This is a genomic window from Acidobacteriota bacterium (assembly GCA_034211275.1).
Classification (GTDB): Bacteria; Acidobacteriota; Thermoanaerobaculia; order Multivoradales; family JAHZIX01; genus JAGQSE01.
The window spans coordinates 57,672-115,342 of record JAXHTF010000001.1 but is presented as its reverse complement, the minus strand read 5'-3'; the positions used below and the strand labels follow the sequence as shown (position 1 = coordinate 115,342).

Annotated in this window: 30 protein-coding genes (2 of these 30 cut by a window edge); 4 read left to right on the top strand and 26 right to left on the bottom strand. The window is 70.5% G+C overall.

Annotated elements, in window-relative coordinates:
- Positions 1–2,542, bottom strand: partial view of an amino acid adenylation domain-containing protein gene (locus SX243_00375; protein MDY7091403.1) — the start only. It extends 4,358 nt beyond the left edge of the window; the window shows 2,542 of its 6,900 coding nt (coding positions 1–2,542); it begins with the start codon at positions 2,540–2,542; its stop codon lies beyond the left edge, outside the window.
- Between the two features lie 53 nt (positions 2,543–2,595).
- Between SX243_00375 and SX243_00370 the strand changes: the two genes are divergently transcribed.
- Entirely contained in the window at positions 2,596–3,540 is a 945-nt protein-coding gene (locus tag SX243_00370) for a glycosyltransferase (protein ID MDY7091402.1), read from the top strand.
- Between the two features lie 20 nt (positions 3,541–3,560).
- Here SX243_00370 and SX243_00365 read toward each other — a convergent pair whose 3' ends face one another.
- The 20 genes from SX243_00365 to SX243_00270 form a co-directional block, all read right to left on the bottom strand.
- Entirely contained in the window at positions 3,561–14,042 is a 10,482-nt protein-coding gene (locus tag SX243_00365) for an amino acid adenylation domain-containing protein (protein ID MDY7091401.1), read from the bottom strand.
- Complete coding sequence (locus SX243_00360) at positions 14,039–28,015, bottom strand: amino acid adenylation domain-containing protein (protein ID MDY7091400.1); 13,977 nt, start codon at positions 28,013–28,015, stop codon at positions 14,039–14,041. The genes SX243_00365 and SX243_00360 overlap by 4 nt, the downstream gene beginning before the upstream one ends.
- Positions 28,016–28,045: 30 nt before the next feature.
- Positions 28,046–29,188 carry an Ldh family oxidoreductase gene (locus SX243_00355; protein ID MDY7091399.1) on the bottom strand — a complete coding sequence of 381 codons (1,143 nt, stop codon included), beginning with the start codon at positions 29,186–29,188 and terminating at the stop codon, positions 28,046–28,048.
- On the bottom strand, positions 29,185–30,354 hold the full coding sequence (locus SX243_00350) for a glycerate kinase (protein MDY7091398.1): 1,170 nt from the start codon (positions 30,352–30,354) through the stop codon (positions 29,185–29,187). The genes SX243_00355 and SX243_00350 overlap by 4 nt, the downstream gene beginning before the upstream one ends.
- A gap of 14 nt (positions 30,355–30,368) precedes the next feature.
- The gene (locus tag SX243_00345; GenBank protein MDY7091397.1) at positions 30,369–31,619 is read right to left on the bottom strand and encodes a pyridoxal phosphate-dependent aminotransferase; all 1,251 of its coding nucleotides are present in this window, start codon (positions 31,617–31,619) and stop codon (positions 30,369–30,371) included.
- A 48-nt stretch (positions 31,620–31,667) separates the two neighbouring features.
- Positions 31,668–32,789: an alanine--glyoxylate aminotransferase family protein gene (locus SX243_00340; protein ID MDY7091396.1), complete on the bottom strand. Its 1,122-nt coding sequence runs from the start codon at positions 32,787–32,789 to the stop codon at positions 31,668–31,670.
- Positions 32,786–33,763: a prenyltransferase/squalene oxidase repeat-containing protein gene (locus tag SX243_00335; protein MDY7091395.1), complete on the bottom strand. Its 978-nt coding sequence runs from the start codon at positions 33,761–33,763 to the stop codon at positions 32,786–32,788. Before SX243_00335 ends, SX243_00340 begins: the two co-directional genes overlap by 4 nt.
- A gap of 95 nt (positions 33,764–33,858) precedes the next feature.
- Positions 33,859–34,779, bottom strand: coding sequence for an isocitrate lyase/PEP mutase family protein (locus SX243_00330; protein MDY7091394.1), 921 nt, complete (start codon positions 34,777–34,779; stop codon positions 33,859–33,861).
- Positions 34,780–34,876: 97 nt separating this feature from the next.
- Positions 34,877–35,989 carry an iron-containing alcohol dehydrogenase gene (locus tag SX243_00325; GenBank protein ID MDY7091393.1) on the bottom strand — a complete coding sequence of 371 codons (1,113 nt, stop codon included), beginning with the start codon at positions 35,987–35,989 and terminating at the stop codon, positions 34,877–34,879.
- Positions 35,983–36,591 (bottom strand): thiamine pyrophosphate-dependent enzyme, encoded by a 609-nt coding sequence (locus SX243_00320; protein MDY7091392.1) that lies wholly within the window; start codon positions 36,589–36,591, stop codon positions 35,983–35,985. The genes SX243_00325 and SX243_00320 overlap by 7 nt, the downstream gene beginning before the upstream one ends.
- Positions 36,588–37,118 carry a thiamine pyrophosphate-binding protein gene (locus SX243_00315; GenBank protein MDY7091391.1) on the bottom strand — a complete coding sequence of 177 codons (531 nt, stop codon included), beginning with the start codon at positions 37,116–37,118 and terminating at the stop codon, positions 36,588–36,590. The genes SX243_00320 and SX243_00315 overlap by 4 nt, the downstream gene beginning before the upstream one ends.
- 49 nt (positions 37,119–37,167) lie before the next feature.
- Positions 37,168–39,594 carry an ABC transporter permease gene (locus tag SX243_00310; protein ID MDY7091390.1) on the bottom strand — a complete coding sequence of 809 codons (2,427 nt, stop codon included), beginning with the start codon at positions 39,592–39,594 and terminating at the stop codon, positions 37,168–37,170.
- The gene (locus SX243_00305; protein ID MDY7091389.1) at positions 39,594–42,266 is read right to left on the bottom strand and encodes a lantibiotic dehydratase; all 2,673 of its coding nucleotides are present in this window, start codon (positions 42,264–42,266) and stop codon (positions 39,594–39,596) included. The genes SX243_00310 and SX243_00305 overlap by 1 nt, the downstream gene beginning before the upstream one ends.
- A 79-nt stretch (positions 42,267–42,345) precedes the next feature.
- Positions 42,346–43,254 (bottom strand): hypothetical protein, encoded by a 909-nt coding sequence (locus SX243_00300; protein MDY7091388.1) that lies wholly within the window; start codon positions 43,252–43,254, stop codon positions 42,346–42,348.
- A complete protein-coding gene (locus SX243_00295; protein MDY7091387.1) occupies positions 43,251–44,576 on the bottom strand; it encodes a B12-binding domain-containing radical SAM protein in 1,326 nt (441 codons plus the stop codon). Before SX243_00295 ends, SX243_00300 begins: the two co-directional genes overlap by 4 nt.
- 23 nt (positions 44,577–44,599) lie before the next feature.
- The gene (locus SX243_00290; GenBank protein ID MDY7091386.1) at positions 44,600–46,060 is read right to left on the bottom strand and encodes a Coenzyme F420 hydrogenase/dehydrogenase, beta subunit C-terminal domain; all 1,461 of its coding nucleotides are present in this window, start codon (positions 46,058–46,060) and stop codon (positions 44,600–44,602) included.
- Positions 46,057–46,587, bottom strand: coding sequence for a hypothetical protein (locus tag SX243_00285; protein ID MDY7091385.1), 531 nt, complete (start codon positions 46,585–46,587; stop codon positions 46,057–46,059). Before SX243_00285 ends, SX243_00290 begins: the two co-directional genes overlap by 4 nt.
- Positions 46,572–47,510, bottom strand: coding sequence for an SPASM domain-containing protein (locus SX243_00280; GenBank protein ID MDY7091384.1), 939 nt, complete (start codon positions 47,508–47,510; stop codon positions 46,572–46,574). Before SX243_00280 ends, SX243_00285 begins: the two co-directional genes overlap by 16 nt.
- Before the next feature lie 23 nt (positions 47,511–47,533).
- Positions 47,534–48,772 (bottom strand): glycosyltransferase, encoded by a 1,239-nt coding sequence (locus SX243_00275; GenBank protein ID MDY7091383.1) that lies wholly within the window; start codon positions 48,770–48,772, stop codon positions 47,534–47,536.
- Positions 48,773–49,198: 426 nt separating this feature from the next.
- Positions 49,199–51,472, bottom strand: coding sequence for an NADP-dependent malic enzyme (locus tag SX243_00270; GenBank protein ID MDY7091382.1), 2,274 nt, complete (start codon positions 51,470–51,472; stop codon positions 49,199–49,201).
- Between the two features lie 221 nt (positions 51,473–51,693).
- Here SX243_00270 and SX243_00265 point away from each other — a divergent pair, with 221 nt between their 5' ends.
- The gene (locus tag SX243_00265) at positions 51,694–52,479 is read left to right on the top strand and encodes a tryptophan 2,3-dioxygenase family protein (GenBank protein MDY7091381.1); all 786 of its coding nucleotides are present in this window, start codon (positions 51,694–51,696) and stop codon (positions 52,477–52,479) included.
- Between the two features lie 10 nt (positions 52,480–52,489).
- Positions 52,490–53,740, top strand: coding sequence for a kynureninase (locus SX243_00260; GenBank protein MDY7091380.1), 1,251 nt, complete (start codon positions 52,490–52,492; stop codon positions 53,738–53,740).
- 192 nt (positions 53,741–53,932) lie between these two features.
- On the opposite strand, the gene SX243_00255 is transcribed toward SX243_00260, so the two are convergent.
- From SX243_00255 to SX243_00235, 5 genes are all read right to left on the bottom strand, one after another.
- Positions 53,933–54,253, bottom strand: coding sequence for a hypothetical protein (locus SX243_00255; GenBank protein MDY7091379.1), 321 nt, complete (start codon positions 54,251–54,253; stop codon positions 53,933–53,935).
- 118 nt (positions 54,254–54,371) lie between these two features.
- Positions 54,372–54,623 carry an MbtH family protein gene (locus SX243_00250; protein MDY7091378.1) on the bottom strand — a complete coding sequence of 84 codons (252 nt, stop codon included), beginning with the start codon at positions 54,621–54,623 and terminating at the stop codon, positions 54,372–54,374.
- 181 nt (positions 54,624–54,804) lie between these two features.
- Positions 54,805–55,503: a dipeptidase PepE gene (gene pepE / locus SX243_00245; GenBank protein ID MDY7091377.1), complete on the bottom strand. Its 699-nt coding sequence runs from the start codon at positions 55,501–55,503 to the stop codon at positions 54,805–54,807.
- A gap of 4 nt (positions 55,504–55,507) precedes the next feature.
- Positions 55,508–56,305, bottom strand: coding sequence for an SDR family NAD(P)-dependent oxidoreductase (locus SX243_00240; protein MDY7091376.1), 798 nt, complete (start codon positions 56,303–56,305; stop codon positions 55,508–55,510).
- Between the two features lie 23 nt (positions 56,306–56,328).
- Positions 56,329–56,691, bottom strand: a complete 363-nt coding sequence (locus SX243_00235) for a hypothetical protein (protein MDY7091375.1) — start codon at positions 56,689–56,691, stop codon at positions 56,329–56,331.
- Between the two features lie 237 nt (positions 56,692–56,928).
- Here SX243_00235 and SX243_00230 point away from each other — a divergent pair, with 237 nt between their 5' ends.
- On the top strand, positions 56,929–57,671 hold the 5' portion of the coding sequence (locus tag SX243_00230) for a hypothetical protein (GenBank protein MDY7091374.1). 412 nt of this gene lie beyond the right edge of the window; only the first 743 of its 1,155 coding nucleotides appear in the window; the start codon lies at positions 56,929–56,931; its stop codon lies off the right edge, out of view.

The following is a 57,671-nucleotide window of genomic DNA, read 5'->3' as shown; positions in this document are numbered from 1 at the left end:
GGAGCCCCACCGGCGCTACCCCCAGCAGATCCTCCCAGATCGCCGCCAGCGCCTTCTCCAGCTCTTCGGTGGGGGCGGCGAAGGGGGTGGAAATATGCCCCCGAGAGCCGGCGGCACTCTCCCTAGTCGCGGAATCCGGTGGCCTGCTGACCGCTGCTGCGGCAGTGGTGGAGCGAGGTGCCGGCCGGGGAGGCTCGCCCAGGGACCAGCGGAAGCGACCGTAGAGAGCACCCCGCCGCAGGGGGGCTGCGGCGCAGAGCTCGTCGGCGACGCGCTCCGCCCAGGCGGTGTCGAGGAGCTCGGTCGACGGTGGCAGGTCCAGTCGGTGAACGCCGTCGGCCTCCAGCACCTCCTTCAGAGCCTCGCAAGAGCTCTCCTCCTCGGCACTGCCGGGGTCTGGATTCTCTGGAGCTCCGAACACCGCCTCCCGGCTGCGGGTGAGCCACCAGCTCGGGCCGTCACGGTCTGCCATTGCCGCCGCCAGCTCCGGCGACGCGGCCGCCGGCGAGTCCCAGCCCGAGCCCAGGAGGACGAGACCAACCCCAGCCTCGGAAGCCGACGGATCCGCATCTGTTGCCGCCGCCAGGACCTCGTGACCCCGGGCTTCCAACGCCGCCGCCAGGCGCGCTGCGCTTTCGCCGCCGCCGCATAGCCACCAACGGCGACGGGGGCCTAGAACTGGGCCTGCGTCGAGACGTTGCCACCGGGGCTCCGCGTCGGACTCGCCGAGACTCGGGGTGGGCACCGCATCGTCGCCCCTCCCCATCTCGACGGATCCCCGAACCCAGAATCGATGATCGTCGAAGGCGGTCGGCGGCAGGGGAATCCGGCGGGCGCCGGGGCTGCTCCACCGCCATTCGAGGGTGGCGCCCTGGAGCCAGGCCTCCAGCGCCGATTGCCGGTCCTGACCCGCCGCTTCGCCGATGCGGGCCGAGGCTTCCCGTGCCACTACCGCTTCCCGCATCCGGTCGGGGTCTCGGCCCTCCAGGGCGGCTAGCGCCTGCTCCCGGGTCGAGGCGAAGACCACCCGCCGGTGCCGGTGGCTGCGCCGCCCCACCGCCAGCGTATGCTCCACAGCGGCCAGAGAGAGCTCTTCATGCTCCCGCAGGTAGGCTGCCAGCCCCTCCGCCGTGCGCTCCAGCGCCGTCGCCGTCTTCGCCGACAGCACCAGCGCGTGCTCTCGTGGTTCCTCCGAAGTCTCTTCGGCAGCGGGCCGCTCCGGCGCTTGCTCCAGCACCACGTGGACGTTGGTGCCCCCGAGGCCGAAGGAGCTCACCCCCGCCCGCCGCGGACCCTCCGGCTTCGGCCACGGGCTCACGCCCCGGGGAACGAAAAACGGGCCCCGGTCCCACGGAATCTGCGGGCTCGGCTCTTCGAAGTGCACCGTCGGGGGGATCACCCCGTGGCGCACCGCCAGCACCGCCTTGACCAAGCCCGCGATCCCCGCCGCCGTGTCCAGGTGGCCCAGATTGCTCTTCACCGATCCCAGGGCGCAGCTGCCGGGCGGGAGCTGCGAGCCGAAGGAGCCGTAGGCGCGGTTCAAGGCGGTGATCTCGATGGGATCGCCGAGGGCGGTGCCGGTGCCGTGGCCTTCGACATAGCCGACGGTGGCGGGGTCGATGTCCGCCTCTTCCAGGGCGGCGCGGATGGCCAAGGCCTGGCCCTCGACGCTGGGGGCGGTGTAGCCGACCTTGCGGTGGCCGTCGTTGTTGAGGGCGGAGCCGCGGATCACCGCCAGGACGGTGTCGCCGTCTTCCAGAGCCTCGTCGAGCCGGCGCAGGACGACGGCGGCGACGCCGTTGCCGCCGATGGTGCCCTGGGCGCCGGCGTCGTAGGGCCGGCAGCGGCCGTCGGGGGAGTTGATGCCGCCCTGCTGGTAGGGGTGGGGCATGGCCTGGGGCACGCGCACCGAGCTGGCGCCGGCGAGGGCCAGGTCGCATTCGCCAGCCAGGAGCGCCCGGCGAGCCATGTGGACGGCGGTGAGGCCGGTGGAGCAGGCGGTCTGGACGAGCATGGAGGGTCCGGTGAGGCCCAGCAGGTAGGAGACGCGGGTGGCGAGGTGATCCTTGTCGTTGCCCAGGATCATCGGCCAGGGGGTGTCGAAGCCGCGCTGGCGCAGGTGGGGGAAGACGTTGTGGAGTAGATAGCCGGCGAGGCTGGTGCCGGCGAAGACGCCGATGGGGCCGGCGGCCTCGTCGGGGTGGCCGGCGCGGTCGAGGGCCTGGGCGGCGACCTCGAGGAAGAGCCGGTGCTGGGGGTCCATGAGCTCGGCTTCCCGGGGGTTGATGCCGAAGAAGGGCGCGTCGAAGCGGTCGATGTCGTCGAGCCATCCGCGGCGCTTGACCAGGTGGGGGTCGTCGAAGGTGTCGGGGTCGAGGCCGGCTTCTTCGGCGAGGTTCTGGAGCTCCTGCGGGGAGATATCGCGGACGGCCTCCTGGCCGGCGAGGAGGTTCTTCCACAGCTGATCGGCGTCGGCGGCGCCGGGGAAGCGCCCCGCCAGGCCGATCACCGCCACGGCGGTGTGTCCCTTCTGCCCGCTCATCGTCGGCAGCTCCCGCCCGGGTCGGCACCCTGGCTCTGGTTTAGACTTTGCTCATGAGCCCTGCCGAACCACCGCGCTTCACCGTCGTCGTGCCCACCTTTCGCCGGCCGCAGCTGCTGGCACGAGCCCTGGACAGCGTGGCGGCCCAGACCTGGGAGGATTGGGAGGCGGTGGTGGTGGACGACGCCGACGACGCGGCGACCCGGCGGCTGGTGGCGGAGCGCTCGCAGCGAGATCCACGCCTTCGCTACATCGCGCGGGCGACTGCCGGCGGTCCGGCGGTGGCTCGCAACGCCGGGATCGAGCTCGCTCGGGGTGAGTACATCGCCTTCCTCGACGACGACGACGAGCTGCTGCCGGGGATGCTCTCGGCGGTGCATCGGCGCATCGAGGCTTGGGATCCGCCGCTGGGGTTTCTCTGGTGCGCTCTGCGCATGGTGCGGGATCTGCCGGAGGGGGAAGCGCTGGTCGAAGAGCGGACCTGGGGCCCCCACTTCGACCGGCCGGCGGACGCGCCGCCGCGCACTGCCGACGAGCAGCGCCGGGCGGAGTACGACGCCAGCCGCATCGGCACCGGCTTCGGTCTGGTGGTGCGGCGGGATTTGCTGCGCGAGGTGGGTGGCCTCGACGACTCCCTGAGCTTCGCCGAGGACACCGATCTGCTGCTGCGGCTGGTGGCTACCGGAGAGCCCTTCGACGCTCTGCGGGAGGTGCAGGTCATCGTCCACCGCGTCGGCGCGGAGAGCCTGAGCAAGTCCACCCCATCGGCCCAGCGCATCGCCAGCCTGGAGCGGGTGCGCCAGCGCAGCGAGGCGTTGCTGCGCCGCAGTCCGCACCTGGAGGCCAAGCTTTGGGAGACCATCGGCCGCGAGCATTACCGCGCCGGGGAGGTGGGACCGGCGTGGCGCTGGGCCGCCCGCCTGCTGCGCCATCACCCGTGGACGGCCCACGCCTGGCGCATGCTGGCGCGGGCGGCGCTCACCCGGAACCGGCGCTGACCGGTTGTAGACTCGCCGGCTCATAGCTTCTCCAGGATGGCGTCGCCCTCGGACCGGCTCCAGCCGAAATCGTCCAGATCCTCGTCGGAATCCTCCATCGTCTCTGACTGCGAAGCTTCTGGTGCTTCCTCGAGAGGCCTGAGAGCCGCCGCCAGCTCGCGCAGGCTCTGATGCTGGAAGATCTGAGCGGTGGTCATTTCCAGCCCCGCCTCCCGGGTCTGGAAGGCCACCTGGACGGCGAGGATGGAGTCGCCGCCGAGGGCGAAGAAGTTGTCCAGGGCCCCCACCTGCTCGATGCCCAGCAGCCGCGACCAGATGCGCGCCAGATGCTCCTCGGCGTCGCCCTCCGGGGCAACGTAGGGGTGCTCCAGGTCGGGACGCTCGCCTTCCGGGGCCGGGAGGGCGCCGCGGTCGATCTTGCCGTTGGGGGTGCGGGGCAGCTCCTCCAGGGGCAGGAAGAGGGCCGGCACCATATGCCCCGGCAGGCGCTCGCCGAGCCAGCTGCGCAGAAGCTCTACCCGCAGGGGCTCGTGCTCCACGGCGGGCACCACGTAGGCCGCCAGCCGATGGCTTCCTCCTCCAGGATGGTCCCCGCCGGCAGAGCCTCCGCCGGCCGGGAGGGCGTGGACCACCACCTCCCGCAGATCGGGATGCTGGCCCAGCACCGCCTCGATTTCCCCCAGCTCGATGCGGAAGCCTCGCACCTTGACCTGGTGATCGGTGCGCCCCAGGTAAAGGAGCTCGCCGTCGGAGCGCCAGCGCACCAGGTCGCCCACCCGGTAGAGCCGGGCTCCCGGGCGGCCGGAGAAGGGGTCCGGTACGAAGCGCTGAGCGGTGAGGGCGGGGCGGTGGAGATAGCCCCGGGCCACGCCGGCGCCGCCGATCCAGGCCTCCCCCGGGGTGCCCACCCCCACCGGCCGCCGGTGCGGGTCGAGGACGTAGATCTCGGTGTTGGCGATGGGCCGGCCGAGGGTGACGGCGGCTCCGTCCACCGCCGCCGCCGCGGACCACACGGTAGTTTCGGTGGGGCCGTAGAGGTTCCACACCGGCCCGCCGCCGGAGCGTAGCGCCGCCGCCAGATCCCGGGGTAGCGCCTCGCCGCCGGTGAGCACCTTGAGATCCGGCCGCGGCCGCCAGCCCACGTCCACCAGCATGCGCCAGGTGCTGGGAGTGGCCTGGGCGACGGTGATGCGGCCTCCATCCAGATGCCGGCCCAGGGCGATGGCGTCGCTCGCCAGGGCGGCGTCGGCGATCTCCACCGACGCCCCCACCCACAGCGGCAAGAAGAGCTCGAGCACCGAGATGTCGAAGGAGGGGCTGGTGAGGGCCAGAAGCCGGTCCTCTGCCTCCAGCCCTGGCTCCGCCGCCATGGAATTGAGGAAGTTGACCATGGCGCCGTGGTGCACCTCCACGCCCTTGGGCCGGCCGGTGGAGCCGGAGGTGTAGATGACATAGGCGCGGTCCGCCGCGTCGGGCCCCGGGAGGGCGCTCTGCACGCTCTCGGCCGATTCCGGCGCTTGATCAGAATCCAGCCCATCCCCCGCCAGGTCGATGCGCCGGATCTCCGGCAGCTCTGTCAGCAGCTCGTCCGCCAAGGCGCGGTGGCGGGGGGCGGTGAGCAGTCTGTCGGCGCCGCAGTCCTCCACCATCAGCCGCAGCCGCGCCGCGGGATAGGCGGGATCGAGGGGCACGTAGGAGGCCCCGCACCGCAGCACCGCCAGCAGCGCCAGCAGGAGCTCCGGCGAGCGCTCCAGGAGCACCGCCACCGGCGGCCCTTCCGGGCGGGCTCCTGCTGCGGCCAGCCGCCGGGCCTGGAGCTCGACGGCGTGGTGCAGCCGGCGGTAGCTCCAGCGCCGGTTCTCGGAAACCCGTTCTCCGAAAACCCGTTCTCCGAAGACCAAGGCGGTGGTCTCGCCGCGCTCCGCGGCCCGGCGCGCCAGCCGCTCGGTGAGGGCCTCCTCCGGTATCGGCATCGCCGTGTCGTTCCATGCCGAGAGCACCTGGAAGCGCTCCGCCGGAGCCAGCAGGTCGAGCTCCGCCAGGGGCGCTGAGGGCCGTGCCAGGGCACCCTCCAGCAGGCGCTGGAATCGCTCCACCAGCCGGGCGGCGGTGGTGGCGTCGAAGAGGGCGGTGGCGTACTCCAAGGAGCCTTCCAGGAAGTCGTCTCCCCAGCGCAGATCGAGGGTCAGGTCGAGCTTGGCGCCGTGGCCGGTGAGGGGGTAGGGACCGAGCTCCAGCTCCTCCAAGGAGATGCGCGGCAGCGGCGTATTGTGGAGGGTGAAAAGGACCTGGAAGACCGGGCTGTGGCTGGGGTCCCGGGGCACCTCGAGCTCGTCCACCAGTCGCTCGAAGGGCAGATCCTGATGCTCGAAGGCGGCCAGCGCGGTGGCGTGGGCGGCGGCGGTGGCGGTGGCCAGAGAATCCTCCGCCGGGTCGTGGGCCCGTAGGCTGACGGTGTTCAGGAACAGGCCGATGAGCGGCTCGAGCTCCGGCAGCGGACGGTTGGCCACCGGCGTGCCGACCACCAGGTCGCGCTGTCCGCTGATGCGCTGGAGCAACGCCTGGAAGATCGCCAGCAGCGGCGCGAAGGCGGTGGCGCCGGCGTTCCGGGCCACAGCCTCGATGCCTGCGAGCCGGCGGCGCGGGATGCGGAAGGGCAGGCGGGCGCCGTCCAGCAGCTGCACCGGTGGCCGCGGCCGGTCCGTGGGCAGGGCGAGGACCGCCGGCGCCCCCGCCAGCTGCCGGCGCCAGAACTCCAGCTGCCCCTGCCAGGGCTTCGCCTGACCGTCCGGGCCTTCGCCTTCCAGCCAGCCCCGCTGCCAGGCGGCGAAGTCGACATAGCGCACCGGTAGCTCCGGCAGGTCCGGGGCCCGGCCGTCCCGCAGGGCGGCGTAGGCTTCCGCCAGCTCGCCCAGCAGCACGCCCACGGACCAGGCGTCGGAGACGATGTGGTGCAGGGTCAGGGCGAGAACGTGATCCTCCGGCCCCAGGCGCAGCAGCCGGGCTCGCAGCAGCGGCGGCTGACTGAGGTCGAAGGCGGCCGCTCCCTCCTCCCGCAGCCGCCGGCGCAGCTCCGGCTCCCGGGAGTCTTCCGGCAGCTCGCTGAGGTCGTCCAGGGGCAGGGGCACCTGCACCGCCGGCGCCACGGTCTGCACCGCCCGCCCACCGGGAGAGTGGAAGCCGGTACGCAACGCTTCCTGCCGCGCCGCCACCGTCACCAGCGCCCGGCTCAGGAGGTCGGCGTCCAGCGTTCCCCGCAGCCGCCAGGCGGTGGGAATGTTGTAGGCGGTGAGGCCCGGGTTGAGCTGGTCCAGGAACCACAGTCGCAGCTGGGCGTAGGAGAGGGGGTACTCGCCGTCCTCCGCCCGGGCCGGCGGGATGCTGCGTTCATCCCGCTCTCTCCGCCCACCGCCGGCCGCGGCATCGAGCACCGCCGCCAGCTCTTCCAGGGTCGGATTCTCGAACACCGTGCGCAGGGGCAGCTCCAGCCCGTGGCGGGTGCTCAGCCGCGCTGCCAGCTGCACCACCGCCAGGGAGTTGCCGCCGTGGGCGAAAAAGTCGTCGTCGAGGCCGAAGGGCCCGTCCTCCAGCAGCTCGTCCCAGAGGTCGGCGAGGAGCTGTTGGTGGGCGGTTTCCGGTGGCCGCCGGCTCGACCGAGGTGCGGGCGGCGGAGGCTCCGGCAAGCGCCGGTGGTCGATCTTGCCGCTGTGGGTGCGGGGCAGCCCATCGAGGATGACGAAGGACTCCGGCACCGCCGCCGGCGGCAGCTTGCGAACCAATGCCGCCCGCAGGTGGGCCGGGGTGAGCGCTCCCGGCTCCCTCCCCTCGGCGTCGCCGCCGGGGACCACGTAGGCCACCAGCCGCGGCCGCCCCTGGGCGTCGGGGAAGGTGGCGATGGTGCCCTGGGCGACGCCGGGAAGAGCCAGCAGCGCCTGGCGAACCTCGGCGGGCTCGATGCGCACGCCGCGGATCTTGATCTGCTGGTCCAGGCGGCCGAGGAAGGTCAAGCTGCCGTCCAGGTCGTAGCGCCCCCGGTCGCCGGTGCGGAAGAGTAGGTCCTCGGCGTCGTCGCGCCACGGATTGGGCATGAAGCGCCGGCGGTCGGACTCCGGCGCGTCCAGATAGCCGCTGCTGCGGTAGGGGGTGCGCAGGTAGATTTCCCCGGGCTCGCCGATGCCGGCCAGCGCCGGGGACCCGCTGCCCGGACGCACCACCAGGACCTGGGTTTGGGGCAGGGGCTGCCCCAGGGATTGGACCCCTGGCGGTGCCGGCTGCGGCACCGGATACCAGCACTTGACCATGGTGGTCTCGGTGGGACCGTAGAGGTTGATCACCTGCCCCTGGCGGAACCCTGGGAAGCTGCTGCGGAAGCGCTCCACCAGCTCGCCGGTGAGAGCCTCTCCCATGGAGAAGTGAGTCTTCAGGGCCGCCAGCTCGACCTCCCGCGGCCCGACCTCTAGAGGCACGTCCTCCAACCAACCGTCCAGGAGGCTCGGCACCGCCTGGCTGCGGGTGATGCGCTGGCGCTCCATCCAGCGCCACAGGGCCGCGCCGGAGACCCGGTCCGCCGGCTCCGGCAGCACCACCGCGCCGCCGCTCACCAGCGGCAGGAAGACATCCCGCAGCACCGGATCGAAGGTCAGCACGGTGAGTTGGGCCACGCGGTCGCCGGGGCCGATGTCGAAGGTGCGCCGCTGCCATTCCAGGAAGTGGGCCAGGCCGTGGTGGTTGCCGAGGATTGCCTTGGGCCGCCCGGTGCTGCCGGAGGTGAAGAAGATGTAGGCGTCCCGGGGGGCGGCGGGATCGGCGCAGGAGCCGAGGAGCTCTTCGAGGGAAGGTCCGGGCAGCTGCGGGGCGTCCGCCGGGGGCATGCCTTGGGGGTCGAGGGTGAGGACGGTGAGCGGCCGGTCTAGGTCTTCTCCGCCGGCACCCTCGCCGGCCGGAACCTCTCCCCGCAGCGCTTCCGGAACCGCCTCGGCCCCGGTCCACAGCAGAGCCCGAGCCTCCGCCACCTCGAGCATGGCGCGGGCCCGCTCCGTCGCCACCGCCGGGTCCATGGGCACCAGCACCATCCCCGTCTCCAGCACCGCCGCCAGGGCCGCCACCAGCGCCGGCGACGGCGGTCCGCTCACCGCCACCCGCTCGCCGGGCTGGAGGCCGAGGCCGCGGAGGGCGTTGCCGATGGCGTCCACGGCCCGCAGCAGCTCGCCGTAGGTCCAGCTCGTGTCTCCCTGGATCACCGCCTCCGCCTCGGGATGCTCCGCGGCGCGCCGACGCAGGGTGACGGGTACCGGGACGAGGCTCTCGTCGGCGGGCAGAGGCCGGGTCGGATCCGGCAGGACCTCCGCCGTTCCCGGGGTGTTCAGATCGACGGCGGCGAGGGGGACTTCGGGATTGGCGGCGATTTGCAGCAGCAGGTGCTCCAGCTGCTCCATCATCATCTCGATGCGCCGGCCATCGAAGAGGTCGGAGTCGTAGATCCAGTCCAGGCGGTAGGTGGTGCAGCCGTTCGCTGGCTCCTCCCGGGCGTAGACGGTGAGATCGAATTTGGCCCCCACGTCCCGCGGCGGCAGCGGGTCGATCTCCAGCTCCGGGCGCCGGATGGTCTCCAGCGGATAGCTGAGCAGGTTGAAGAGCACCTGGAAGACCGGCGTGCGGGTCAGATCCCGCTCCACCGGCAGCTGGTCGAGGACTCGCTCGAAGGGGATCTCTTGGTGAGCGAAGGCCCCCCGGGCCACGTCCCGCACGTGCTCCAGAAGGTCGCCAAAGGTCGGGTCGCCAGAGGTTGGGTCGTCGACGCTGGGGCCGGCGGCCTGGATGCGCAGCGCCAGGGTGTTGAGGAAGAGCCCCACCACGTTCTCCAGGTTCTGCTCCCGGCGACCGGCGATGGGGGTCCCCAGCACCACCTCGTCGAGGCCGCTCAGGCGGTGGAAGAGCAGTGCCAGCAGCGCCGAGAGGCTCATGAAGGGAGTGGCGCCCCGTTCCCGACCGCGCTCCAGCAGGGTCGCTACGGCCTCCGCCGGCAGCACCTGGTGAAGATGAGCACTGGGTCGGCCGCCGGTTTGGCCGCCAGCGCCGGGGGCGCGCCGGGGGCGGTCGGCGGGTAGGTCGAGGGTGGGCAGCTCGCCGTCCAGCGCCGAGCGCCAATAGGCTTCCTGCTCCTCGCTGGCGGCGCTTGCCAGCCAGCGATTGTTGGCCCGGGCGTGGTCGTCGTAGCGCAGCTCCAGCGCCGGCAGCCGCGGCTCCCGGCCATCCACCGCGGCGCCGTAGAGCTCCCCCAGGTCGCGGACGATGAGGGCCATGGACCAGCCGTCCCCCACCAGGTGATGGAGGTTGAGGAGGAGCACCCGCCGCGCTTCGCCGCCGTCGTCCCCAGTGCCGCCATCTCCAGTAGCGAGGCGCACCAGGGCCACCCGCAGCAGCGGCAGCCGGGCGAGATCGAAGGGCCGGCGGGCGTGGGCGTTCATCGTCCGCTCCAGCTCGGCTTCCCGATCGGCGGGGGCCAGGCGCCGGAGGTCGATGTGGCGCAGCGCCGGATGCTCCGCCGCGGCGAGGCGAGGGAGAACCTGCTGGAAGGGCTCGCCGTCCTCTTCGCCGAAGGCGGTGCGCAACATGGGGTGGCGCTCCACCAGCCGCGCTAGGGCCGCGTCGAGGGCGGGGATCGACAGCCGCCCCCGGAGCCGTACCGCCGCCGGGATGTTGTAGGCGGGGTTGCCGGGGTTGAGCCGGTCGAGCAGCCAGAAGCGGCGCTGGGCGAAGGAGAGAGGCGCCGGGCTGGTGTCCTCGGGTTCCGGGTCCTGTGGGGCTGTTGCCGGCGTCTCCGCGGCGCGCGTCTCGGTCCGGGTTTCGAGGAAGGCTGCCAACGCCGCCGGCGTGGGGTGGCGGAAGAGGTCTTCCAGCTCCAGGGAGACGCGCAGCTCGTCCCGTAGCCGCGAGGCGGCCTGGGTGGCGAGCAGCGAATGGCCGCCGAGGGCGAAGAAATCACCGTGGCGGTCCGTCACCGGAACCCCCAGGAGCCGCGACCACAGCGCCGCGATGCGCTCCTCCATTGGGCCTTGGGGCGCCTCGCCCGCGGCACCCGCAGGCTCTGCATCGGAACCCTCCGGCGGCGCGCTGAGAATCGACGGCCGGGGAGCGCGGGCCACCACCAGCGCGCCGGCGCTCTCGGCCAAGCACGCTCCGGCGAGGAGCGCGGAGCTCGGCGGGGTGCCGCTGCCGCGCTGCTCGATCACGGCGTAACGGCGCTCCGAGCCGGCCCCAGTGTCGCCGCTGGAATCGCCGCTGGAATGGCTTTGGGCCCAGGTGACCAAGGTGTGGTGCCGGGCCAGGGCGAGATGCTCATCGCGGGCCTTGTCCGGAGACGAGCCGGAAGGCTCCGGCGCCAAGACCACCAGCCGGGGCCGCCGGTGGAGAGCGCCGGCGGCGGTGGAGAGAGCTTGGAGCCGGCGATGGAGCACGCCGAGATCCGCCAGCGGGTCGTCGCCCGAGGGTTTCACGCCCACCAGATCCGGCAGGGGCCAGGCGACGATGTCGACGGCCTCGGCGTCTCGGAGGGCGGCGCCCAGGGCCTGTCCCAAGGCCTCGCCGTCCTCGAAGACCACCGCCGGGACGGTGACCGGGATGCCCAGCTCTTGCCCATTGGATTCCGAAGCTCCATCCGCGTCCGCCGATGCAGCAGAAAGTGCAGCAGGAAGTGCTGCGGAAACCACCGCGATCCTCTTGTCGGCGCGACTTCCGAGCTCTTCGAGCTCGTCGAGATCCAGAGCCTCGAAGCCCGCCAGGGCGCTGCCGGCGTCGCCGGCTCCGGCCCGGCCGGCGGGGCGGTCGATCCAGAAGCGGGTGTCGGCGAAGGGATAGGTGGGCAGGACTTCCCGTCGCCGCTCCTCGTGGCCAGTGAAGGCTCGCCAATCCACCTTCACCCCCCGCCGCCATAGGCCGCCGAGGGCTTCGAGGAGGGAGCAGAGCTCGTCCTCCCGGGCGGGATCGAGGGAGGCGAAGGCGGTGACGCCGCGGCGGCGGGCGAGGCCGCTCAGGGCCCGGCCGGGGCCCACTTCGAGCACCAGCAGATCCTCCTGGCCTTCCACCAAGGTGGTGAGGGCGTCGGCGAAGCGCACCGTGCGGCGGGTCTGAGCCAGCCAGTACTCCGGGCTGGTGGCCTCCTCGTTGGTGAGGAAGCGGCCGGTGAGGCTCGAGACCACCGGCCGGGCGGGCGGGTGGAGCTGGACCCTGCGCAGGATCTCGCCCAGGGGTTCGAGCACCGGATCCATGGCAGCGGAGTGGAAGGCGTGGGAGGTCACCAGCCGCCGGCATTCGATGCCGCGGGCGGCGATGTGGCGCTCGAGCCGGGCAATGGCTTCCTCGGGGCCGGAGACGGCGCATAGCTCTTCGGCGTTGACCGCCGCCAGCGCCAGCTCGTCGCCGGCCTCCTCCGCTAGCAGCGCGCCGACGGTTTCGGCGTCCAGGGAGACCGAAAGCATGGCGCCGCCGGGCTGCTCTCCCATCAGCCGGCCGCGGGCCGCCACCACCTCCAGGGCGTCCTCCAGGCTCAAGACCCCCGCTAGCGCCGCCGCCACCAGCTCTCCCAGGCTGTGGCCCACCAGCGCCCGCGGCTCGACGCCCCACTCCGCCCACAGCTGGGCGATGGCCCAGGCGGTGACGAAGAGGGCGGGCTGGGCCCAGGCGGTGTGGCGGAGGGTTGCGGCGGCCTCCTCGCCGTCGTCGAAGAGAAGGGTCCTGAGATCCTTCTCTCCGCCAGACGGCAGGTGCGGCTCTAGGATCTCGGCGCAGCGGTCCACCGCCGCCCGATAGGTGGGCTCTTGGCGATAGAGGGCGGCACCCATGGCGGCCCGCTGGGCGCCCTGGCCGGGGATCAGAAAGGCCACCGGCGGCCGCTCCCGGTGGGCTTCGGCGGTGTTCGCGCCTCCGGGGTCGCCGGCGGAGAGGAGCCGCACCGCTTCGTCCAGATCCCGGGCCAGCACCGTGCGCCGGTGGCGCAGAGCCCGGCGGCCCGCCTGCAGCGTGTGGGCGACGTCCGCCAGGGCCAGCTGGGGATGACTCTCCAAATGCTCCGCCAGGTCCCGAGCCCGGCGCTCCAAGGCCGCTGGCGTAGCGGCGGAGAGGGGCAGCAGCTGCCAGGGCCGGGACGGGCCGGACTCGCCGCGCACCGGCGCTTCCTCCAGCACCACGTGGGCGTTGGTGCCCCCGACGCCGAAGGAGCTGACTCCTGCCCGGCGTGGTGTTTCGCCCCGAGGCCAGGGGCTGAGCTCGGTGTGGACCCGGAAGGGGGTGGCCTCGAAGCCGATGGCCGGGTTGGGCTGCTCGCAGTGCAGGCTCGGTGGCAGCTCGCCGTGCTCCAGGGCGAGGACGGTCTTGATCAGCCCGGCGACGCCGGCGGCGGCGTCGAGGTGGCCGATATTGCTCTTCACCGAGCCCAGGGCGCAGAAGCCGCGGCGGTCGGTGCGGGCGCGGAAGACCTGGGTCAGGGCCTCCACCTCGATGGGGTCACCGAGGGAAGTGCCGGTGCCGTGGGCCTCGATGTAGGTGATGGTCTCGGGGTCGAGGTCCGCCAGGGATTGGGCAGCGGCTACCACCTCCGCCTGGCTCTCGACGCTGGGGGCGGTATAGCCGGCCTTGAGGGCGCCGTCGTTGTTGATCGCCGAGCCGCGCACCAGGGCATGGATGACGTCGCCGTCGGCCAGCGCGTCCTCCAGCCGCTTGAGCACCACCAGGCCGACGCCGCTACCCCCCACGGTGCCCTGGCCGCGGGCGTCGAAGGGGCGGCAGACGCCGTCGGGGGAGAAGATGCCCCCCTCCTCGTAGAGATAGCCCAGGCGCTGGGGAATCTGGATCGCCACGCCGCCGGCGAGGGCGACGTCGCATTCGTAGGAGAGCAGCGCCTGGCTCGCCAGGTGGGTGGCCACCAGGGAGGTGGAGCAGGCGGTCTGCACCGTCAGGCTGGGACCTCGCAGGTCGAGGAGGTAGGACAGGCGGGTGGCGAGGAAGTCCTTGTCGTTGAGGATGCGGGTGGAGAGCCAGCCGGCCTCCTCCAGCACCTCCGGCCGCGGCGCCAGGTGCCCCAGCAGATAGCCGTTGAGGAAGCTGCCGGCGAAGACGCCGATGGCGCCGTCGCTCTGGGCCGGGTCGATGCCGGCGTGCTCCAAGGCCGCCCAGCCGCACTCGAAGAAGTGGCGGTGTTGGGGGTCCAGGAGCCGCGCCTCCCGCGGGGTGAAGCCGAAGAGCCCGGCGTCGAAGCGGTCCTCGTCCTCCAGCACCGCCGCCGCCCGCACGTAGCGCTCCCTGCGCACCGCCGCCGGATCCGCCCCCGCCGCCAGCACCTCCTCCTCGGAGAAGCGCGAGACGCTGGCGATGCCCTGGCGCAGGTTGTGCCAGAAGGCCTCGGCGTCCCGAGCCCCGGGGAAGCGGCAGGCGTAGCCCACCACCGCCAGCGCGTGGCTCAGGTCGTCTCCCGGATGCCCGGGATCGTTAGGGTCGTGGTCGCTCATCGTCCTCTCTTCGGCGGCCGTCGCCGCCGGTTCAATGCCTGGCGCTTCTTCTCCATGCGGTCGCCCACCCGTTCGAAGCTGCTCGCCGGCTCACTCTTGCGCTGGGCGCGCAGGAATTCGTCCAAGGAGCCCACCGTCGGGTAGCGGAAGAGATCCACCAGCGCCACCTCGTGATCCAGCCGCTGCTGGATGCGGCTGCGCAGCTGCACCAGCAATAGGGAGGTGCCGCCGAGCTCGAAGAAGTTCTCGTCCAGCCCCACCCGCTCGACCCCCAGCACCTCCTGCCAGACCTCCGCCAGGGCGCGCTCGCTGTCGAGCTGGGGCGCTACGTAGTGGTGCTCCCGATGGGCGGCGTGCTCCCGGGGGGAGGGCAGCGCCCGACGGTCGATCTTGCCGTTGGGAGTGCGCGGCATCTCCTCCAGCAGGACAAAGTGGCTCGGAACCATGGACGGTGCCAGGTGGCGGGAGAGGTGGCTGCGCAGGGCGTCGCCGGTGACCGGTCGCCGGAGGCTGGTGGGATCCGCCGGTGGCGGCATGGGAGGCAGGTCGGGGCGGCGGGCGTAGAGCATCTTCACCAGCACCTCGGAGCCGTCGCCGGCCCGGGCCTCGAAGAAATCCTCCACCCGCACCTCGAAGCCGTGGCCTTCGAGCATGGGCACGATGCGCTCCAGGTTCTCCCGGGTATCCACCTCCGCCACCACCTGCTGCACCAGCGGCCAATGCTCCTCCCGCAGCCCCCGGAGCACGTCCAGCTCGGCTCGCTCGACATCGATCTTGAGCAGGTCGATGCGCTCGACACCGAGCTCGTCGATGGTCTCCGACAGGGTGGTGAGGCGGCAGCGGTGGGTCTCGCTCTCGAATTCGGCGTCGAGGAAGCGCTCCAGCTCCTCGTTGGCTACCGAAGACGCCGAGGAACGCTCTTCCAAGCCGCCCTCGATGATCGCCCGGGCGGAGCCGCGGTCCATTTCCTGGTCGGCGTAGCGCCCGGAGAGACCGGACATCTGGGGGTAGAAGGTGAAGGTCGCCTCGCCGGGCTGGTCCGCCACGCCGGCGTGGACCGCATGGCCGTGGGGCACCCAGCGCTGGAGGTTCCGGCTCAGCGCCTCGAAGGTCGGCGGCAGGGGCTCGAAGGCCACCACGTGGGCGTCGGGGCGGCGATCCACCACCTGCAGGCTGAATAGCCCGATATTGGCGCCGACGTCGAAGACCCAGGGCTCGGCGGGGAGCTCCAGGCCGAACTTCCAATACCAATCCTCTTCGAAGAGCTCGCGCACGGCGACGCTGGTCTGGAACGCGCCCAGGTGGGCGATGCGCCGGCCGTCGGGGAGGGGGAAGGTGTCGGTGCCGGCGGGCTCCCGGGCCCAGGGCTCGGGCACGACGTAGGCCGCCAGGGAGGGCGCGCCGCCCTGCTCCTGGTGTACCACCGCCACCGCATCCGCCACCCCCGGCAGGCGCAGCAGTAGGCTCTCCACCTCGCCGAGCTCGATGCGGTGGCCGGCTACCTTCACCTGGTGGTCGAGACGGCCGAGGAAGTGCAGCCGGCCGTCACGGTCGAGGCGCACCCGGTCGCCGGTGCGGTAAACGCGGCCTCCGGGGAGATCTCCGAAGGGGTCGGGGATGAAGCGCTGGGCGGTGAGGCCCGGGCGCCGGAGATAGCCGCGGGTGACGCCGGCGCCGCCGATCCACAGCTCTCCCGGCACTCCCGGCGGCTGGAGGCGGCCCCGGCGGTCCACCACGTAGGTCTGGGTGTTGGCCAGGGGGCCGCCGATGGTCACCGGCCGCCGCGGCGAGAGGTCGTCGTCGGCGGTGGACCAGACGGTGGTCTCCGTGGGGCCGTAGACGTCGATGATGCGCCCGCAGCCGGCCTCGGCGAGGTCCGCCACCAGGTCCTCCGGCACCGCCTCGCCGCCCAGCAGCAGGCGGTCCAGGGATCCCAGGGCTGCCAGCCCCTGGGGCTCCGCCGCCAGCAGCCGGGCCATGGACGGCGTGCATTGGAGCGTTTCCACGCCGTGGCGGCGGATCTGGGCGGCGACGCTGCGGTCGGCGGCGGCGTCGGGGTAGCGCTGGGGGTTGCTCCAGCGCAGCAGGTCCCGCAGCTCGCCGAAGCTGCCCAGCACCTCGTCGGTGGGGCAGCCGAAGTCGATGAGGCAGCCGATCTCGTCGACCCCCAAATCCTTGAGCCCCTCCACCTTCTCCAGGCAGCTCTCCGGCGAGCCGAAGAGGGCGCTGCTCTCGGCGAAGCGGTGGAAGGCGTGGTCGAGGACCATGCGCTGGGTGTCGTCGTCGAAATCGTCGGCGTCCAGGTCCACGCCCATGGAGCTGGCGATGGGGCGGACGAGGTTGAGGGAGCTGCGCAGGTAGGCGGTAAAGGGCTCCCGCACCACCTCCAGAGCGCGCTCCGGATCGCGGTCCACGAAGGTGTGGATCATCAGCGTCACGTGGCCCTCGCCATCGTGGCCGGCGGCGCGCCAGGCGTCGCGATAGATTCCGATCTTCTCCGCCAGCTCCTCCCGGCTCTGGGTCAGCAGGTGGGTGAGCAGGCCCATGCCCAGGGTGCCGGCGAGCTCGAAGGTCTCGGGGTTGCCGGCGGCGGTGAGCCACAGGGGCAGCTCCGGCTGCACCGGCGGCGGGTGGATGGCTAGCTCTACCTCCGCCCCCAGGGCGTTGGTCTGGCGCACGCTCTCCCCCCGCCACAGCCGGCGCAGGGTGCCGATGGTGTCGAGCATCTTCTGCTTGCGGTCCTCGAAGGCGGCGCGCCGGCCCTCTTCCCCCACAGGGGCGAGGACGAAGTCGTTGGCGTGCCAGCCGGAGGCCACGGAGATCCCCGCCCGGCCGCCGGAGAGGTTGTCCACCACCGACCATTCCTCCGCCACCCGCAGCGGGTTGTGCAGCGGCAGCACCACGCTGCCGGCGCGGATGGCCAGGCGCTCGGTGACCGCCGCCACCGCGGCGCCGGTGACCGAGGGGTTGGGGTAGAGGCCGCCGAAGGAGTGGAAGTGGCGCTCCGGGGTCCAGAGGGCGGAAAAGCCGTTGCGGTCGGCGAAGCGGGCGCCTTCCAGCAACAGGCGGTAGCGGCCACCGCTGCGGTCCGCCTCGGATTCGTCGGCGAAATAGAAGAGGCTGAAGTCGATGGCCCGCGGCGTGACCTCCGCCGGCCGCTGGGCGGCGCCGTAGAGCTCGATGGCCCGGTCCCCCTGGAGCACCACCCGGCTGCCGCGGGTGAGGGTCCAAAACAATTCGAGCACCGAGATGTCGAAGGAGATGCTGGTCACCGCCAGCAGGGTGGTGGGCTCGGTCCCCAGCACCTCGTCCATGGCGCGCAGGAAGTGGCAGGCGTTGCCGTGGCTCACCGCCACACCCTTGGGACGGCCGGTGGAGCCGGAGGTGTAGATGACGTAGGCCAGGTCCTCCGGCGTCGCGGTGGCGGGTCCGGGGGATTCCGCGTGGGCCGGCGAGGTCTCTTCCAGAACCGCCTCTTCCAGAATGAGCGGATCCCGCTCATTGACCAGCGGCAACTGCCGGCGCCCGGCGAGGAGGGTGACCGGGCGGGCGTCATCGAGGACGAAGCGCAGGCGCTCCTGGGGATACTCGGGATCCAGCGGCAGATAGGCGGCGCCGCTTTCGAGGATGCCCAGCAGGGCGGCCACCATGGCGGCGGAGCGCTCGCAGAGCAGTCCTACCACCTGTCCCGGTCCGGCGCCGCGGTGGCGCAGGCGCCGTGCCAGGATGCGCGCCCGGCGCTCCAGCTGGCGGTAGGTCCAGCGGGTCTCGCCGTCCACCAAGGCCAGGGCGTCGGGAGTGCGGTGGGCCTGGGCGGCGAAGAGCCGGGGCAGGGTCTCCGGCGGCAGCGGGAGAGCGGTGTCGTTGAGCTCGGTGCGCAGCTGGTGGCGCTGGGCGGCGCTGAGCCAGCGTAGCTTGGCGAGGGATTGCTCGGGGTGCTCGGCGAGATCTTCCAGCAGGGTCCGCCAATGTCCCATCCAGCGCTGGGCGGTGGTGGCGTCGTAGAGGTCGCGGTTGTATTCCAGCGAGCCCACCAGGCCCCCGCCTTCCCCAGACAACAAATCTCCTCGCGGCAGCAGGGTGAGGGTCAGATCGAAGCGGGCCGTGCCCGAATCTACCGGCACTGCCGAGGCTTCGACACCGGGCAGTCGGGGCAGCTCCAGGGGAGCGTTCTGCAGCGTGAAGACCACCTGGAAGAGGGGGTTGCGGCTCAGGTCCCGGGCCACCCCCAGCTCCTCCACCACCCGTTCGAAGGGCAGATCCTGGTGGGCATAGGCTTCCAGGGCCACCCGGCGCACCCGCTCCACCAGCTGCGGGAAGGCAAGCTCGCCCTCGCCGGGCTGGTCGTTCAGATCGAGGCGTAGCGCCAGCATGTTGACGAAGAAGCCGATGAGGCCCTCGGTCTCCCGCAGGGTGCGGTTGGCCACCGGCGAGCCCACCACCAGATCCCGCTGGCCGGAGAGTCTTGAGAGCAGGACCGCGAAGCTCGCCAGCAGCACCATGAAGAGGGTGCCGCCGGTGCGCCGAGCGAGGGCTTCCAGATCCTCCAACAGCGCCTGGGGCAGGCGCACCGGCAGCTGCTCGCCGACGAAGCTCTGGAGCGCCGGCCGCGGCCGGTCGGTGGGCAGGTCGAGGATCGGCGGATTCGCCAGCTGGCGCCGCCAATGCTCGATCTCCGCCTCCAGCCGCTCGCCCTGCAGCCAGCTGCGCTGCCACACGGCGAAGTCCGCATACTGCACCGGCAGGGCCGGCAGAGGGACTTTGGGGGAGGGGGCGAGGAAACTGGAGTCGAGCAACGCGGCGTAGAGCGTCGAGAGCTCGCCCATGAGGACTCCCACGGACCAGCCGTCGGCGGCGATGTGGTGCAGGGTCAGGAGCAGCCAGTGCTGGCCCTTCCCCAGCCGCAGCAGCGCCTGGCGCAGCAGCCGGCCGCGGGCCAGGTCGAGGGCGCGGCGGGCTTCCTGATTCGCTAGCTCGAGAGCTAGCTCCTCAGCGGCGGCCTCGCGGTCGGAGCCCGCCAGCCTCGACAGGTCCACCACCGGCAGCGGCTGGTGCCGCGGCGGCAGGATGCGCTGGTGCACCGTGCCGTGGTCGGAACGCAACTCGGAGCGCAGGGTCTCGTGACGCTCGATCACCGCGTCCATGGCGGCGGCGAGGGTGGCGGGGCTCAGCTCGCCGTCGAGGCGCAAAGCCAGGGGGACGTTGTAGAGCGGGCTCTCCGGCTCCAGCTGATCGAGGAACCACAGCCGCTGCTGGGCGAAGGAGACGGGCATCGCCTCGGTGCGCGGCACCGGCTCCAGCGGCGGCCGCTGGCCCAGGGCACCCTGCCGGCGCAGGTCTTCGATGCGCGCCGCCAGCTCGCCGAGACGGGGGTGCTCGAAGACCGCCCGCACCGGCAGCTCCACCCCCAGCCGCTGGCGCACGGCGGAGGCCAGGCGGGTGGCCAGGAGGGAGTGGCCGCCGAGGTCGAAGAAGTCGTCGCCGGCGCCGGGAGTAATCCCCAGAAGCTCGTGCCACAGCCCCGCCAGCAGCTCCTCCATGGGGCTGGAGAGGCCCTCGGTGGTGCGCGGCGCCTCCGGCTCCGGCAGCGTCCAGCGGTCGACCTTGCCGTGGCTGGTGAGGGGCAGGGCGTCGAGGACGGTGACCGCCGCCGGCACCATGAAGGTGGGGAGCCGCCGGGCCAGCCGGGCCTTCAGCTCGTCGCCGTCCGCTCCCGGCCCCCGACTCACCACATAGGCCAGCAGCCGCAGCTCCCCGTCGCCGGTGGGGCCGGGCCGGGTGATCACCACCGCCTCGGCGACCTCCGGCTGCTCGGCGAGGACGGCCTCCACCTCCCGGGGCTCCAGTCGCTGGCCGCGGATCTTCACCTGGTCGTCCACCCGGCCCAGGAAGTCGAAGCGGCCATCGGGGCGCTGGCGTACCCGGTCACCGGTGCGGTACCGCCGGGCGCCGGGCACCGCGGAGTGGGGATCCGGCACGAAGCGCCGGGCGGTTTCCGCCGGCTGGCGGAGATAGCCGCGGGCCAGCCCGTCGCCGGTGAGCACCAGCTCCCCCACCGCGCCCACGGGTTGCAGGCCGTCGGCGGAGCTGACGACGAACATCCCCTGGTTGTCGATGGGGCGGCCGATGGCGGGGAAGGAGCCCGCCCCTAAAGAACTCGCCGGCGCCACGGCGTTGACGCTGGCGGCGACGGTATCCTCCGCCGGGCCGTAGGCGTTGATCAGCGTCCACGGGCTGCGGTGGGACGGGCGCTTGCGCAGCCGGTCCCCCGCCACCTGCAGCTGGCGCAGCTGGGAATCTTCCAGGTCGTCCTGCTCCAGCAGCGGCTCCGCCAGCGGCGTCGGCAGGAAGGCGCTGGTGATGCGCCGGCGGCGCAGCCACTGCCCGAGCCGCTGCGGGTCGGTGACCAGCTCCGCCGGCGGCAGGCACAGGCAGGCGCCGGCGGTGAGGGACGGCCAAAGCTCGTAGACCGAGGCATCGAAGCCGACGCCGGAGAGCAGGGTGGTGCGGTCCCCGGGGGCGATGGAGAAGCGTCGGGTATGCCAATCCACCAGGTTGCGCAGCCCGCCGTGACTCACTACCACGCCCTTGGGCCGGCCGGTGGAGCCGGAGGTGTAGATGACGTAGGCGGCCTGCTCGCCGCTGACCGGCCGCGCCGGTGCCGGCACGGCGCTCGTCTCGTCGGCGGAGCGCGCCCGCAGCTCTTCCACGGCGAGGCACCGCCAGGGGCCGTCGAGGTCGCGCAGCGGCGATCCCACCGGCGCCAGCAGCCAGCGGGCGCCGGAGTCCCGCAGCAGCGCCTCCTGTCGCGCCGCCGGATAGGCCGGGTCGATGGGCAGGTAGGCGCCGCCGGCGGCGGCCACCGCCAGCACCGCCAGCACCTGGGCCGAGGAGCGCGGGTAGGCCACCGGCACCACCGCTTCCGGCGCCACCCCCAGCTCCGCCAGGGCTCCGCCGAGGCGCAGCACCCGCTCTGCCAGCTCGCCGTAGGTCCAAAGCTCAGGGGGAGTGTCCGTCTCGGAGGAGACTTCCAGGGCCGGGGCCTCGGGTAGGTGCCGAGCCCAGTGCAGCAGCCGATCCATCACCCAGGCCGGTGCCACCGGCCGCGCAGTGTCATTCCATTCCGCCGTCAGCTGATGACGCTCCGCCGGCCCCAGCATTTGCAGGCGGCCGAGGGCCAGCTCCGGCGCCGCCACCGCGCTCCGGGCCAGGTGGTGCAAGGCTTGCCACAGGCGCTGGACGGTGGTGCGGTCGAAGAGCTCCCGGTCGTACTCCAGGGTTCCCTCCAGCGCGCCGTCCGGTGCCGGATGTAGGAAGAGGGCGAGGTCGAGCTTGGCGCTGCCGGTGGCGAGAGCCCGGGCCTGGACTTCGAGCCCCGGGAGGCTCGGCGTCGACAGGGTGTCCTGGAGCGCGAAGCTGACCTGGAAGAGGGGGTTTTGCCCCAGCTGGCGACCCGGGGTGAGGGCCTCCACCAGCTGTTCGAAGGGCAGGTCCTGGTGAGCGTAGGCGGCGAGGGCGTCGCGGCGCACCGCCGCCAGGTGGTGGAGGAAGGAGCTTCCCGCCTCCAGCCTCCCCGCCGCCACCAGGGTGTTGGCCAGCAGGCCGATGAGGTCTTGGGTCTCCCGGCGGTCGCGCCGCGCCATGGGGAAGCCCACCAGCAGGCTGCGCTGCTCGCTCCAGCGGCCCAGCAGCACCTGGTACAGGCCCAGGAGCACCATGAAGAGCGTGGCGTCGTGGCGCCGCCCCAGCTCCTCCAGCCTGGCCGCCAGCGGCGCCGGCAGGGCCACCGCCAGCTCGTCGCCAGGACGCACGCCGCCGGCGGTGCGCGGCCTATCCGTGGGCAGGGCCAGGGGCTCGGGCCGTTCGCCGATGCGGTGCTTCGCCGCTTCCAGGGCTTGCGCCAGCTCGCCATCGTCCCAGCGCCGGCGCTCCCAGACCGCCAGATCGGCTGGCTGGAGCGGCGCGGGCGCGGGCCTCGCGAGGTCTTCGCCGCCCCCGCGGGCGGCTTCGTAGCCGGCGGAGAGCTCCTGGGAGAAGACCTCCAGGCTACGGCCGTCGGCGATGGTGTGGTGCAGATTGAGCAGCAGCTGGTGTTCCCGGTCGCCGAGACGCACCAAGACGGCGCGCCACAGCGGCCCCCGGCTCAGGTCGAAGCTTTCGCGGGCGACGCGGCGGGTGATGCGCTGGCGGGCGGCCTCGGCTTCGCCCGTGGGCAGGCTCCGGAGATCCTCCACCGGCAGCGAGACCGCAGCCTCCCCCGGCGGCAGAATCCGCTGCATCGGCCCGCCGTCTTGCTCCAGGAAGACCGTCCGCAGCGCCTCGTGGCGGTGAGCGACCCCGGCCAGGGCCTGCTCCAATGCCGCCGGGTCCAGCTCGCCGCGGAGCTCGAGCCGGAAGGGCAGATGGTAGGCGGAGCTGCCGGGGAGCAGGTGCTCAAGGAACCAGATGCGCTCCTGGGCGAAGGAGGCCGGCACGGGTTCGGTGAGGGGGCGGAGCAGGGGCCGGAGCTGGGATGGGGGCCCGGCCGGCGTTCCCGCATCCTGGTCCCCACGGCGGCGCTCGATCTCGGCGGCCAGGGCGGCGACGGTGGGGGTCTGGAAGATCTGCTGGAGAGGGACCTCCACCGGCGCGTCCCACTGCTCCTGGGTGACGCGGCGTAGCTCGGCGGTGAGCCGGGCGGCGGCCAGGGAGTGACCGCCAAGGGCGAAGAAGTCGTCTTCCCGGCCCACCGAACCCAATCCCAGCAGCTCGGCGAAGAGCCCCGCCACCAGGGTTTCTGTCTCGTCGGCAGGGGGCGCGCTCTCGGCGCTGGAGGCTTCCGGCGCCGGCAGCGCCTGGCGGTCGAGCTTGCCGGTGAGGGTGCGGGGCAAGCTCTCCAGGACGCTGATGCGGGACGGCACCATGGCCTGGGGCAGGCGCTGGGTCAGGGCATGGCGCCAGGCCTCCGGGCTGCCCTCGGCGGTCTCCTTTGCTGCCTCGTCGAGAACGACGTAGGCCACCAGCTGGTCGCCGCCGCTGCCGCCGGTCCACACCGCCGCGGCGGCCTCCGCCACCTCCGGCAGGCTTCTCAGGGCGGTCTCCACCTCTCCCAGCTCGATGCGGAAGCCGCGCAGCTTGATCTGGTGGTCCCGCCGTCCGAGGAAACGCAGCCGCCCCTGTGAGTCGAAGCGGGCCAGGTCGCCGGTGCGGTAGAGGCGGCTGCCGGCGGGGCGCAGGCCGCGGCCCGCCAGGGGATCGGGGATGAAGGCGGCGGCGGTGCGGGCAGCGCGGCCAGCATAGCCCCGGGCCAGCCCGTCGCCGCTCAGGCAGAGCTCGCCGGGAACCCCCAGAGGCACCGGCTGCAGATGGCGGTCGAGGAGCTGGACTCGGGTGCCGGTGAGGGGGCGGCCGATGCTCGGCGCTTGCCCCGGCCGGACCGGCTGGAAAGTGGAGTAGGTGGTGTCTTCCGACGGCCCGTAGAGGTCGTAGAGGCCCTCGACTCCCGGCCGCCGGAAGATCTCTTCGGCGAGCTCCCGGGGCAGGGGCTCGCCAGCCAGGTTGACGGTGGTGATCCCCGCCGGCAGACGGTCGGCGCGCAGCAGCTCCCCGGCGGCGGAGGGCACGGTGTTGAGTAGCCGCACTCGGCCGGCGGCGGGATGCTCCGGCAGCGTCAGGGCGTCCTGAGCCAGGACGACCCGGCCGCCGGCGGCGAGGGGCACGAAGAGCTCGTAGACGGAGAGGTCGAAGCAGACGGAGGTCACCGCCGCCACCGCCGACAGCCCCTCCTGGCTCCAGGTGCCCAGCGCCCAGCGCACCATGGCGACGGCGCTGCCGTGGGTGATGGCCACGCCCTTGGGCACGCCGGTGGAACCGGAGGTGTAGATGATGTAGGCGAGGTTCTCCGGCCGCGGTGCCGGCTCATCGAGGTCTCCATCGAGCTCGCCGTCGGCCTTCTCGCTCATCTCCCCGGGATCGAGGCGGGGGACGGAGCCGCCGCCGAGGGATGGATCGCGGGAGATGAGCACCCGGGCGCCGCTGTCGGCGAGCATGAAGTGGACCCGGGAGCGCGGATAGGCGGGATCGAGGGGGACGTAGGCGCCGCCGGCTTCGAGCACCGCCAAGAGGGCGACGACCAGCTCGTCCCCGCGCTCCAGACAGATGCCCGCCGTCACTTCCGGGCCCACACCCTGGCGGCGCAGCTCGCGGGCCAGCCGGTGAGCGGCGGCGGCGAGCTCGCCGTAGGTGCGGGAACCGCCGTCGGCGAGCTCCAATGCCACGGCTTCCGGCTGCCGGCGGGCGCTGGCGGCGAAGAGCTCGTAGAGGGTCGCCGCTGCGGGTTCCCGAGGGGGCTTGCGGCCGTCGTGGCTCCACTCGCCGAGCACCTGCCAGCGCTCGGCGGCGCTCCACAGCTCGAGGCGGGAGAGCCGTTGGCGGGGATCTTCCACCATCGACTGCAGCAGAATCTCGTAGTGCTGCAGCAGCCGCAGGCCGGTGGTGGCGTCGAAGAGGTCCTCGGCGAGCTCCAGGACGGCCACCAGGCCAGTACCTTCTTGGCCGGTGCCGGCATCGCCCAAGGTGCCCGAATCGCCCAGAGTGCCCGTATCGCCCAGAGTGCCCGTATCGCCCAAAGTAAGCGTGAAGTCGTAGAGGGCGTTGCCCGGATCCAGGGGGATGGGCCTCAGGGGCAGCCCGGCGAAACGCGCCGGGGCGTTCTGCTGGGCGCTCCCCGCCCCCAACGCCAGGGCGGCGAGCCCGCGGCTTTCGGGCAGATGGGAGCGGTGGAAGACGAAGAGATGCTGGAAGAGGGCGCCGCGGCTGGCGTCGCGGCGGGGCAGCCGATGCTCCACCAGCTCGCCGAAGGGCAGCTCCTGGAGGCGCAGGGCGGCGTTGAGCCTCTCCTGGGTGCCGGTGAGCAGCGCCCCGACGGAGGGATCTCCGTCGACGGCCGAGCGCAGCGGCACCGGATTGACGAAGTAGCCCACCAAATCCCGCTGGGCCGCCGCCGTGCGGCCGGCGGTGGGGGTGCCCACCACCAGGTCCTCCTGTCCGCTGTGGCGATGGAGCAGGGCCTGGAATCCCGCCAGCAGCACCGCGAAGAGGGTCGTGCCGTGGGCACGGGCGAGCCCCTCCAGGTCTTCCCCCAGACCGGCGGCCAGCGGCCGGCGCAGGGTGCGGCCGCGGAAGCTCTGGGCTGCGGGGCGGGGCCGGTCGGTGGGCAGATCGAGGGCCTCCGGCGCGCCCGCCAGCTGCCCGTCCCAGGCCGCCAGCCATTCCCCGCGGTGCTCGTCCAGGCGCGTCCGGCGCCAGGCCAGGACCTGGTCGAGGCTGGCGCTCAGCTCCGGCAAGGCCTCGGCTTTTCCGCCGGTGGTTCGCCGATAGAAATGCTCCAGGTCCCGCAGCAGCAGACCCCAGGACCAGAAATCCGTCACCAGGTGATGGGCGGTGGCCAGCACCGCGTGCTCGCCGTCCGCCAGCCGCGCCACGGTGAGGCGCAGCAGCGGGGGCTGCTTCAGATCGAAGGGTTGGCGAGCCTGCTGCTCGAAAGCCTGGCCCAGGGTGGCCTCGTCCCAGCCCTTGGCGTCGATCACCTCGAAGCGGGGGCTCACCGTTTCCAACACCCGCCGCCGGGGCTCGCCGCCGACGTCGTCAAAGGCGGTGCGCAGGGCCTCGTGGCGGGCGATCAACTCTTCCAGGGCTTGGTGCAGGGCCGCTTCGTCCAGGCCGCGGAGCCGCGCCGCGCCGGAGAGGTTGTAGAGCCCGCGATGGGGCGCCAGGCGGTCCGCCAGCCACAGGTCCCGCTGTGTGCGGTCCAGCAGTCGGGGCTCCGAAGAGGATGAAGGCTCGTCGTGCCCGGCTCCGACTCGCATCCGAGAGAGAGCCGCCTCGTTCGCCAGCCGTGCCGCCAGCACCTCCGCCAGGGACTCCAGGCTGGGGGCCTCCAACAGATCCGCCGGGGAGATCTGCAACGCCAGGCTTTCCTCCAGCGTGTGGGCCAGCTCCACCGCCGCCAGGGAGTCCAGGCCGAGGCTCGACAGCGGTGCGTCGGAGGGCACGGCGTCGGTCTCCAGGCGCGCGCTGCGGGCGGCCAGCTGACCGAGGGCGGCGAGGAGCACCGGGCTCCGGGCGTCCTCCGGCAGCTCGAACAGCTCTGCGCGCAGCGCTCCGGGAGCGGCGGTGGCCGGCGGTTCCGGCGCGAGGGGCGTGAGGCGGCTGCTGCCGATGGGGTGCAGCTCGCCGGCGACATAGAGCTGACGGCAGCGGTGGCGCTGGACCTTGCCGCTGGAGGTCCGTGGCAGGGTGCCGGCGCGCACCGCCACCACCTCCGTCGCCTGCACCTCGTGCTCCCGGGCGATGGCCTGGCGGATCGCCGCGGCCATCACCAGCGCTTCGTCCTCACCCAGCCGCGGCGGTCCTTCGAAGATCATCACCAGCTGCTCTTCGCCGTCCCCCTCGACGGCGAAGGCGGCGCAGGAGCCCGGCGGCAGCTGCGGGTGGGAGAGCTCGGCGGTGCGCTCCAGGTCGTTGGGATAGTGGTTGCGGCCGCGGAGGATGACCAGGTCCTTGATGCGCCCGGTGACGAAGAGTTGATCGCCGGCGAGGAAGCCGAGGTCGCCGGTGCGAAGGAAGCGCCGGTCCGGCTCTTCCTCCAGACGGGCGTGGAAGGTCTCCTCGGTGGCTTCGGGGCGCCGCCAATACCCTGTCGCCAGGCTCGGCCCGGTGACCCAGATCTCGCCGACGACGCCCGACCCAGGAGTGCTGGCTTCGACGAGCCGGCCGGTGTCCGGGTCGACGATGCGCACGGCGTGGCTCATCTTGCGGCCGACCTGCCCGCTGGCCACCAGCGTTTGGGCGCCGGCCTGGCCGGCCTCGGCGGGCACTACCCTGCCGGCGGCCAGCGCTCCGCGGTCGACGGTGCGCAAGACGGGAGCCTCGCTGCGGGGGCCGCCGGAGACGAAGAGGGTCGCCTCCGCCAGGCCGTAGCAGGGGAAGCTGGCGCGGGGATCGAAGCCGGCGCCGGCGAAGGCGTGGGCGAAGCGCCCAAGGGTGCCGCTGTGGATCGGCTCGGCGCCGTTGAAGGCCACCCGCCAGGAGCTCAGATCGAGGCTGGCGCGCTCCGCCTCGGGGACGCGCCGGACGCACAGCTCGTAGGCGAAATTGGGGCCGCCGCTGGTGGTGCCGCGGTAGCGGTGGATGGCCTCCAGCCAGCGCGCCGGCCGACGCAGGAAAGCACCGGGGGACATGAGGACGCAGCTGGCGCCGGCCCACAGGGGCTGCAGCACGCCGCCGATGAGCCCCATGTCGTGGTAGGTGGGCAGCCAGCTGACGATGACCGAGCTCTCGTCAAGCTCGAAAGCTTGCTGGATCAGCGCCTCGTTGTGGGCCAGCTGGGAGCCTTGCACCACCACGCCCCGGGGATCGCCGGTGGAGCCGGAGGTGTATTGCAGCAGCGCGGTTTCAGAGCCGTCCAGCACCGGCGGCTGCCAGTCCCGGCTGTCGGCGGGGTCGAGGTCGTCGGTGGTCAGCCAGCGGACGCTTCCTCCCTCGCCATGCTCGGCGAGCTCCGGCAGATCTTCGACCTTGCGTTGGAAGCCTTTCCGGGCGCCGCCGGTGGTGAGCACGAAGGCCGGCCGGGCGTCGGCGGCGATGGAACGCAGGCGCTGGTCCCGCCGCCGGGGCGGATAGGAGGGCACCGCCACCACCCCCGCCGTGAAGCAGCCCAGCAGGGCGGCGACGAAGTCCAGTCCCGGCGGGAAGAGCAGCAGGGCGCGCTCTCCGGCGGCGCCGGCGCGGTCCAGGGCCGCCGCCACCGACCGCGCCCGCTGCTCCACCTCCTGCCAGGTCCAGCGCGCCACCTCTTCCTCGCCGTCCCGCAGGAAGCGGTAGGCGACCTGGTCGCCGCGCCCCGCCGCCAGGCGGCGCAGCACGTCCGGCAGCAGGGGCAGGGTGCGGCCCGCGGCCTGGGGCGACTCGGGATGGCGGGTGAGGGTGGTCACGGTAGTTGTCGTTCCTCGGTTCGGCTTTCCTTAGGCCTTGGCTCCGGTCAGGACGGTGTCGAAGGGCACGCCCACTTCTTGCCCCAGGGCTTGGAGGTCCGCCACCACCGGCGGCAGCAGCGGGATGCCGGCGGCGGAGCGCTGGGCCTGGGCCTCCGCTTCCTTCTCGCCGGGGATGTAGATGCGCAGCTGGCCGGGGGCTTTCTTCGCCCCGCGGATCTCCGCCAGCAGCTGGCGGGCGTCGCGCTGGAAGTCCTCCAGCGGGCGGAAACAATCCACCCGCAGGGCGGCGAACCATTGGCCCAGGTCGGCGCCTTTGTCGCCGTAGACGTGGCGGCCCCAGGACGACCCGGTGAGGGGACCGCACATCAGGTCCACCAGCAGGCCCAGGCCGAAGCCCTTGTGCCCGCAGTTGGCCTCGCCGAGACCCCCCAGGGGCAGGATGGAGAGGCCGGAACGGGCGATGAGGCCGGCGATGAGACCGTCGAGCTCGGTGATGGGGTTGCCCTCGCCGTCGATGGCCCAATCACCCTCCACCGCCGCTCCCTCCCGCCGCAGCCGCTCCAGCTTGCCCCGGGGCACCACGCTGGTGGACATGTCGAGGACGTAGTCGTCGCCGTCGCCGCAGGGCAGCCCGATGCCGATGGGGTTGGTGCCGAACATGGGCTGGGCGCCGTGGGTGGGAGTGACCTGGGGCGAGGCGTTGCTGGTGGCGAAGCCCAGCAGGCCCTTGGCCAGGGGCAGGGTGGCGTAGTAGCCGGCGATGCCGAAGTGGTTGGTGTGCTGCACCGCCACCATGCCGACCCCCACCGTCTCCGCCTTGGCCATGGCCAGCTCCATGGCGAAGCGGGCGGCGGGCTGGCCGAGGCCGTTGCCGGCGTCCACCAGGGCGGTGGCGGGGCTCTCCTGCACCACCCGGATGTTGCGCCGGGGGTCGATCTTGCCGTCCCGGGTGCCGATGACATAGCGCCGCAGCCGGGCGACGCCGTGGGAGTCGATGCCCCGCAGGTCGGAGGCCAGCAGCGCTTCGGCGACGATCTCGCCCTGGTCGCGCTGGACGCCGGAGCTGGCCAGGCAGTCCACCACGAAGCGCCGGAGGTTTGCCACGGCGACGATGGTCGCCTCGGTGGGGGGTGGGGTCGCCTCGGCGGGGAAGGAATGGGGAGAGGTCACGGTGCGGATCTCCTGGAAAGTCGGGCCGGGTGGATGGCGGCCTCCGCCGCCGGCAGGCGTGCGGCGGCGAAGAGACGGACGATTTGCTCGCTCACCTGCTCTAGGCGTTCGCCGGTGCGGGCCAGGGCCTGTTCCAGGCTCTCGGGGCCGGCGCTGAGGGCGAAGCTGGCGACGACGCCGGACAGAGCGGTCTCGTGGCTCAGGTGTCCCGCCACCAGCGCCAGGGGCACCCCGGCCCGCTGCGCCAACCCGGCGACCACCGAGGGGAGCTTGTCCTCGAAGGACGAGGCGTCCATGCGGCCCTCGCCGCTGAGCACCAGGTCGGCGCCGCGCAGGTGCTCGTCGAGCTTTCCCAGCCGCGCCACCTCCTTGCCGCCGGCCAGCACCCGGGCGCCGGCGAAGGCCGCCAGCCCGCCGGCCATGCAGCCGGCGGCGCCGTACCAAGGGCGGTCGGCGATGGGGTGACCGTGGTGCTCCGCCAGCTCCGCGAGGCGCAGCAGGTTGGCTTCCAGGGCCGAATGATCTTCGGGCCGGGCGCCCTTCTGCGGACCGTAAACCGCCACATGGCGCTCGACCTGGGTGGAGACGTCCGCCAGCACGGTGATCTCGGTCTCCGCCAGCCGCGGGTCGAGATCCGCGAGGTCGATGGCGGCGAGCTCATCGAGGCCGGCGGGATGGGGCGGGAGAGCGTTTCCCGCGGCATCCCGGAACACCGCCCCGAGGGCCGCCAAGGCGCCGGCGCCGCCGTCGATGGTGCCGCTGCCGCCGGCGCCCAGCACGATCTTGCGGGCGCCCTGGTCGAGGGCGGCGCGGATCAACTCGCCGGTGCCGCCGGTGTCCACCTGCAGCGGATCTCGGTCCTCCGGTGCCAGCCGCCGCAGGCCGCTGGCCTCGGCCATCTCCAGGATGGCGGTGGTGCCGTCGTCGGAGAGCGCCCATCGGGCCTCCACCGGGCGGCGGCGGGGGTCGACCACCGTCGTGCGTTGGAGGCGGCCTCCCAGCAGCTTCATCAGCACCTCCAGGGTGCCGTCACCGCCGTCCGCCAGCGGCACCGACACCACGTCCGCCCGCGGGGCGCCACGGCGCACGCCGGCGGCCATGGCGGCGGCCACCTGCGGCGCCATCAGCGCGTCGCGAAAGCTGTTGGGTGCGAGGACGACTTTCATCGAGTGACTCTCTTTCAGCTCCCCAGCCGCTGGCGCAGGGAGCGCAGCCGCTTCACCGCGTCGTCGAGGTGGGCCTCCGGGGCGGCGTAGGAGATGCGCACGAAGCCTTCGCCGCCGGCGCCGAAGCCGTTGCCCGGGACCACACCGACCTTGGCGTGCTCGAGCAGGTAGCGGGCCACCACTTCGCTCTCCGGTCCGGGCTCCTCGCCGATGGCGAGCAGGCGCTGGTACAGGCTGCGGACGTCGACGAAGGCGTAGAAGCCGCCCCGGGGCGGTCCCGCCGGCAGGTCGAAGCCGTCGATGGCGGTGAGCTTTTCGAGGAAGCGCAGGCTCTTGGCCTGGAGCTCGCTGCAATGCCGGGCCACCAGGGTGTCGGTGGTGGGGTCCGCCAGGCCGGCGGCGGCTCCCTCCTGCACCAGGGTGCCGCCGGCCAGGCATTGGAAGGTGTGGGCCTTGGTGGCGGCGTCGACGATGTCCGGGTGGGCGAGCATCCAGCCGATGCGCCAGCCGGTCATGCCAAAGCGCTTGGAGAAGCTGTTGACCAGGATGGTCCGCCGGGTCTCCGGCTCCAGCAGCCGGGCGGGGACGTGCTCGCCCTCGAAGAAGAGGGAGTCGAAGACCTCGTCGTGCATCAGGTGGATGCCGCGATCCTCGACGATGCCGAGCAGCTCCTCGAGGGTGCTGCGGTCGTAGACGGTGCCGGTGGGGTTCTCCGGCGAGTTGAGCATCAGCAGCTTGGTGCGCTCGCTGAGGTGCGCCTCGAAATCCGCCGGATCGAGGCGGAAGCGCCGCTCCGGCCGGGTGGCGATGCGCACCGGCCGCCGCCCCAGCACTTTGACGATGGGCTCGAAGAGCATGTAGCAGGGGTCGGGGATGACAACTTCGTCGCCGGGGTTGGTGAGGGTGAAGACGGTGAGCCAGAGGGCGCCGGCGCCGCCGTTGGTGACCAGCACCTCGGAGTCCGGATCCACCTCCAGGTCGTAGCGCCGCCGGTAGTAGCCGGCGATGGCCTGGCGTAGCGCCGGCAGGCCGCGGGAGTGGGTGTAGCGGTCGTAGCTCGGCGACGGATCCTCGGTGCGCTCGCCGAGGCGCGCCACCAGCCGATCCAGCACCACCGCCGGCGGACCATAGCCGGGCTCGCCGACGGTGAGATTGACGATGGTCGGGTCGCCGGCGATGGCGTCGGAGATCTTCTTCGACGGATGGGGCCGGCAGGCCAGCAGGTCCTGGTTGAGGAACGGGCTCTCCGCCATGGTGGTGCTCATGTTGATGCTCTCTCGGTCGTTCGCTAGCCGTTTATCGGCGCCGGTCTTTCATGGATGCTGGGCCGGGGCGGCCATGGCCGCCTCGAAGGCTTCCAGCAGGTGGTCGATGTGGTGCTCGGCGACGTTGCCCAGATGGCCGATGCGCAGCAACCGCTCTTTGAGGTGGGCTCGCCCCTGGGCGATGAACACCTGGTGCTCCTGCTCCAGCCGGCGGCGCACCTCGCTGGCGGAGAGCTTCTCCGGCAGCAGCACCGAGGTCACCGTCGGCGAGGCGTGGGCGTCGTCGGCGAAGCCTTCGAGGCCGAGCTCCAGGAGGCCTCCGCGGCAGCGGTCCGCCAGCCGGCGGTGACGGCGGTAGACCTGCTCCAGGCCCTCGTCGGTCATCAGCTGGAGCGCCGCGTCGAGACCGTAGACGCTGCCCATGGCGGGGGTGTAGGTGGTGGTGCCCTCCGCCACCGCCGCCGCCATCTTGGGGAAGTCGAAGTAGTAGCGTCGCTGGGCGCCGCGTTCCGCCGCCGCCAGGGCGCGGGGGCTGGCGGCCAGGATCACCAATCCCGGCGGTGCCATCAGGGCCTTCTGGCTGGCGGTGAGGACGATGTCCAGCCCCAGCTCGTCCATGTCCACCGCCGTGGCGCCGACGCTGCTGACGCCGTCCACCAGCAGCAGGGCGTCGGTCTCTTCTCGCACCACCGCCGCCAGCTGCGGCAGCGGGTTGAGCACGCCGGTGGAGGTCTCGTTGTGGGTCAGCAGCACCGCCGCCACGGAGCCCGCGGCGCGCAGGGCACGGCGCAGGTCGTCGGGGTCGGTGGCCCGGCCCCAGGGGACGTCCATGGGCACCACCTCGGCGCCGAAGGTGGCGGTCACCTCGGCGAAGCGTTCGCCGAAGTGACCACAGCGCACCGCCAGCACGCGGTCGCCGGGGGCGACGGTGTTGAGCACCGCCGCCTCCAGACCGCCGGTACCGGAGGCGGTGAACGGCAGGATGGTGCCCCGGCGGGTGCCGAAGACCTCGCCCAGGCGCTCCACCACCCGCCGCAGCCGGTGGCGGAACTCCCCGCTGCGATGGCTCACCATCTGCTCGCCCACGGCCTCCAGCACCGGCCCCGGGAGCGGGGTCGGGCCGGAGATGCGCAGGTTGCGCGAATCGGGGATTCGCGGGTCGGAGGTCACTGCCAGAAGATCCTCAGGTCCTGGGAGCGCCGATGGGCCTCGTATTTGGAGAAGGCGTCGAGGACATCGGTGGTCATGATCAGGTTCGAGGGCTTGCCCGGGCGCACGCCCCACAGGCCGTCGTCGGCGGTGTTGTTCGCCAGCCAGCCGATGGCGTCGGAGACCACCTTGGGCAGCCGCGGGTCCGGCACCACGCTGTAGGTCAGCAGCAGCGCCCGGGCGGCGTCGCAGGTGTGGTCGACGTGCTGTTTGTCCCAGGAGCCGTCCTCCTCCTGCTCCCCCACCAGGTAGTCGATGGCGTTCTGGATCGGCGCCGCCGGGCCCTGGGCGAAGAGCACCATCTTCGGCAGCAGGTGGGAGGTCGGTCCCACGGGAGCCTCGTAGGCGCCGGTGTCGTGCCAGGAGCCGTCCGCTTCCTGGGAGCGGTCCAGATGCGCCGCGGCGCGGGCCAGGGCGAGGCGGGCCTCGGCGTGAATCTTGGCGGTCTCTTCGCCGAAGGACTCCTTGAGGGCGTAGTGCAGCAGGCCCATGGAGGAGCTAGTGGCGTCCCGCGGTCCCCAGACCTCGTCCTTGAAGAAGCCTTCCGGATCCTGCTGGCCGAGGACGTGGAGGATCGAGCGCTTGGCGGCCTGGAGGTAGTCCGGGCGGCCCAGCTCGCGGTGGGCGCGGATCAGGTTGCGGGCCCCGAAGCAGGTGTTGCGCACGCCGTGGCGCTCGTCGTTGGCCGCTTCGCCCCAGGAGCCGTCGTCCTTCTGGCAGGCGAGGAGGGCGTCGAACTCGTCCACGTACTCCTCCACCAGCCCGATCTGCAGGATCACCCGCAGCACGTGGTTGGCCAGGTCGAGCTTGCGGGCCTCGTTGGTGGCGAAAGACCATTCCTCCTTCCGAGGCACCATGCCGTCGCGGAAGAGGTCCTGGATCGCCTCTTTGGTCATGGTCTGAGGGTCGACTTTCTGTACGGCAACGCTGGTCATGAAACGTCCTCCAAAGCTGTTGTCAGCGGTTCTGGTTGGTCTTGACTCGATGGTGAAAACTCGTTCGAAATTCTCCGGATCCGTGGGCTAGCTGGTTATTTGCCGTGGCCGGCGGATACCGGTTGGGGTCCAGCGGCGGCGGGGGCCGGGATGTACTCGCGCTCGGCGGCTTCGATGGCGCCGAGGCGTACCAGCTCGTAGATATCCGTCAGCGGTACGGTGGCGTCGTCCACGGAATTGCCGACACCGGTGCGGCGCAGGGTCTCGAGGGTCGAGCGCATGGCCTGGATCGCCGCGCGGATGCTCTGATTGGGGAAGATGGCCAGGCGGTAGCCGTAGCTCGTCAGCTCGTCCAGGGAGACCTGGTTGTAGAGGGTGGGGATGGCCACCAGGGGGCAGCTGCCCTTCCAGCCGGCGAGGAATTCCTTCAGCGGCGGGAAGGCCTTGGCGTGGACCACGATGGCGTCGGCCCCGGCAGCGGCATAGGACTCGGCGCGGTGCCAGGCGGCCTCCAGCCCCTCGCCGGCGATGAGGGATTCGATGCGGCCGATGACCAGGAAGTTGGAATCCTCCCGGGTGTCCACCACCGCGCGGATCTTGCCCGCCATCTCCTCCGCCGTCACCAGCTCCCGGTTCTTGCGTTCGTAGAGGCTGCAGCGCTTGGGGTACTCGTTGTCCTCGATACACACGCCGGCGGCGCCGGCGCGCTCCAACAGGCGGGTCATGTGGATCACATTGATGGCGTTGCCGAAGCCCGAATTGCCGTCCACGATCACCGGTAGCTCGGTGGCGTCCACCATGCGGCGGACGATGTCCACGGTCTCGGTCATGGTTACCAGGTCGACGTCGGCGACGCAGCGGCTGGCCAGGGAGATGCCGAAGCTGCTGGCCCAGACACCGTCGAATCCGGCCTCTTCCACCAGTCGGGCGCTGAGTCCGTCGTGGGCTCCCGCCAAGACCGCGATGCGGTCCTCCAGCAGGCTTGCCCGCAGTTTTTTGCGCGATTCCTTTCCCATCTCAAATCACCTCAAATTCAAACATTGGTTGTCGACACCGAAGCCCGGCTCCCTTGCGGGGAATCCATCCAACAGTGGGCGAAGGGGGTCTTCATGATCACCAGGCCTCGATGAAGACTCGTTCCAGATCTCCCGCGTCCATGGGCCGGGGGTTGGCCGCCAGGTGGCGCTGGTCGTCGGCGGCAATGGCCGCCATGCGGGGGATCGAGTTGCGTTCGACTCCGGCGTCCCGCAGGCGGGTGGGGACTCCCGCCTGCTGGGCCAGCCGTCGCAGGGCGGCGGGCAGGTCGTCGGTGTCGAAAATGCTTTGCAGCCGCGCCACCTTGTCGGCGGCGGCGGGTCGGTTGAAGGCCACCACCGGGGGCAGCATCAGGGAGTTGGCGACGCCGTGGGGGAGTCCCCAGATGCCGGACAGGGGGTAGCCGCAGGCGTGCACCGCGGCGGTGCCCACCGGCGAGAAGGCCAGCCCGGCGAGGAGGGATGCCTCCGCCATGCCGTCCCGGGCTTCCGGCGCGCCGTCCTGCACCGCCGCCACCAGATGTTGGCGAATCAGGCGGATGGAGCGCTCGGCGTAGAGATCGCAGATCGGGTTGGCGCGCCGGTTGGTCCACGCTTCGATGGCGTGGCAGAGGCTGTCGAGGCCGCTGGCGGCGGTCACCGCCGGCGGGCAGGTGTCGGTGGCGGCGGGGTCCACCAGGGCCAGGTCGGGGACCAGCATCGGGTCCTTGACCCCGCGTTTGGTGCCCGCCTTGCGGTCGGTGAGCACAGCGTCCTGGCTGACCTCGCTGCCGCTGCCGGCGGTGGTCGGCAGCATCACCGTCGGCAGGCCTTTGCGGCCCACGTTGCGGATGCCGTAGAGCTCGCCGATGGGGCGCAGGTCGATGGCCAGTACCGCCGCCAGCTTGGCGAGGTCGAGGGCGCTGCCGCCGCCGAAGCCCACCACCGCCTGGACGGACTCCCGCCGCGCCAGCTCCGTGGCCTCCGCCAGCTCGTCCTCGCCGGGCTCGGCGGGAGTGCCGGCGAAGAGCACGGTCTCGATCTCGGCGCGGCGCAAGCTCGTCTGCAGCTCGTCCAGCGCCGGCCGGCCGGGCATGCCGCGGCTGGTGGCCAGCAACACCTTGCGGTGTCCCAGCTCCCGCAGCACTGGCCCGGTCTGGGCCACGACGCCGCGGCCGAGCTCGATGCGCGGCAGGCGGTGCAGGCTCACCATGCCTCGCCCTCCTGCAAGGACTGAGCGAAGCGGCGGGCGATTTCCGGTGGCTCGACGTCCACCCGCCGGCCCGGGCCGGGCTCCTCGGGGGAGACGTGGACGTGGATCAGCGACGGGCCCTCCAGGTCCTGCCACTCCCGAGCCAGCCGGCGCAGGGTGGTCTCGTCGTCGCAGGCTTGGGCCCGGGCGTAGCCGCAAGCGAGGGCGGTGGCGGCGAAATCCGCCGCCGGGGACACCGTCGGTTGCCCGCCGGTGGCGCCGTAGGTGCCGTTGTCGAGCACCACGTGGAGGAAGTGCCGCGGCTGCCATTGGCCGACCATGGGCAGGATGCCCATCCCCATGAGCAAGTTGCCGTCGCCGTCGAGGACCAGCAGCCGTTGGTCCGGCCGGGCCAGGGCGGCGCCCAGGGCGATGGCCGGCGCCAGCCCCATGGAGCCGAGCATGTAGAAGTGGTGGGGCCGGGCCTCGCAGTTGAAGCCCTCCCGGGAGATGTAGCCGTTGGCCAGCACCGCAGGCCGCTGGGGGTCGGTCTCCTGGTAGACGGCGGCGATGGCCTCGCGGCGCAGCATCAGAGTGGGCGTCTTGGGAGCCTGCGCGCTCATGGGGAGCCCTCCTCTTCGCTCTCTCGCCGCTCGAATTCCTTCGGCCGCACCACCAGCGCCGCCAGGTCGCCCTCGTCGTGGAAGGCGGGGTCGAAGGCGTCGCCGGCGCTGAGGAAGCGCCAGCGCACTCCCAGGGTTTCGAACAGTGCGGGCATGCGGGCTCCCAAGTCCACGTGCTCCGGGGCATCGGGCCCGTGCCCGCGCCAGCTGACGATCAGCAGCACCGGCAGCTCGTACATGCGCTGGAGGGAGAGGAGGGCGTTGATGGAGACTCCGAGACCGGAGTTCTGCATCAGCACCACCGGCCGGCGGCCGGCCATGGTGGCGCCGGCGGCGAGCCCCACCGCCAGATCCTCCCGGGTGGCCGGGTAGTACGCCAGGTCACCGTTCCCCAGGGCCGCGTAGAGGGGGTTGAGCAGGCTGCAGGGAACGCCGGTAAAGAAGTCGTAGCCCAGGGCTCCGAGTTGCTCGAGGCAGGTTCGGGCGTGCTCGACGACGGCGGCGGGCTGGGAGTGGACGGAGCTCACGGGGTCTCTTTCTCCAGGAGTGGGATCTCCACAGTTCGGTACAGGGCGATCATTCGGTCCTCAGGGCGTTCATGGGGTCGATGCGGGTAGCCCGCAGCGCCGGCACCAGGGTGGCCAAGAGGACCACCAGGAGCAGCGCCAGGGGCACCGTGAGCAGCGTCACCGGGTCGTAGGCGGGGACACCGTAGAGCAGGCTGTCGAGGGTGCGAACCCCGGCGAGGGTGGCCACCAGCCCCACCACCACGCCGAGGGCGGCGAGGCGCAGGCCCTGCAGGACCACCAGCCGCAGCAGGTCGACGCGGCGGGCGCCGAGGGCCATGCGCACCCCCATCTCCTGGTGCCGCTGGGCCACCGAGAACGAGAGCAGGGCGTAGACCCCCACCGCCGCCAGCGCCACCGCGATGAACGCCGCCAGGGAGAACATCACCAGGCTGAAGCGATTGGGTCCCAGGGAGCTGGCTACCCGCTGGTCCATGGTGGCGATGTCGAAGGCGGGTTGGTCCTTGTCGAGGGCCCAGATCTGCTGGCGCACCGGCTCGATGAGGGTTTCCGGATCCACCGCCGAGCGCACCACCACCGCGGTCTGGATGCGCGGGTTCTGGCTGTAGGCGAAGTACAGCTGACCCTTGGGCTCGTCCTCCAGGCCATAGTGGTGGATGTGGTCGACGACGCCGATGACCCGGCGGATGAGGTCCGTCTCCTTCACTCGCACTTCTTTGTCCAGGGGATCCTCGTCGGGGAAGAGGCGCTCCGCCAGGTTGCGGTCGAGGATCGCCACGTGGGGGGTGGAGAGGTCGTCGCCGGGTTGGAAGTCCCGGCCGGCGACGATGCGGGCGCCCATGGTCTCGAAGTAGCCCGGCGAAGCGGAGCGCAGGTCGACGAACTCCTCGTCCTCGGGGCGGCTGGGGCGGCCCTCCGCCAGCACCGGGTACGACCAATAGGCGTCGGTGAAGGGCAGGTGGGAGACCACTCCCGCGGAGGTGACGCCGGGGAGCTGCTCGATGCGCTGCAGCAGCTCGGTGAAGAAGGCGGCGCGGTCGGCGCGGTGGCCGTAGCGGTCGCCGGGGAGGTCGATGCGCAGGGAGAGCACGTTCTCGGCGTCGAAGCCCGGATCCACCCGCTGGAGCTCCTGGAAGCTGCGCAGCAGCAGGCCGGTGCCCACCACCACCACCAGCGCCAGAGCCACCTCGGAGATCACCAACAGGCTGTGGAGCTTCTTGCCGCTGAGGCTCGACATCATGCCCCGGCCGCCCTCCCGCAGGGTCGGCGCCGAGGCGTTGCGTGCCGCCCGCAGCACCGGCACCATGCCGGTGATCACCGCCGTCGCCAGGGAGACCACGACGGCGAAGGCGAGGACCGAGGGATCGAGGCTGGCCTGCTCCAGCCGTGGGATGCGCCCGGGGTCGAGGGCGATGATGGCCTTCAGGCCCCAGAAGGCCAGGATCAAACCCGCCGCACCGCCGAGCAGAGCGAGGACCACCTGCTCGGTGAGCAACTGGCGGATCAGACGGGTGCGGCTGGCCCCGAGGCTGGTGCGCAGGGCGAGCTCGCGGCTGCGGGTGGCGCCGCGGGCCAGCAGCAAGTTGGCGACGTTGCCGCAGGCGATGAGCAGGACCCCCACCACGGCGGTCATGAGCAGCAGCAGGGGTGTCTTGATCCCCTCCACCAGATGGCTTCGGAAGGACACCAGGTTGAGACCCCAGGCGCGGTCCCGGTAGCTGTCGGGGTATTTCTCCTCCAGCCCCTCGGCGAGGGAATTCATCTCCGCCTGGGCCGCCGACAGGGAGACGCCGTCCTGCAGCCGGGCGAGGACCCGGAAGCTGCGGTAGTTGCGGTTCATGGACGCGTAGTCGAAGGGCATGGCGAGCCACAGATCGACGTCGCTGGGCAGGTGGTCGTCGGTGGGCAGCAGGGTGAAGTCGGCGGGTAGCACCCCCACCACCCGGTAGGCCTCGCCGTCCACCTGGATGGTGCGCTCCAGGATCTCCGGGTCACCGCCGAAACGGGAGCGCCAGAAGTCGTAGTCCAGCAGCACCGCCTTGGTGCCGGGGCCTTCTTCCTCGGGCAGGAAGGTACGGCCGAGGGCGGCCTCGACGCCGAGCAGGGGGAAGAGGCTGGGGGAGGCGCCGAGGGCGCGCACCTGCCATGGATCTCCCTCGCCGGTGATGGTGAAGGTGCCTTCGAGCAGGCTGGAGACGTGGCTGAGGAGCTGGTCCTGATCCTTGAGGTCGAGGTACTCCGGGCCGGAGACCATGGTCGGCAGCAGCCCCTCGGCGCCGAGGTCCGTTTCCACCAGCATCAGCCGGTCCGGGTGCTCGTAGGGCAGGGGCTCCAGCAGCACCGTCTGCACCAGGCTGAAGATGGCGGTGGCGGCACCGATGCCCAGTCCCAAGGTGAGGATGGCCACCAGGCTGAAGCCCGGTTTCTTGACCAGCCCCCGGAGGGCGAAGCGCAGGTCGTGAAGTAGCTCTTCCATCAGCTCTCCTCGCCGCCCACCCGCAGCCCGGGATGCTCGGCGTTGGCGCCGCCCTCCGCCAGGTCCACCGCCACCACCCGCAGCTCGCTGGTGTAGTGGTTGCCCTCGGCGTCCTGGAGCCAGCAATCGTCGAAGTCGGGGAGCATTTCGGAGACGCCCAGGCGGATCTCCTCGCCGCCGCGGTCGATGGCCCGGCGGGCGATACGGCAGAAGATCTCCACCGCCGGCGGGCTGTCGAAGTCGACGAAGAAGGGTTTGTTCTCGTACGGCGAACGGGCGAAGACGAAGCGCGGGATGCCGTGGCTGCGGGCCCAGCGGCGGGCCCCCAGGAAGCGCTCGGGCTCGGTCTTGGCGCCGGGGAAGTCAAGCTCCGCGGCGGGGATGCGCCAGCTCTCCCGCTGCACCACCATGCGGTCGATGGTCACCCGCGGAACGTGGGGCGCCTTGGGCATGACCCGGAAGCTGTTGATGGTCTGGGCGGAAAAGGCTGCGTCGAGGAAATCCATGACCTGGAAGTCGTAGCTGCCGTCGAGGCTGCGGATGTGCAGCTGGCCCTCGTCTTCCAGGACCACGAAATCACCGATGCGCACGGTGGGGGCCTCGGGATCCGCCGGCGGCTCGAGATCGAGGGAGATGCGCAGGTCCTTGCCGGTGACCAGGCCGTAGTCCAGCCGCGCGGTGGTGGTGGAGAGCTGTTGGACGCCGGTGAGCAGGGTGGTCTCGTCGTCGCTTCTGCGTCGCGGCAGCCAGGGCACCACCGTGGGCTCCGGGATGTCCCGCAGCACGGCGTCCAAGAGCACCGCCGGATCGGGATGGGACTCGGAGAACAAGCGGGTGCGCAGAGTGTTGGTGGAGAGGTGGATCTCCCCGAGGACGAAGCCGAACTCGCCGCGGCGGATGGCTTCAGGGCTCTCCGCCCGCAGCAGGACGTCGGGGCATTGCTCGCGGGCGTGCTTCCAGCCCGGCCCCGGTGCCGGCAGCGCTTCCTCCAGGCGCCGGCGCACCTCGGCGCTGCTGCGCTCCACCCGCCGCTCGTCACCCTCCAGATCGAGGATCTTCGCCCAGCGCTGCTGCATCTCGGCGGCGACCTCGGCGACCATGTCGATATTGGCTTGGAGCAGAATGGGCTGGATGCCGTGGAAGTATTGAAACAGGGGGATCACCGCCTGACCGCTGGCCTCCCGCAGCTGCCGATAGGCTTCCGTGAGTTGTTCGGTCCAGCGGCGGGAGAGTTCGTAGGTGAACCACCGGGCGCTCATCAGAATCAGGCTCAGGGGTGGCCCCAGCTCGTCCAGCACCGCCGGCCCCAGCTCCAGCCGGATGTCCCGGCGGCAGTCCTGGTGGATCAGGGTGCGGGCGGCGTAGGTCTTGCCCCCGAGGCGGGTGGCGCTGCTGCCGGTGACCTCGGTGAACCACTCTTCGAGGGCTTCCAGGGCTTCGCCCAGCTGATCCGCGTCCCCGGCGGCGGCGATGCGGTCCCGGTGGGCTTCGAGCTCGTCGAGGCGCGCCAACCGCGGCTCCCTCAGCTCGGGATCGTCGATGGCTTCGAGGCGCTGGCGCAGCACCCGTTCCGGCCGCCGCACCATGGGTAGCTCCGGTTGCCACAGGAGCATGCCGGTGGAATGCATGGCGGTGAGCAGGGCCATCACCGCCTCGGGGCCTTCGAAGCCGAGCTGCGGATCCGCCGCCAGGTCCTGGGCGATCTGGCGGGCGGAGCGCCGGCCGTCGCAGGCCTGGAAGACCGCCAGCTGCTGCTCGCTGAGCTCCACCGCCTCGCCCTGCATGGGGATGTACTGCCGGCCCCGCAGGACGAAGAAGGGCATCACTCGCGGCAGCCAGTAGGGGCGTAGCTCTTCGCCTCCCAGGAGCACTTCCGCGACCTTGTCGACGCACCAATTCTCGAAGCGCACGATGCGTTCTGCCACCAGGTCTTCGCCGGCTTCGAAGACCAGATCGTCGCCGGTGGCGGTGAATTGTCCCCAGCCCATGGGGCCGAACCAGCCGATGGTGTCGTTCTTGGTGCAGTAGCGTTGGAGGTAGGCGGTCACCACCTGCTCGTGCTGGCGCTCCTGGGAGTTGCGGGAGCCGTCGGCGGGTTGGCGCAGGAGGGCGTCGACGCCGGTTTCCAAGGCGTGGCGGTTCTGCCAGGAGAGGGCCTGGCGGAAGCGGTCGTCACTGGCGATTTCCCGCAGGTGCCCGGCGAGCTCCACCATGCCGTCGTCAAAGCTCTGGCCGAAGGCGGCGGTCTCCGCCTCGAGGCGGTCGCGGGCTTCGGCAAAGCGTTCGACGGCCGAGTCGATGGCCGCGTTGGTGGCGGGGCCGGTGACGTCCCGCTTGCGGGGAGTCTTGCCCTTGTTGAGGCGGGAGATGGCTCCAATGCGCCGGAAGCGCTCGCGCTTCTCCAGCTCCTCCAGGCCGTCCCGCAGCTCTTCCAGGGCGGCCTCGCGGCAGGCCTCCAGATGACCCTCGGCGGCCAGCACGCGATCCGCGGCTTCGGCGACGGACGGTGACGCCAGGCGCAGAACTTCCCGAGCCGGGAATCCCGCACCGCGCAGGCAGAACCACCGCCACAGGCCCCAGCGCTCTCCCGGAAGCGGTTCCAGGTGAGGCGGAAAGGTGCCGGTGTCGGCGTCCTCTGCGTCGGCAACGAGTTGAGAATGACTGCGGTCCATAGGGTCGACGTCCCTCCTGAGGGGTTCGGCAAGCATGGGTCGCGCGCCGGGCGCGCGAGAATTCCGGGAATTGAAAGCTTCAGGGGCTGGGGCCCATGCGCAGGGCCACCACACCATCCAGCACGCCGATGTCGGCTTCTTCTTTGATCTTCAGCTCACCGCCGAGGCGGTAGTACTCGCTGGCCGGAACCGGAAGTCCTCGCTTGACACCCACCAGAGTTCCGGATTCCAGCGGGTGGAGGGTCGTGCGGTCCGAATGGGGAGTCGGGCCGCTGCGCGGTGCCGAGTCGTGGACCACCAGGACCAGATCGGCGGCGGGACCGCCGAAGGGGGAGTCGTCGGTGGTGGAAACCGAGGCTTGGGCCAGAGGCTCGTAGCCCACCAGCGCCGCCCAATGGGCCTCGAAGCGGCGGAAGGAGTTGGTGGCCGGCTCGTAGCGGTACCAGCCGATCTGCAGCCACACCGCCGAGGCGCCCACCACCTGCTCCCGCAGCCAGTCCAGGTCGACCCGCTTCGAGCCCCCGGAATACTCCTCCGGATGGTAGGTCCAGCCGCGGTATTGGAGGGACTCGATGGTGTAGCCGTGATCCTCGACGTAGCGCTCGACGCCGCGCAGGAAGTTGCTCTCGTTGGTGCCGTGGGTCGAGGTGCGGAGATAGTCCTCGCTGGCCAGCGCCTCCACCAGCGCGCCTTGATCCGCCCAGTCTTCGATAGGCTCCGGGAGGAGCTTTTCGTAGCCGTTGCGTCCGAGCCACACCAGGGCGTTGCTCACCGACACCGGGCCGCAGTGGTAGCGGCCGCCGCCGAAGGCGATTTCCGCCCGCGGGTCGGTCTGCATCAGGTCCGGGGTGTCGGCGATCTTCTCCAGGTACCTCTCCGGCGCCTCCGCCGCCACCGGCAACCCGGCGAGGGATGCCAGCAGCAGGGCGCCGAGGAGCAGGTCGGCGCCGCGGCGCCGCGAGAGCCATGGAGAAGGGTTCCGGATCATTTGAAGTCCACGTCGTTGAGGGCGGGCATGAAGCGGCCGTTGAGGCTCTCGATCATGTAGGCGCGCATCTGCGCCAGGGTGCGGCGGTCGAGGGTCTCGTGCTCGAAGGCGTAGCTCGCCTGGTTCTCGCCGTAGAGGATGTAGTAATCCTTCCAATCGTCGGACAGCCAGGTGATGCCGTAGCGCTCGGGGTTGTGGTAGGGATCGGTTCCCGGCAGGGGGACGAAGTTGAATAGGTTGTAGCTGGAGAACGGCATCTTGATCAGCTCCCGCACCGACTCCCGCACCGTCTCCCAGGTTTCGCCGGGATAGCCGACGATGAGCCCCACCCGCACCTCGATGCCGTAGCGCCGGGCGATGCGAATGCCCTCCGCCATCTTCTGCACGTCCTTGCGGGTGTTCATCAGGTCCTGCATCGTCTGGCTGCCCGACTCGACGCCGCAGGCGACCATGCGGCAGCCGGACTCCGCCAGCAGGCGGCAGCGTTCCTCGGTGAGGTCGACGGCGCGGCAGTAGACCCGGTAGGGTCGGCCGAATTCCTTCAGCCGCGGTGCCAGCTGGCGGAAGAAACGCAGGTTCATCAGGAAGTTGTCGTCGATGAAGCGCAGGGCGTCGACGGAGTAGTCCGCGTCCAGCTGGTGGAGCTCGGCCATCACGTGGTCCACCGGGCGCAACCGCACCTTCTCCGCCAGCGCGGCGGTGAAGCAATAGGTGCAGCGGAAGGGGCAGCCGCGGCCGGAGAGGATGGAGAAGGCCAGGCGGCCGTCCACCACGCGGCTGTAGGAGTCGGTATCCACCAGCGAGTAATCGTTGAGGGGCAGGGCGCCGAGATCCAGGGGCGCCTGGGTGTGAACCACCGCCGTCTCCAGCTCCCGGCTCGCCATGGGGCCCACCAGATAGGCGATCTCCGCCTCCGCTTCGCCCACCACCACGTAGTCGAAATCCTCCGCTGTCTCCTTGGGCAGAGCCTGGGCGTGGGGGCCGCCGACCATGATCGGGGCCGAGGAGATCTCGCGGATCTGATCCCTCAGCTCCAGGGACTCGACGTAGGAGATGGTGAAGAGGGTGATGCCGTAGAGGTCGGCGTCGGGAATCCGCGGCTGACTGCCGCCGGCGAAATCCAGAATGGTCACCTCGTGACCCTCTTGGCGCAGCACGGTGCCGATTTGCAGCAACCCGATGGGCGGATCGATGCGGTCGTTGATCAGCTCCGGAGACGGCGGCCGCAGCAGGCAGATGCGCAGCGGTTGCACCTCCGCCGGGGGACCCAGGGCGGGGCCGGCTTGGGTTGAGCAGTCTCCGAGGATGTTGAGGTGGGCCATAGGGTTTCTCCGGGCGCTGCGACTCAGGCGTCGCAGTTGAGCATCGGCTCCTTCTTCAGCAGCCACTTGGAGAGGAACGAGCCTTTCCCGTCGTGGGCGATCATCAGGAAGATCGAGCGCACCCACCACTGCACCGTCGCGTTGGGCACGAAGCGGTACATGGCGCGGCGCAGGGGGTCGTTGAGGGCGAAGGTCCACATGGTGGTCATGAACAACCGATTGCCCAGGCGATTCCAGAAGTTGGTGTCGAAGCCGTCCGGATAGCGGCTGAGGTCGATGTTGGGCAGGGTCTTGCCCATCACCTTGTTGGCGAATTTGAGCCGCGTGGTCAGGGCGTGTTTCTTGTAGCGCATGGGCTTTTCCTGACTGCGCACGAAGGTCTCGCTATCCGCCGGCTCGAGGTAGAGGGCGCCGTCCTCGATGGCCGATTCGATGAGCGGTACCACCTTGCGGTTGCGCGCCGCGATCACCGACCAGCCTTCATCCTTGCGGTCCGTGAGCTCCTTGAGCCAGGCGTCCCCCACCACCACGTCGGCGGTCTCGTTCATCAGGTCCGAGCAGATGGTGCAGCGGTAGTTGGTGGTGAACGGGATGCGCGGCAGGAATTCGTAGATCAGCTTGCGCTCGACCTTGTCCTGGCCTTGAATGCGCACGTGACCCGGCCATTTGCCCTCGCGGTAGTCGATGCGTTCATTGGACTTGAGATCGATCTCCCAATCCCGGGCCTGGTCGACGATGGCCTTGAAGCCGGCGCAATAGCCGCAGATCAGTCCGATGCGCAGGACGATGGACATCTCCAGCCGCGGCAGCTTGCGCTCCATCAGCCGCAGCGAGCGCATGTGGCAGCCGAGGAGCACCACGGCGAAACGCTCCGTCGACGAGACCAGCTCGCGGAAGCGTTCGCCCATGGGCATGGGGTAGTACTTCGAGCCCCAGGCGTCCTCGATCTCCTCGCGGGTGCGGGCGATGAGGATGTCGTGCTGCATGGGGTCCTTCTTATTCGACCCCACCAGCAGCGCGCCGTCGATCTGGCCGCTCTCCAGCAGGTAGACCAGCAGGCCCGTGACCAGGCCGCCGGAGGTGCCGCGGCTGCGGATGGCGTCGTCGGTGGAGTAGCCGATCCAGGTGTCGGTGATGGCGCCGCCGCAGTACTCGTCGTAAGTCTCCGCCACGATGGGATTGCGCTCCCACAGCGACGGATCCTCCTGGACGCCGGCGCAAACCTGCACGCACAGGCTCTTGCATTTCTCGACGCACAGGGATTCGTCCTTGACCTTGGGGAAGTAGCGGTAGTGCTCGTCGCGGGTCAGGTCGATGGTGTCGTGGGGGCACATGGCGCCGCAGGCGCCGCATTGGGTGCACAGATCGTTTTCCACCACCGACTCGATGTTCAGCCAGTCGGGATTGATGTGGCACAGCGGCTCGCCGCCCTTGGGGGACGGCCGCCCCTTGGCGGTGTCGTGGATCGGGAGGGTGGCGTTCATGACGCGCTCGCTTCCGTGTAACCGAGGACGAAGCAGCGCTCGCCCAGGCGGTAGTAGTCAGAGAAGATTCCTTCGAGGGTGAAGCCGGCTCGCCGCCCGGCGTGCAGGGCGTCTTGCTCCTGCTCGCCGAGGAAGATGACGTGTTTCTGGGTGCCGGGCCGGGCGGCCGCTGCGGCTTCCACCGCCGATTCCAGGGCCATGCTCAGACAGGTGGGCCCGTCTTCGCCGGCCAGCAGGGGGTGGCGGATTTTGAATAGGGTGTGGTTCCGGCCGTTGCCGATGCCGTAGACCGAGAGATGGACGGCGGCGAGATTTTCGTCGTCCAGAGCCGCGCCGTACCAACCCTCCCCGCGGCCGGTGTGCCGCGCCGCCAGCTCCAGAACGTAGTCCTCGCTCTCCGGGCCTCCGAAGATGCTGTGGGGGAAGGGGTAATCCTCCGCCAGCCGCGCCACCTGCTCGAGGAAGTCCGAGTCTTCAGGACCGAAAAGAGACTCCCTCGTCGCGCGGGAGGCTAGGCTAGGTGACATCTCTCGCAGCCTAGGCATACTGGATAGTCCTCAAGTCGGTTCTCGTGGTGGTCGCGGATGAACTGCTCGTACACCGGGCCGTGGAGGATCTCCTCCAGGCTCTGGTGGCGGAGGTTGCCGAAGCGCACCTCGGCGTTGAAATCGAAGCAGCAGGGAATCACGTGGAGGTCCCAGGTCACCTGCAGGATCCGCCGGCGGTAGCCCCAGGTCACGGAGCATGGGATCTCGGTGTCGACGGTGTTGTAGCTGCGCCCGTTGCCGTAGTTGTGGAGCTCGCGCTCGCGCACCGTTTCGACACCCAAATCCGCCAGCCAGCGGCGGAAGGCCTCGACCTCTTCCTGAGAGCCCGGGGCTTCCACGTCGGGGTGGCTGGGGAAGGCGCGCACCACCACCTGGAACGTCTCCGGATAGGCCTGCTGGAGGCGGCAGAGGGTCTCGAGATTGCGCTTGGCCATCTCGAAGCCGTTGACCGCGTGCACCTGGCGGTAGGTCTCGGCGTCGAAGCCGTAGAAGCTCACCTCCACCTGCCGCAGACCGTTGGTCACCATGCGCTCCATCTCCTCCGGCTTGACCCGCGCGCCGAGGGTGGAGTAGATGCGCGGCTCGCTCTCCGGCCAGCGCTGGCGCACCAGGGCGATCTTGTCTGCCAGCTGGCGGTCGAGGAGGGGCTCACCGAAGCCGTGGAGGTCGACCCGCCCGCGGTGCTCGCCGACGCGGTCGAGGACCAGCGCCAGATCTTCCAGGGACATGAAGCCCTGGTCGCGGGTGTGCTGGTCGCGGGGACAGAAGAAGCATTTGTAGCCGCAGCGGTTGGTGTTCTCGATGCGCACCTCGGAGAACACCAGCGGGTGGGGGCCCGGCAGGGAAGAGGAGGCGGGGGCCTCCGTGGGTCGGGGGGGCAGCAGGGTGGGTGTCTGAGACATCGCTAAGGGGGGTCCCTCCGGGTTCACTCGGCGGCCGCCAGGGCTTCATTGGGATGAGTGGATCGGTCCAGCCAGGCCTCCAGCTGCTTCGCGACGGCGGGGATCGGGTGCCAGGCCGGCCGGGGATCGGAGGCCTTGGGAAGCCATAGGGCGGCGCTCTCGGTGCGAATCCGAGCCAGGGTACGGCGGGCGTCGTCGGCGGTATCGGCTCCCGCAAGGGCGATGCAGGGCACCGCCAGGAAGCGCTGCTCGAGGCGCTCTTCCACCGCCGGCCGGTGCTCGTCGAGACAGGCCACCAGCACCTCGCAGCGCTCGCCGCCGTCGCCGTAGAGGGCGGTCTCCAGGCGCTGTTCCAGATCGCCTAGGTCGTCCTCGGTGCCGTCGCCGGCGGCCAGGATCAGCGTGCCGTCGAAGCTCTCCGCCGGCGCCAGGGTGCGCTCGCCCCACAGGTATCCCCGGTTGACCTCCACCACCTCGCGGGAGTTGTTCTCCTCCAGCAGGCGGCACATGCGGTCGTAGTCCGGGCCCTTGACGTGATTGGGCGGATGGGAGATGTGGAAGGACTTGACCTCTTCGTCGTAGCGGTAGGTCACCCCGACGCGCTTGAGCCGCGCGGCCAGGTCCAGGTCCTCTTTGCCCCAGTGGTCGAAGCGCTCGTCGTTGCCGCCCAGGGCCACAAGGATGTCCCGGCGCATGGAGGCGAGGCCCGCGTGGTCGGCGGTGGCGACCCGCTCGCGGCCACGGTCGGTGGCATCGTGGAGGGAGTCGAGCTCCGCCTGGGTCTTGCCCCACAGCTGCTCGAAGGGCAGATCGATGACCCGGCCCCGGAGACACAGAGGCCCTGGCTCCTCCCGATGCTGCTGGGAAACGTATTGCAGACTCTCCCCGGCCTGGACGATCTCGGCGTTGTTGAACCAAACGTAGCGGCCGCGGGCGAGGCGGGTGCCGAGGTTCTTGACCAGCGCCGAGGAGAAATACTCACCGCCGTCCTGGCGATGCTGGCGGAGGTAGTGGATGGAGGCATCCGGGAAGCTGTGGCGCAGCCTCGCCACCACCTTCCGGGCGCTGTGGTCCGGGGAGTGGTCGTCCACCACGATGAGCTCGTAGCGATCTTGGGGAAAATCCTGCCGTAGAAAGGACAGCAGCGTCAGCTCGAGCTCGCGAGTTTGGTCGAAGCAGGCCAGGACGACCGAGATCTCCGGTGTCGGGGACGGTCCCAGCGCGGGAGAGCGGGGGGCGTCGGCTGCCGAAGTCGAGCTCATCGACTCCCAGCTCCCGGGACTAGCGACTCGTGGACGACACGGGAAATGAATTCACAGCATTGCATAGAGTGCCCCCATGGCCATGTTTATACGAACAGAGACCCAAGGAGGTTGCAGGCGATCGGCAAAAATCCGCCGGATCGTAGGAAGAGCCGCGCCTGGAAAATCGTCGGCGGCGAGGTAGGGAAGCTAAAGCCTCTCAGAACAGAGACTTGCGAGGGGCCAGCGCTGCATAGGGCCGGTACTCAGAACGACATTGGGCACTTCCGAGCCTCTCCACACACAATCAAATCATTGTTGCGACAACAGTCACAATCCATGAAAGATTGAGTATAGGCGCAAGAGGGGGCTGTGGCAATAGCCTGCCAGCTGAGGCGCGCCAAGGAGGCTTCGGACGGGGAGGCCGCAGCGGCCCCGGGGTTCGGTCTAGCGCCGCCGTTGGTGCTCCGCTTCCTGGGCGTCCACCACGCAGATGGCGGTCATATTCACGATGTCGGTGACCTCCACTCCCCGCTGCAGGACGTGGACCGGCTTGTCCATGCCCAGCAGCACCGGGCCGATGGCCTCGGCATCGGCCAGGCGCCAGATCAGCTTGTAGGCGATGTTGGCGCTCTGCAGCTCCGGGCAGATGAGGACATTGGCGGGACCTTTGAGATCGCACCAGGAGTAGCGGTCCTGGAGGATCGATTCCACCACCGCCGTATCCGCCTGCATCTCGCCGTCGATCTCCAGGTCCGGCCAGCGCTCCTTGGCGATCTCCACCGCCTGGCGCACCTTGCGCGCCGATGGGTGGCGGTTGGAGCCGAAGTTGGAGAAGGAGAGCATGGCCACCCGCGGCGTGATGTCGAAGCGGGCGGCGAAGCGGGCGGTGAGGGCAGCGATCTCCGCCAGCTCTTCGGGCTTCGGGTCGATGTTGACGGTGGTGTCGGCGAGGAAGATGAGTCGGTTCTCGAGAATCAGAATGTAGGCGCCGGCGACCCGCCGCACGCCCTCCTCGACCCCCAGGCATTGGAGCGCCGGCCGGATGGTGGCGGCGTAGTCCTGGGTGAGGCCGGAAATCAGCCCGTCGGCATCCCCCTGGGCCACCATCATGGGACCGAAGAAGTTGCGTGAGCGCAGCCGCCGCTGAGCGTCCTCCAGGGACATGCCGTCGCGGCGCCGGCGCTGGTGCAGAGCTTCGGCGTATTGCTCGAATTTCTCCGACTCCAGGTTGTGGACGATGGTCACCTGGTCCTCGGGGATCTCCAGCTCCTTCATGCGCTGGGCGATCTTCTCCCGCCGGGCCAGCAGCACCGGATGGGCGATGCCGCGGTCCACCAGGATCTTGGCGGTGCGCAGGATCTTCTCGTGCTCGCCCTCGGGAAAGACCACCCGCTTGGGATCCCGCTTGGCGCGGTCCAGCAGATCCCGCATCAGCTCGAGGCGCCGGGACACCAGGACTTCCAAGCTGCGCACGTAGGCTTCCATGTCGTCGATGGAGTGGCGGGCGACGCCGGACTCCACCGCTGCTTGCGCCACCGCCGGTGCCACCCGTAGCAGCACTCGGAAATCGAAGGGCTTGGGGATCAGGTACTCCGGGCCGAAACGCAGTCGTTCGAGCCCGTAGGCCTTGAGCACCGAGTCCGGCACATCCTCCCGGGCGAGCTCCGCCAGCGCCCGTACGGCGGCGAGGACCATCGCGTCGTTGATCTCCCGGGCGCGCACGTCGAGAGCGCCGCGGAAGATGAAGGGGAAGCCCAGCACATTGTTCACCTGGTTGGGAAAGTCGCTGCGGCCGGTGGCCATGATGACGTCGTCGCGGGCGGCTTGGGCGTCCTCGTAGCCGATCTCCGGCGTCGGGTTGGCCATGGCGAAGACGATGGGCTCGTCGGCCATGGAGCGCACCATCTCCTGGCTGACGATGCCTCCCACCGAGACCCCCACGAAGACGTCGGCGCCCTTCATGGCGTCCGCCAGGGTGCGCAGATCGGTGTCGACGGCGAACTCCTGTTTGTGGGGCGGCAGCTCGTCCTCGCGCGCGGTGTGCACCACGCCGCGGCTGTCGCACAGGATGGCGTTCTCCCGCCGCAGCCCCATGCGCAGGTAGAGGCGCAGGCAGCCGATGGCGGCGGCGCCGGCGCCGGAGAAGACCATGCGCACGTCCTCGATCTTCTTGCCCACCAGCTCCAAGGCGTTGACCAGGGCGGCACCGGAGATGATGGCGGTGCCGTGCTGGTCGTCGTGGAAGACCGGGATGTCCAGGCTCTCCTTGAGCCGGCGCTCGATCTCGAAGCACTCGGGAGCGCGGATGTCTTCCAGGTTGATGCCGCCGAAGGTGGGCTCCAGGAGCTCGACGGTGCGGATCATCTCCTCCACGTCCTCGGTGGCCACCTCCAGGTCGAAGACGTCGATGTCGGCGAAGCGCTTGAACAGAACGCCCTTGCCCTCCATCACCGGTTTGCCCGCCAGGGCACCGATATTGCCCAGGCCGAGCACCGCGGTGCCGTTGGTGATCACCGCCACCAGGTTGCCCCTGGCGGTGTACTCGAAGGCCTTGAGGGGGTCCTCGCGGATCTCCTCGCAGGGCACCGCCACCCCTGGGGTGTAGGCCAGAGAGAGGTCCCGCTGGGTGGTGGTGGGCTTGGTGGGGATGACTTCGATCTTCCCCTTCCTTCCCCGGGAGTGATATTCGAGGGCGTCGTCCCGATCTGGTGGTTTCATGACCCTGAGTCTACAGCGACGGGGGCCGTGGTTGCTTCTCTCGAGGCTCGAGCGACTTCCAACCAGGCCACGACTCCCACCACCGGTGGAAATTGACCGCCCACCGGGGATGACGTAGCCTCGTTTGGAAGTCCTCGGCCTTCGACCCCGAACCCCGAATCACGGACCGCCGGCCCACGCTCCAAGAGCCGACCGCCGGCCCGCATGCAAAGGAAGCAGCCTTGAGCCTGACCTACGGTGAATATCTGAAGCTGGAGCAACTCCTGGAGCTCCAGCGGCCGCTGTCCAGTGATCCTGAAGAGCACGACGAAACCCTGTTCATCATCATCCACCAGGTCTACGAGCTGTGGTTCAAGCAGGTCCTCCACGAGCTGGAGTGGTTGCAGGGTGCCCTGGAGGCCGATGACGTACCGCGCATCTCGGCCACTTTCAAACGCATCCTCACCATCTTCAAGACCCTGGTGGCGCAGGTGGACGTGCTGGAGACCATGACCCCGGTCTCCTTTCTCTCCTTCCGTTCGCGCATCGACAACGCCAGCGGCTTCCAGTCGGCGCAGTTCCGCGAGATGGAGTTCCTCCTGGGGCATCGGCGCAAGGGGATGATGCGCCACTACGAGGAGGAGCAGGGAGAACAGAGCCGCCTGCAGCAGGCGCTGGAAGGTCGCAGCCTGTGGCAGAGCTTCCTGCGCTATCTGCGCCATCACGATTATGAGATCCCCACGGAGCTGGCGGACGGCGTTCAAGAGACCTCCACCGAGCCATCGCCGGAGGTCCAGCGGGAGCTGATCCGGGCCTACCGCCACGACGACGCGGTGCGAGAGGTCTGCGAGCGCATGGTGGACCTGGACGAAGGGCTCCAGGAATGGCGCTACCGCCACGTCAAGATGGTCGAGCGCACCATCGGCTTCAAGCGCGGCACCGGTGGCTCCTCCGGCGCGGACTACCTGCGCACCACCATCTTCCAGCCTTTGTTCCCGGATCTCTGGGCGATCCGTACCGATTTGTAAAGGAGCTTCTATGAGCCCATCCGAGCTCGAAAAAGGGGGCGCCGGCGGCATCGTGACCGCGCCGCAGCTGTACTCGAATCCCAACGCCTTGGCTCCGGATTACTCGCGCTTTCAGGTCGCCCGGCGGCTGCTCCTCACCGGCCACTCCCACCAGGCCTGGCCCGACTGCGCCTTCGAGGGGCAGCAGCGGGCGTGGCTCGACGCTGCGGAGTTGGTGGACGAGAAATGGTCCCGCGCCTTCGAGCAGGCGGATCGGGTGCGTCGAGGGTTCGCCGAGTTGATGGAGGACGACACGGGCCTCTACGCCCTGGGGGCCAACACCCACGAGCTGCTGGTGCGCTTTCTCTCCGCCCTGCCCCTACGTCAGCGCCCCCGCCTGCTGACCACCGACGGCGAATTCCACACCATCCGCCGTCAGCTGGCGCGGCTCGAGGAGGATGGCTGGCTGGAGGTGCGGCGAGTATCTTCGGCGGTGGCGTCGGAGGTGGTGCCGCGGCTGATGGAGGAGCTCGACGATCGCACCGCCGCGGTGCTGGTCTCGGCGGTACTCTTCCGCAACGCCCATCGGGTCGAGGGGCTGGGAGAGCTCGCCGCCGCCTGCCGGCAGCGGGGGGTGGAGCTGTTGGTGGACGTCTACCACGCCCTGGGGGCCATGCCCTTTCCGCTCTCCAAGCTGGGGTTGGAGGACGCCTTCGTGGTCGGAGGGGGCTACAAATACTGCCAGCTGGGAGAGGGCAACTGCTTCTTGCGCTTTCCGCCGCCGGCGGCCTCGGGGCGCGAGTTGCGGCCGGTGATCACCGGCTGGTTCAGCGAATTCAGCGCTCTCACCGCCTCCGGGCCGGAGGGGCAGGTGACCTACGGGGAGGGAGCCGACCTCTTCGCCGGCTCGACCTACGACCCCACCAGCCACTATCGGGCCGCGGAGGTTTTCGACTTCTTCCGCCATCGCGGGTTGACGCCGGAATTTCTCCGCGAGGTCAGCCAGCACCAGGTGGGCCTGCTGGCGTCGGAGGTCGACGCCTTGGACCTACCCCCGGAATTGCTCACCCGGGATCGGTCCGTGCCGCTCTCGGCGTTGGGAGGCTTCTTGGCCCTGCAATCTCCCGCCGCCGGGGAGCTCTGTGCGGCCCTTCGGCGGGCCGGGGTGCTGGCGGACTATCGGCGCGATGTTCTACGCCTCGGGCCGGCGCCCTATCTCACCGACGACCAGCTGCGGGAAGCGGTTGCTCATCTGGGGGAGGCTGTGGGCGGTCTCGCTTAGCTGCGACAGAGGGCAGCTGCGACGGCGGGCGGGCATGGGCTACACGACACCCCGGCGGTCTTGTTGAGAAGACCGCGGTCAGGGTGCCGGCTGGAGGGGGAATTCGGACAGCCCGGGGCCGGGGGCCCGACCTCTCGAAGCTACTTCGAGGACGGCGCCCAGCCTAGGAGCTTGGGGCGGACAGGGGAGAGGTCAGTTGGCGTCGGAATCGCCTTCGGAGGCGCCGTCGCCATTGCCTTCGGAGTCGTCCTCCTCATAGGCGTAGCGCAGGTCCTCGGGAATCTCGAACTCCAAGCTCTCCTTGCAGAACTTCTTCCACTCGTCGTCGACGGAGTCGAAGATGTAGTCCTCGGAGTCGAAGACATCCTTCACCACGGTGAAGTTGTCCTGGAGGTAGACGATGCTCTCGTCGTTGAGCTCGTCCTTGTCCTCGCGATCCTTCTCCTGCCAGTTGGGGAAGGCGCGCAACTCCTTCAGGTAGTACGCCTTGCTGTACTTTCTCATCTCGGCCATTTCGGACACCTTCTACGGTCGATAGCCGGGCACTCTTCGAGCCCGGCCGGGTTGTCTCGGCTCACGGGGTCAATCGCTCTCGAACAGGCAGCTCGGAAGCTGACCGGCGGTCGGGGATTCAGCTCGGCTGCTCGCCGGCCTCCGCCTGACGCCGCTTCTCGTCCTCTTCCATCTTCTTGCGCAGGCTCAGTGGGCGCATGTCGGTCCACACCTCCTCGATGTGGTCCAGGCACTCTTGCTTGGTGCCGCTCTTGCCCACATCGTGCCAGCCGAGGGGATTCTCCCGGTCGTCGGGCCAGATGGAATACTGCTCTTCGTGGTTGATGACCACCTTGTACGTAGTTTGATCGTCTTCTTCGTCCCAGCTCATGGTCGACTCCTTGAGGTCTTTAGTCTCGGTCCGGCTATCGGCTGCGAAGCGTCCCGGACGTCCGGAAGTGCTCTGGAGACTGCCGCCGGTAACGGATCCAGCCACAAGACTCCGCCAGGCACTATAGTGTCACCGTCAGGGCGGATCGGGACAAGACTCTATCAACTCGCCCGTACCCTAGTTAACCCAAGATTTCTGAAATATCCCCAGCCTGCCGTTCCTCGGGCGCCTGATCCCGCCGGAAGAGCCTGCCCCCGGGGGCTCCGATGAGCTCCGCCCGGTCGCCTTCGACGCGCACCATGCTGCCCTCACGGATTCCTACGACCAGAGTGTCGTTGAGTTGGTGGAATTCGCGAATTCGGGTCTCCCGAGTCTCTCCCATGTGCTGGCTGTCGGGGTCCGGATCCAGATAGTGGGGATTGAGATTGAACGGCACCAACCCCAGGGCGTCGAAGGTGGGTGGGTAGATGATGGGCATGTCGTTGGTGGTCATGATGCTCACCCCGGCGACATTGGAGCCGGCGCTGGTACCCATGTACGGCATACCCTCCGCCACCCGTCGGGCCAGTGGCGTCACCAGGCCGTGCTCGATCATGCGGGTCAAGAGCAGGAAGGTGTTGCCGCCGCCGATGAAAACCGCCTCGCCCGCCGCCACCGCCGCCGCCGGATCCGCCGCCCGGTGGACGGAGGTGAGCTCCAGGCCGAGGGCCGCGAACCGCTCCGCCGCCAGTTGTTCGTAGCCGTCGACGTCGACCTGGGCGAAGGGCACGAAGAGCACTCGGTTGACGCCGTCGAAAAGGCGCTGCATCTGCGCTTCGCAGTGGTCGAGGTAGCCGGTACCGTGAACCCGCGAGCTGCTGACCAGTAGGATCTTCCGCATCAAATCACTCTCCTCGTTCTGTGCGCCCTGGGCTTTCCTTGGGTTCTGGGTCTCGCTTGCGCGCCGGGGGCATCGAACGCCGTACCAGAGCTTCTCCCCAGGAGGTCGGCAGCCGGGTCAGGGCGCCCATGAACAGGCGCATCTGCCAGGGAAAGACAACCTCTCCGGCGCGCTTCTCTAGGGCGGAGGCGATGCGCCGGGCGGCGCGCTCCGTGGGCCACAGGAAGGGCATGGGGAACTCGTTTTGGTCGGTGAGCTCGCTGACCACGAAGCCGGGGCAAATAGTGGAGACGGCGATGCCGTGGCGGCGCAGCGATAGGCGAAGGCTTTGCAGGTGCACCCGCATGGCGGCCTTGGAGCCACAGTAGGCGGCGGTGTCCGGCAGGCCGAAGAAGGAGGCCACCGAGGCGACCCCCGCCAGGTGACCGCCGCCGCGCTCCAGGAAGCGGGGTAGCGCCCAATCGATGAGGCGCAGCATGCCGAAGAAGTTGACGTCGTAGGTGTTGGCGGCGCGTCCGGGCTTGAAGCGGTGGGGCGGCTCGGGGCGGCCGAAGCCGGCGTTGGCCACCGCCAGGGTCACCGGTCCCAGCTCTGCCTCCAGCTGGTCGAGAGCCTGGTGCAGGGCTTCGCCGTCCAGCACGTCGGCGACGGCGAAAGCGGCTCGGTGGCCCGCTTGCTCGAGCTCTCCCGAGAGCTGTTCCAGGCGTTCCCGCCGCCGGGCCAAGAGGCCCACCGCGACCCCCCGGCGGGCAAGCTCCCGCGCCAGGGCCTCACCGATGCCGGAAGAGGCACCGGTGATCACCGCGACCTGACCGTTGAGAACGCTCAGTTGCCGGCCTCGCGCTCGCGCCGTACCTGAATGAAGGAGCGCACGCACAGCGCCACGAAGATCGCCGACAGCACCGCCATGGTGGCTCTCGAGAGGGTGGCCGCATCGGGAGCACCGCCGGTGACCAGAGCCCACAGGCCGCTGACCGTTCCCAGAAAGCCGAGGAGGGCGATCATGGCGGCGGCGTGCATGGCGTGCTTGAGCAGGCTCTCGCGGCGGGCGATCCAGCCGGCGATGAGAACGGGGATGCCGAAGAAGGCGGGGATCAGGGCGGTGATGCTGATTCCCCCGGTGGCGAAATAGCCGATGAGGCCGAGGGCGATGAGAGCGAGTCCGTAGACGATGGTGACTTGAGGCATGGGTCCTCCCGCTGTGATGGGGCGATGGCGAAGGGTGTTTCGTGGCGGATTCTATACAACCCCAGCGTGGGACGTTGGCGGGTTCGGTTTCCGGATTCGCCACGCCTTGTCCCGCCTGGCCAGTATTTATGCACATACCTGCTGACTGAATGTTTTAATTGCTCCGTCAAGACCATTGTGCAGGTCTTCCTGTTCGACGAGGGCAGACTTCCATCCATTCATCGACGAGGAGAACCGATGAAACTTCCGTTCACTGTGAAAACCCTTCTGGCGGTCGGCACCGCGCTGGCGGTTTGCCTGGCGCTGACCCCCGCCCCGGTCAGCGCCCAGTCGTTCTCGATCACCTTCCAAGGCCCCACCAACGGCATCGGCGGCATCGGCCCCGGCGACATCCTGGTGCCGACGGCGCCGGCGCCGGGGCTAGGACCGCTGCCGGCACCGACGGTGGCGATCACCAACTGGGCCCTGGGCATTGCCCCGCCGCCGACCTGGAATCTGCCGGAGCTGGACGCCGTGTCCTTCGGCCGGGTGCTGATTCTCACCGACAACGGTGCCGGCGGCTGGGGCTCGGCCCCGGGCTTCCGTTTCTCCGTAGACCCCTATGCCGGCGGCATCGCCGGTAGCCCGGCGGCTCCCAACGTCTTCAGCGAGGGCGTCTTCGGCCCCGCCGAGGCGAGCGCGGATCAGTACGACAACCTGCCGCTACCTCTGGCGCCGGTGGGGCCGGCAGTGGTCTTCGGCAACACCATCGCCCTCGACGGCAACGGTCTGGCTCCGCCGGCGGCGGTGCCCGGCATCGGCCTCATCGAGCCCAATCCCCCGACTCCGGGCTTCCCGGATCCCGGCGACACTCTCGATGCGCTGGCCATGGTGCCCCCGGCCTTCCCGGTCTACTTCTCCCTGGACGCCGCCTGGGGCGATCCGCTGGACGGTCCTCCGGCCAACCTCGGCTCGGCGCCCGCCAACGGCTTCCTGCCCGG

Bases quoted from the DNA above. Each gene is read 5' to 3' on its own strand.
- SX243_00335 (MDY7091395.1), bottom strand. From the start codon at position 33,763: ATGACCAGCGTTGCCGTACAGAAAGTCGACCCTCAGACCATGACCAAA.
- SX243_00260 (MDY7091380.1), top strand. From the start codon at position 52,490: ATGAGCCCATCCGAGCTCGAAAAAGGGGGCGCCGGCGGCATCGTGACC.
- SX243_00250 (MDY7091378.1), bottom strand. From the start codon at position 54,623: ATGAGCTGGGACGAAGAAGACGATCAAACTACGTACAAGGTGGTCATC.
- SX243_00255 (MDY7091379.1), bottom strand. From the start codon at position 54,253: ATGGCCGAGATGAGAAAGTACAGCAAGGCGTACTACCTGAAGGAGTTG.
- pepE (MDY7091377.1), bottom strand. From the start codon at position 55,503: ATGCGGAAGATCCTACTGGTCAGCAGCTCGCGGGTTCACGGTACCGGC.
- SX243_00290 (MDY7091386.1), bottom strand. From the start codon at position 46,060: ATGAACGCCACCCTCCCGATCCACGACACCGCCAAGGGGCGGCCGTCC.
- SX243_00285 (MDY7091385.1), bottom strand. From the start codon at position 46,587: ATGTCACCTAGCCTAGCCTCCCGCGCGACGAGGGAGTCTCTTTTCGGT.
- SX243_00275 (MDY7091383.1), bottom strand. From the start codon at position 48,772: ATGAGCTCGACTTCGGCAGCCGACGCCCCCCGCTCTCCCGCGCTGGGA.
- SX243_00280 (MDY7091384.1), bottom strand. From the start codon at position 47,510: ATGTCTCAGACACCCACCCTGCTGCCCCCCCGACCCACGGAGGCCCCC.
- SX243_00310 (MDY7091390.1), bottom strand. From the start codon at position 39,594: ATGGAAGAGCTACTTCACGACCTGCGCTTCGCCCTCCGGGGGCTGGTC.
- SX243_00235 (MDY7091375.1), bottom strand. From the start codon at position 56,691: ATGCCTCAAGTCACCATCGTCTACGGACTCGCTCTCATCGCCCTCGGC.
- SX243_00300 (MDY7091388.1), bottom strand. From the start codon at position 43,254: ATGATCCGGAACCCTTCTCCATGGCTCTCGCGGCGCCGCGGCGCCGAC.
- SX243_00320 (MDY7091392.1), bottom strand. From the start codon at position 36,591: ATGAGCGCGCAGGCTCCCAAGACGCCCACTCTGATGCTGCGCCGCGAG.
- SX243_00330 (MDY7091394.1), bottom strand. From the start codon at position 34,779: ATGGGAAAGGAATCGCGCAAAAAACTGCGGGCAAGCCTGCTGGAGGAC.
- SX243_00305 (MDY7091389.1), bottom strand. From the start codon at position 42,266: ATGGACCGCAGTCATTCTCAACTCGTTGCCGACGCAGAGGACGCCGAC.
- SX243_00365 (MDY7091401.1), bottom strand. From the start codon at position 14,042: ATGAGCGACCACGACCCTAACGATCCCGGGCATCCGGGAGACGACCTG.
- SX243_00270 (MDY7091382.1), bottom strand. From the start codon at position 51,472: ATGAAACCACCAGATCGGGACGACGCCCTCGAATATCACTCCCGGGGA.
- SX243_00350 (MDY7091398.1), bottom strand. From the start codon at position 30,354: ATGAAAGTCGTCCTCGCACCCAACAGCTTTCGCGACGCGCTGATGGCG.
- SX243_00325 (MDY7091393.1), bottom strand. From the start codon at position 35,989: ATGGTGAGCCTGCACCGCCTGCCGCGCATCGAGCTCGGCCGCGGCGTC.
- SX243_00295 (MDY7091387.1), bottom strand. From the start codon at position 44,576: ATGGCCCACCTCAACATCCTCGGAGACTGCTCAACCCAAGCCGGCCCC.
- SX243_00345 (MDY7091397.1), bottom strand. From the start codon at position 31,619: ATGAGCACCACCATGGCGGAGAGCCCGTTCCTCAACCAGGACCTGCTG.
- SX243_00370 (MDY7091402.1), top strand. From the start codon at position 2,596: ATGAGCCCTGCCGAACCACCGCGCTTCACCGTCGTCGTGCCCACCTTT.